The 41,705-nt window shown below is 38.4% G+C and carries 40 protein-coding genes and 1 other annotated feature (1 of these 41 cut by a window edge); of the genes, 2 read left to right on the top strand and 38 right to left on the bottom strand.

The window, feature by feature from the left end; all coding sequences use genetic code 11:
- Positions 1 to 161 precede the first annotated feature (161 nt).
- From SLH51_RS04675 to SLH51_RS04655, 5 genes are all read right to left on the bottom strand, one after another.
- The gene (locus tag SLH51_RS04675; protein WP_335959483.1) at positions 162 to 458 is read right to left on the bottom strand and encodes an IDEAL domain-containing protein; all 297 of its coding nucleotides are present in this window, start codon (positions 456 to 458) and stop codon (positions 162 to 164) included.
- A gap of 626 nt (positions 459 to 1,084) precedes the next feature.
- Positions 1,085 to 2,758, bottom strand: a complete 1,674-nt coding sequence (locus SLH51_RS04670) for a sensor domain-containing protein (protein ID WP_335959495.1) — start codon at positions 2,756 to 2,758, stop codon at positions 1,085 to 1,087.
- A gap of 504 nt (positions 2,759 to 3,262) precedes the next feature.
- The gene (locus SLH51_RS04665) at positions 3,263 to 6,643 is read right to left on the bottom strand and encodes a UvrD-helicase domain-containing protein (RefSeq protein ID WP_335959482.1); all 3,381 of its coding nucleotides are present in this window, start codon (positions 6,641 to 6,643) and stop codon (positions 3,263 to 3,265) included.
- Between the two features lie 50 nt (positions 6,644 to 6,693).
- Positions 6,694 to 9,576 carry a PD-(D/E)XK nuclease family protein gene (locus SLH51_RS04660; RefSeq protein WP_335959480.1) on the bottom strand — a complete coding sequence of 961 codons (2,883 nt, stop codon included), beginning with the start codon at positions 9,574 to 9,576 and terminating at the stop codon, positions 6,694 to 6,696.
- On the bottom strand, positions 9,573 to 10,049 hold the full coding sequence (locus tag SLH51_RS04655) for a GNAT family N-acetyltransferase (protein ID WP_390183767.1): 477 nt from the start codon (positions 10,047 to 10,049) through the stop codon (positions 9,573 to 9,575). Before SLH51_RS04655 ends, SLH51_RS04660 begins: the two co-directional genes overlap by 4 nt.
- A 102-nt stretch (positions 10,050 to 10,151) precedes the next feature.
- On the opposite strand from SLH51_RS04655, the gene hpaB reads away from it, so the two are divergent.
- Positions 10,152 to 11,603 (top strand): 4-hydroxyphenylacetate 3-monooxygenase, oxygenase component, encoded by a 1,452-nt coding sequence (gene hpaB, locus SLH51_RS04650; RefSeq protein ID WP_335959478.1) that lies wholly within the window; start codon positions 10,152 to 10,154, stop codon positions 11,601 to 11,603.
- Positions 11,604 to 11,644: 41 nt separating this feature from the next.
- Here hpaB and SLH51_RS04645 read toward each other — a convergent pair whose 3' ends face one another.
- From SLH51_RS04645 to SLH51_RS04485, 33 genes are all read right to left on the bottom strand, one after another.
- Positions 11,645 to 12,007 carry a DUF1516 family protein gene (locus SLH51_RS04645; protein ID WP_335959476.1) on the bottom strand — a complete coding sequence of 121 codons (363 nt, stop codon included), beginning with the start codon at positions 12,005 to 12,007 and terminating at the stop codon, positions 11,645 to 11,647.
- 304 nt (positions 12,008 to 12,311) lie between these two features.
- Positions 12,312 to 12,704 (bottom strand): response regulator transcription factor, encoded by a 393-nt coding sequence (locus tag SLH51_RS04640; protein WP_335959475.1) that lies wholly within the window; start codon positions 12,702 to 12,704, stop codon positions 12,312 to 12,314.
- 231 nt (positions 12,705 to 12,935) lie between these two features.
- Positions 12,936 to 14,558: a Na/Pi cotransporter family protein gene (locus SLH51_RS04635; RefSeq protein WP_335959473.1), complete on the bottom strand. Its 1,623-nt coding sequence runs from the start codon at positions 14,556 to 14,558 to the stop codon at positions 12,936 to 12,938.
- Between the two features lie 338 nt (positions 14,559 to 14,896).
- A complete protein-coding gene (gene phoU / locus SLH51_RS04630) occupies positions 14,897 to 15,550 on the bottom strand; it encodes a phosphate signaling complex protein PhoU (RefSeq protein ID WP_335959472.1) in 654 nt (217 codons plus the stop codon).
- A gap of 14 nt (positions 15,551 to 15,564) precedes the next feature.
- Positions 15,565 to 16,389: a phosphate ABC transporter ATP-binding protein PstB gene (pstB, locus tag SLH51_RS04625; RefSeq protein WP_335959470.1), complete on the bottom strand. Its 825-nt coding sequence runs from the start codon at positions 16,387 to 16,389 to the stop codon at positions 15,565 to 15,567.
- Positions 16,390 to 16,412: 23 nt separating this feature from the next.
- Positions 16,413 to 17,297 carry a phosphate ABC transporter permease PstA gene (pstA, locus tag SLH51_RS04620; RefSeq protein ID WP_335959468.1) on the bottom strand — a complete coding sequence of 295 codons (885 nt, stop codon included), beginning with the start codon at positions 17,295 to 17,297 and terminating at the stop codon, positions 16,413 to 16,415.
- Position 17,298: 1 nt separating this feature from the next.
- Complete coding sequence (gene pstC / locus SLH51_RS04615) at positions 17,299 to 18,255, bottom strand: phosphate ABC transporter permease subunit PstC (RefSeq protein WP_335959493.1); 957 nt, start codon at positions 18,253 to 18,255, stop codon at positions 17,299 to 17,301.
- 110 nt (positions 18,256 to 18,365) lie between these two features.
- A complete protein-coding gene (locus tag SLH51_RS04610; RefSeq protein WP_335959466.1) occupies positions 18,366 to 19,385 on the bottom strand; it encodes a PstS family phosphate ABC transporter substrate-binding protein in 1,020 nt (339 codons plus the stop codon).
- 280 nt (positions 19,386 to 19,665) lie between these two features.
- Positions 19,666 to 20,826 carry a GNAT family N-acetyltransferase gene (locus SLH51_RS04605; RefSeq protein ID WP_335959465.1) on the bottom strand — a complete coding sequence of 387 codons (1,161 nt, stop codon included), beginning with the start codon at positions 20,824 to 20,826 and terminating at the stop codon, positions 19,666 to 19,668.
- 203 nt (positions 20,827 to 21,029) lie between these two features.
- Positions 21,030 to 21,446: a universal stress protein gene (locus tag SLH51_RS04600; protein WP_335959463.1), complete on the bottom strand. Its 417-nt coding sequence runs from the start codon at positions 21,444 to 21,446 to the stop codon at positions 21,030 to 21,032.
- 150 nt (positions 21,447 to 21,596) lie between these two features.
- A complete protein-coding gene (locus SLH51_RS04595; protein WP_335959461.1) occupies positions 21,597 to 23,057 on the bottom strand; it encodes a SulP family inorganic anion transporter in 1,461 nt (486 codons plus the stop codon).
- A gap of 386 nt (positions 23,058 to 23,443) precedes the next feature.
- Positions 23,444 to 23,704 carry a metal-sensitive transcriptional regulator gene (locus SLH51_RS04590; RefSeq protein ID WP_335959460.1) on the bottom strand — a complete coding sequence of 87 codons (261 nt, stop codon included), beginning with the start codon at positions 23,702 to 23,704 and terminating at the stop codon, positions 23,444 to 23,446.
- Between the two features lie 182 nt (positions 23,705 to 23,886).
- On the bottom strand, positions 23,887 to 24,717 hold the full coding sequence (locus SLH51_RS04585; RefSeq protein ID WP_335959458.1) for a cytochrome c oxidase assembly protein: 831 nt from the start codon (positions 24,715 to 24,717) through the stop codon (positions 23,887 to 23,889).
- Complete coding sequence (locus SLH51_RS04580) at positions 24,707 to 25,219, bottom strand: DUF2243 domain-containing protein (protein WP_335959457.1); 513 nt, start codon at positions 25,217 to 25,219, stop codon at positions 24,707 to 24,709. Before SLH51_RS04580 ends, SLH51_RS04585 begins: the two co-directional genes overlap by 11 nt.
- Before the next feature lie 256 nt (positions 25,220 to 25,475).
- The gene (locus tag SLH51_RS04575) at positions 25,476 to 27,611 is read right to left on the bottom strand and encodes a heavy metal translocating P-type ATPase (RefSeq protein WP_335959455.1); all 2,136 of its coding nucleotides are present in this window, start codon (positions 27,609 to 27,611) and stop codon (positions 25,476 to 25,478) included.
- Positions 27,608 to 27,988 carry an ArsR/SmtB family transcription factor gene (locus tag SLH51_RS04570; protein ID WP_335959453.1) on the bottom strand — a complete coding sequence of 127 codons (381 nt, stop codon included), beginning with the start codon at positions 27,986 to 27,988 and terminating at the stop codon, positions 27,608 to 27,610. The genes SLH51_RS04575 and SLH51_RS04570 overlap by 4 nt, the downstream gene beginning before the upstream one ends.
- A 93-nt stretch (positions 27,989 to 28,081) precedes the next feature.
- A complete protein-coding gene (locus tag SLH51_RS04565; RefSeq protein ID WP_335959452.1) occupies positions 28,082 to 28,405 on the bottom strand; it encodes an ArsR/SmtB family transcription factor in 324 nt (107 codons plus the stop codon).
- 115 nt (positions 28,406 to 28,520) lie between these two features.
- Positions 28,521 to 30,284 (bottom strand): arsenical pump-driving ATPase, encoded by a 1,764-nt coding sequence (arsA, locus tag SLH51_RS04560; protein ID WP_335959450.1) that lies wholly within the window; start codon positions 30,282 to 30,284, stop codon positions 28,521 to 28,523.
- A complete protein-coding gene (arsD, locus tag SLH51_RS04555; protein WP_335959448.1) occupies positions 30,281 to 30,637 on the bottom strand; it encodes an arsenite efflux transporter metallochaperone ArsD in 357 nt (118 codons plus the stop codon). The genes arsA and arsD overlap by 4 nt, the downstream gene beginning before the upstream one ends.
- Positions 30,638 to 30,878: 241 nt before the next feature.
- The gene (gene arsC / locus SLH51_RS04550; RefSeq protein WP_335959446.1) at positions 30,879 to 31,304 is read right to left on the bottom strand and encodes an arsenate reductase (thioredoxin); all 426 of its coding nucleotides are present in this window, start codon (positions 31,302 to 31,304) and stop codon (positions 30,879 to 30,881) included.
- A gap of 24 nt (positions 31,305 to 31,328) precedes the next feature.
- Positions 31,329 to 32,393, bottom strand: a complete 1,065-nt coding sequence (gene arsB / locus SLH51_RS04545; protein WP_335959444.1) for an ACR3 family arsenite efflux transporter — start codon at positions 32,391 to 32,393, stop codon at positions 31,329 to 31,331.
- 15 nt (positions 32,394 to 32,408) lie between these two features.
- Positions 32,409 to 32,759 (bottom strand): ArsR/SmtB family transcription factor, encoded by a 351-nt coding sequence (locus tag SLH51_RS04540; protein ID WP_332689460.1) that lies wholly within the window; start codon positions 32,757 to 32,759, stop codon positions 32,409 to 32,411.
- Between the two features lie 128 nt (positions 32,760 to 32,887).
- Positions 32,888 to 33,361: a thioredoxin family protein gene (locus SLH51_RS04535; RefSeq protein WP_335959441.1), complete on the bottom strand. Its 474-nt coding sequence runs from the start codon at positions 33,359 to 33,361 to the stop codon at positions 32,888 to 32,890.
- 4 nt (positions 33,362 to 33,365) lie between these two features.
- Positions 33,366 to 33,788, bottom strand: coding sequence for a disulfide oxidoreductase (locus SLH51_RS04530; RefSeq protein ID WP_335959439.1), 423 nt, complete (start codon positions 33,786 to 33,788; stop codon positions 33,366 to 33,368).
- Between the two features lie 124 nt (positions 33,789 to 33,912).
- Entirely contained in the window at positions 33,913 to 34,647 is a 735-nt protein-coding gene (locus tag SLH51_RS04525; protein ID WP_335959438.1) for an MBL fold metallo-hydrolase, read from the bottom strand.
- Positions 34,644 to 34,817: a hypothetical protein gene (locus tag SLH51_RS04520; protein WP_335959436.1), complete on the bottom strand. Its 174-nt coding sequence runs from the start codon at positions 34,815 to 34,817 to the stop codon at positions 34,644 to 34,646. Before SLH51_RS04520 ends, SLH51_RS04525 begins: the two co-directional genes overlap by 4 nt.
- Positions 34,818 to 34,965: 148 nt before the next feature.
- Positions 34,966 to 36,108 (bottom strand): amidohydrolase, encoded by a 1,143-nt coding sequence (locus SLH51_RS04515; protein WP_335959491.1) that lies wholly within the window; start codon positions 36,106 to 36,108, stop codon positions 34,966 to 34,968.
- Between the two features lie 316 nt (positions 36,109 to 36,424).
- The gene (gene rpmA / locus SLH51_RS04510) at positions 36,425 to 36,703 is read right to left on the bottom strand and encodes a 50S ribosomal protein L27 (protein ID WP_315613504.1); all 279 of its coding nucleotides are present in this window, start codon (positions 36,701 to 36,703) and stop codon (positions 36,425 to 36,427) included.
- Positions 36,704 to 36,708: 5 nt separating this feature from the next.
- Positions 36,709 to 37,050, bottom strand: coding sequence for a ribosomal-processing cysteine protease Prp (locus SLH51_RS04505; protein ID WP_335959433.1), 342 nt, complete (start codon positions 37,048 to 37,050; stop codon positions 36,709 to 36,711).
- A gap of 4 nt (positions 37,051 to 37,054) precedes the next feature.
- Positions 37,055 to 37,363: a 50S ribosomal protein L21 gene (rplU, locus tag SLH51_RS04500; protein WP_335959431.1), complete on the bottom strand. Its 309-nt coding sequence runs from the start codon at positions 37,361 to 37,363 to the stop codon at positions 37,055 to 37,057.
- Positions 37,364 to 37,375: 12 nt separating this feature from the next.
- Positions 37,376 to 37,450: a sequence feature (ribosomal protein L21 leader region), on the bottom strand.
- 63 nt (positions 37,451 to 37,513) lie between these two features.
- On the bottom strand, positions 37,514 to 39,016 hold the full coding sequence (locus SLH51_RS04495) for an Rne/Rng family ribonuclease (protein WP_335959429.1): 1,503 nt from the start codon (positions 39,014 to 39,016) through the stop codon (positions 37,514 to 37,516).
- 181 nt (positions 39,017 to 39,197) lie between these two features.
- Positions 39,198 to 40,067, bottom strand: coding sequence for a M50 family metallopeptidase (locus SLH51_RS04490; RefSeq protein WP_335959489.1), 870 nt, complete (start codon positions 40,065 to 40,067; stop codon positions 39,198 to 39,200).
- 1 nt (position 40,068) lies between these two features.
- The gene (locus SLH51_RS04485) at positions 40,069 to 40,863 is read right to left on the bottom strand and encodes a M23 family metallopeptidase (RefSeq protein ID WP_335959427.1); all 795 of its coding nucleotides are present in this window, start codon (positions 40,861 to 40,863) and stop codon (positions 40,069 to 40,071) included.
- A 565-nt stretch (positions 40,864 to 41,428) separates the two neighbouring features.
- On the opposite strand from SLH51_RS04485, the gene SLH51_RS04480 reads away from it, so the two are divergent.
- Positions 41,429 to 41,705 carry the beginning of an aldo/keto reductase gene (locus tag SLH51_RS04480; protein WP_335959425.1) on the top strand. It continues 644 nt past the right edge of the window, so 277 of the gene's 921 nt are visible here — the first part of the coding sequence; it begins with the start codon at positions 41,429 to 41,431; its stop codon lies off the right edge, out of view.

Below are 41,705 nucleotides of genomic sequence, written 5' to 3'. Positions count from 1 at the left end.
ACTGGAAGAACACCAGTACTTCATAAAAAAGCGTACTGGAAGAACACCAGTACTTCATAAAAAAGCGTACTGGAAGAACACCAGTACTTCATAAAAAAGCGTACTGGAAGAGCACCAGTACTTCATAAAAAAGCGTACTGGAAGAGCACCAGTACGCTTTTTTATTCAAATGTTAAGTATAGTTCAAAGCCATCTTCTACAACGATTTTTCCTTCTCTATGGGATTCGAGCCATTGTTTATACTCTAATGCATATTTGTTAAATTGTTCTTTATCTTTATTTAGCAATGCTTGGTCAATTCGTTCTTGTAGGTCATCTTTCCTATAATGATAGAGAGAGTATTCAAAAATCGCCTGCGCATACAAGGCTTGCACCGTATCTTCTGAACGCGCTTGTAAGCTTTTAATGACATTTAACTGCTTTTTTATCCTTGGATCCATTGCAAAATCATTTATCATTTCTACCCCTCCTACAACATTGTTATTCTTAAAATACCCATTTAACAGAAGTTTCAAACATTTCAAGTAGCAAATTCTCTCATCTATGGCACTATGATGTTGTAAAAGGTTTCTCTTAAATGATAATATATAGCGAAATTTGCACCAGCCCCAGCTATTATATTTTGATTTCGCACCTGCAATTTCTTTATACTGAGAACACTTATTAAAACTTTAACTCATTTCTCTTTTAACAACCAAAAACCTCCATATGTTAGCATTGATTTTTCTATAGTAGCTTTTCTTAGTTACTTTACGTACAAATTAGTTTTTACAGTACAAAAAAACCTCAACTACCTTCAAACTGGCAATTGAGGAGAAAGATTTGTTAGCAAGGCCACTGAAAAAGGTTGCTCTTTACCTTTTTCAGTGGCCTCTTGTTAGCCTATTGCTTTTTTTTATTATCTCTAACACACGATCTGCTTAAAATGGCTTTACAATAAATAAATTGCTTTCTGACAATCGCTGTTTCAACATTGGTAGACAGTGGGATTGCATATGTTTCTTCTTTCACTTCAACTAACATGACATCGATCATTGAGCGTAATAGGAAATCAGAAATAGTTTCATAGTCTGATCGACCATAACTACCAATTGTTAATTAAACGTTCAAAATCTACTACAGAAAGCGGTTTGGAAAAATAATAGCCTTGCACCTTATCACATTTTAAACCAACTAGATAATCTAATTGCTCCTTTGTTTCTACACCCTCTGCTATAACAGAGATTTTGAGAAAATGAGCCAGATTAATGATCATTGAGATGATTCCTTCATTATGTTTTCCATTCCCGATGTTTCTCACAAACGATTGATCAATTTTCAATTCCTGAATAGGCAATTGACTTACATACTGCAAAGAACTATATCCAGTTCCAAAATCATCAAGACTTATTTGAACACCTAAAGATTGCAACCGTTTTAAACTATCAGATGTACGTTGAATATCAATCGTAATGCTTTCTGTCACTTCTAATTCCAGTAAGTGAGGTGGTAATTCAGACGCCTGTAAAATATCGCTAACGATCTCGACGATGCTTCGCTTTAAAAACTGTTTTGTTGACAAATTAACTGAAACTGGTACTGCGGGGAAACCGTTATCGATCCACTTCTTTTTCTGAAAACAGGCCTCGCGTAACACCCATTCTCCAATTGTATTAATAAGCCCTGTCTCTTCTGCAATAGAAATAAATTTCCCTGGACTAATTAAACCTTCATCAGGATGATTCCATCGTACAAGTACTTCTTCACCACAATACCTTTGAGATCTTGCATCAAACTGCGGTTGGAAGTACAGTGAGAATTCTCCTCGTTCAAGTGCTTTACGTAAATCGTTCTCTATTTGAAATTTTTCATTTAGTTGAAAGCGCATTTCTCTTTTATACAATTCAAAGGAATCACTTCCGTTTGATTTTGCTCGATATATCGCCGCATCAGCTGACTTAATAATCGTCTCGCAATCTTCTCCATTATTAGGAAAAATAGATATCCCAATACTACCTGTTAACGTAAATTCATACTCTTCAATTATGAGTGGCTTTTTCAATCGTTCCAATAGCCGACTAGCTTTACTTTTCGCTTCCATTTCTGATTTCAATTGCGGAATAAGAATGACAAATTCATCTCCGCCTACTCTTGTTACAACTTCTTGTTCATTCAAACTAGATTTCAATCGCTCAGCAATTAGTCGTAATGCGCGATCACCAAATAAACTGCCAATTGCATCGTTAACGAGCTTAAAGCGATCTAAATCAATTAACATCACCGCCAATTTCTCATTGGCTCGCTTAGCTTCTGTAATAGCTGATTCTAATGTTTCAATTAGATACCTTCGATTCGGTAAGCCTGTTAATTCATCTTCAAGAGCGATTCGCTTTGTTTTAAAATCCTCGGTAATGTTTTGTGCGAAAATGATGGCCCCATTTACTATTTCACCTATTTTAAGCGGAACCATCGTTACATGAACGATAACCTCTTTTAAGTGATGATGATTAAGTTCAATATCAATGGTGACTGAATGCCCATTCCAAACTTTAGTCATTCCTGCCTGAACACTCTTAATTGAATTTTGATGAACAATTTCTGTTATTTTCTTGTTTAACAAAAAGTGACTACTAAACCCTGTTATGGTTAAAGTAGCTGGATTCACTTCGGTTATTTTGCCAAACTGATCCAAAATAAAAATAGCATTCGCATTATATGTAAAGACAGCTTGATACTTCATTTCACTTTCTTCCAGTTTGTCCCACTCAGACTGGTTCATCACTCACTTCACTTCCCTTTACATTCTACCTTTATTATACCATGTTGAATTAGTAGGTTTAGCTGAGCTAGACAACACCAGCAAAAAACAACACCAATTTCCCTGAAATCACTGTTTCTACCAGAGAAGTGGTGCCTGTGTTATTGTATTTATTCTTTTAGAAGCATGATGTAACGGATGGAACGACTGTTAACGAATGATGATCCATGTGGAAGCCATGTGGGTTTATGTAGATTCCTTTGCTTAATTATTACTCACTTGAAACCTAAAGAAGGGTGTCCCATTAGATTCTTCCCTTATTTCAACAGAAGCTCCCTCATCAGAAGCCTTTATTGATTACAGTCAGATATCTCTAATGAATCACCCTCCTTTTACGGTAAAGGTTTATACAAGACGTTTCCTGATTCTTGTACTAACAAAGTCAATGATCGAAACAACAAAAATAATGATGTGCACCAATTCCCCTTGCACCGACGATCTCTAGTAGTAACCCGTCCATCTTGACTATTTTACACTCCATTCCCTATATTCTTCTTTAGATGCACCTTTTTTACGAAGTTCACAAATGGTTCGGATAGCTAGTCGAACTGCCTCCTCGTTTTTCACATTGTTCTCTAACGTATGGATAGGCTTTGTTTTATCTCGGAAGACAAACAACGACATCGTATCAATCGATTCACTTGTTTCACTTTCGTAGGCTAACTTGTATAGGGAGAGCTGCGGCCAATACTGATCGATTAACTCACTTCCTGAAGTGTTAACCTTATTTGTTTTAAAATCAATTATCTGATACTTACCATCATTGAATGTGATTTTATCTATTTCTCCAATGATATATGCGCCTTCAATTGTTGTAACAAATGACCATTCCGTTGCTACCGTTTCCCCTAAAGTTTGTTTTGTTTGTTCTGTATAACTACTCATTAATGCGATCATTTCCGGCCGATAGCTTGAAAAGTCTTCACCTTCTCCTTCTTTTTCCCGTACCGCTTCATCAATTGCTGCTTCATTTGACAATCCGTTATCACGCAATTCACAAGCACGATGCACTAGTGTTCCTAGTATAGATGGATCTATTCCAATTGAAACATTCGTACCTACTTGTATGTTCGTTGTAGCAACTAGTTCAGGTAAGCCAATAACGTATCGATTAAAGTAGGCGACTGGATCTTTAATAAAAAGCATGACTTCTGAAACAGACAAGGTTAACGGAACTTCCTTATACTTTATAGGATTTGGAATCTCGTATTGAACAGCTCTTTCTTGGAATGGTTCTTGATTGTCACTTTGCTCGCTTCTATCTATGCTATCCGCTAACTGAGTCTGTTCCAAGGCTGCTTCGGTTAAAGATAACCACGTATGACTAGCTGTCGCTTCTTCACCAATCATATATAAATAATCACGCGCTCTTGTCATCGCTACATAATATAATCTTTTCGCTTCTTCTCTTGCTTCTTGATTCGCCAGCTCTTTTACAAGGGCAAAACCAGGAGTCTGATACATGATTTTCTTTTCATCAATTTCTACTGGCTCCTCTTCAATATGTAAAACTAGACCTAACTCAGGATGAAAACGAATACTGCCTTTGTCACCTCGAATTGACCGTTCTAATTGAGGCAAGCAAACAATAGGGAATTCCAAGCCTTTTGACGCATGCACTGTCATAATTTGTACGACATCGCCATCAACACGCTCCACTTCAGAATCTCCCTCTTTTTCACTAAGAGCAATCCGATCGTCTAACTCAGCTAAGATAGTTTCTAAGTCTGTTTGTTGGCTATCAACAATCGTTTGAATTAACTTTTCAACATTCCTCACTCTCTGAAGTCCGTTTGTTTGCAAGAAAAGGGCTGTTTTTAATCCCGTTTCCGTAAAGATTGCCAGTAACGTTTGTTCAAGCGACTGATGTGTGCGAAATGGGGTCCATTTATTTAACCAAGTATAAAGCCTATGACAGGCATCTTGAATTGGTTCAGGTAGGTCTGAAAAGGCAGAGTGAGTCTTATCATAGACAAGCTGATAGAGTGATTCGGTTTCTCCTACCATTGTTTTAAGTGAGATGAAATCATCCATCGTTAGCCCACATATTGGATTTCTTAACATCGCCAACAAATAGAGCTCTTCAAACGGTCGATTAAGCCATCTTAATAAAGTTAAGAAATCAAGAATCTCTTGTCTTTCATAAAATCCTACTCCTCCACTCACCACATATGGAATTCGTTTATTAATTAACGCACGCTCAAGTGAGAGGAGGTGTGACCTTGCCGGAATTAAAATCGCGATGTCGCCAAAGGTTGGCTGAACCCACTTCTCCTCTTTGTAAACATGGGGCTGTCCGGTTTGGATCATCTCTCCTATTCGATTCGCTAAAACGTCATACGATGATTGTTCTCGTTCTTCATCCTTTTCAAGTACTGTTAACTCTACTCTTTTTTCTTCACTCGTCTCCCCAGGACGATTGGCTATCAGTGGTGCATACACCGTTTCAAATGATTCCGTCCGCTTCTGTACCATCGCATGAGAGAAAAGTTCATTTACAGCGTCAATCACAGGTGCAGTCGTTCGGTAATTCTCGTTCATCAAAATGACTTCTGCATTGCTTTGTTTTGTTGCAAGATCCTCGCGCTCATTCATTAAACTAACATTCGCGCCTCGAAAACGATAAATTGATTGCTTTTGATCACCTACAATAAATTGAAACTCAGGATTAATTCGTTCTAGCATTTCGAGTTGGAGGCGGTTTGTATCTTGAAATTCATCAACCATTATATGTCGAAACTGCTTTTGGCACGCTTCTTTAATCGTCTGTTGTTCGAGGAGAGAAACTGCCTTTTGTTGCAAATCAGAAAAGTCAAGAACTCCAGCAAACTGCTTCTTTTTTTCATAACGACTTGAGAACTCTTGAAGAAGACTAACAATACGCTCTAATAGGAGCTTAGCCGTTTCGTCAATTTTGACTTCTCCTCCTACATCATCCCAACTATCTTTTAATGGTTTCCAATGCTCTTCATAAAGCTCTAACAATGCGGGTGCTTTTTCGCTCCAGCGTTTTTTATCTGAGCGGGCGGGCATAATTTGCTTCATCAGCCTGACATATTCATTTGGCTCATCTGAAATCACAGTAGTTTGAAATGCTTCTGTAATTCGTTCCACATGACCTTTTTGCGCTTTGGTCAACTCATCAATTGGAGGAAAGGCCGCTACACAAGTGAGGGCTTTTTCGTGAAATTGGCGAACTAATTCATGTTGTTTGTTTTGTTGAGCCATTCGTTGTGTTTCTAGCATTTCATCAATACGTAACGATTCAATCACTGTTTCCCCTACAACAAATTCTCGAATGTCACTATAAAGCGATTCAATTGATTCAAAAAGCTGATTTTTGCTCATAAGCTGTAGCAAAGGCAGCGCCATGTCATGAAAATCTCGTTCTTCAAACATCTCTACTAAGATGGTTCGTTTGCGGCTTCTTGCTTCTACATCATCAATCACACGGCTTTTTGGAATCAAATTAGCCGCCATCGCGTGTTGAGACAGTAGACGTTGGCAAAAGCTATGAAATGTTGAAATATTCGCTCGTTCGATTGCATCTTTTTGTTCAAGCCAAAAGAGTCGTTCTTTTTCCTCTTTTGCATCGCTTTCTTTTTCTGCCAACCTCTTTCGAATTCGATCTTTCATTTCTCGAGCTGCTTTTTCAGTAAACGTAATGGCAACAATTTCATCCGCTTTTGCTCCTACACGGTTATGTTGATCCTTTAGACAGAGTTCACATAAATGAATGAAACGTTCGGTTAAGACACGTGTCTTTCCAGATCCAGCCCCTGCTGATACGAGGATCAGACCCTTTTCACTTGTGATCGCTTTTTGTTGAGCATCATTAAACTTCATAATCCTCCTCCTCTCTTGCTATTACATATACAACATCAGGTACATAAACTTTATTTGCCATTTGCATTTTCTCGTTTCTCATCAGTTACCCGACAAACCGCTCGGTACTGACAAAATTTTGAGCATTCACGTGGTTCAACAGGGAAACTCGTTTGCATCCCTTCCCAAATTTCCGCTATTCGCTCTTTTAACTCATGATCGATTAAAAATTGCTCTGTTCCAAGTTCGTCTTCTTTGTTTGAAAAAGAAGATACGTTATAGCGTGAAGATTTTCCGACATTTTCATTTCGCCACATCCCATTTCCCGCTCTCTTTGCTGGCTCCTTTAGCGAAATGTAAGTTGCACCATCTGCTTTTATTGGCGTTTGTTCTAAGCGTTCTAACTCCTTTCTAATAGCAAATGCGTAAAGTGGTAACTGTAGCTTTAACCCTGACCGGACTTCATCCATTTTCACATTCATTTGTCCCGATTTATAATCATAAACAACAATGGCATCATCGATTCGATCAACACGGTCCGCTTTTCCTGTTAGGACCAATGACTGCTGCTCTGACAATGGCAATTCGAACCGAACAGGTTTCTCAATCGCCATCACCTGCATTTGCGTGAGATGTTCGTTATCCCAAAAATGTTTTCGTTCTGCTTGCCACCATCGACGTAACCGTTTTTTCCATTGTTGTTTCGTTAGTTCCAGATCGAGTCGCGACAGTTCTGGACTTTGAGTTTCAATCTGTTCCCATTTTTCTTCAAACAATTCCTCTATTCTTTCAGGAATATGGTCAATGTTTTGTTGTAAGTTCGCAAATGATTGTCCAATGACATTGACCTCAGAATATACTTCCTCAATAATCGCATGTACTAAATCCCCGATATCGAGTGGAGAAACTCGCTCTTGGATCGTGGCAGGCTCCGGTACTTGCAAAATTCGTTCCATCCCATAACGAAAAGGACATCTAGCATAGCTTTCAAGTGCAGTTATGGAAACAACTGGTTGTAATGGTTCATGTTGATATAACGTAATTGGTTCATCTGCTTGCTCCAACCGCTCTAGTCGTTTCGATATCTTGTTGATTTCAATTGGAAGATAATCAACGGAATAGCCTTTTCCAACGTGAAAGGCTATTTTCTCTTCTTGATCTTCAATAGAAAACGAATATGGTTTCTCCATTCTATGTTCCCATGTCCATATCTCGCTTGACTCCTGGATATCCTCTAATAACGTTGAAGGGAGCAATGGATAATTTGCGTCAATTCCTTTGACATACGTATACGTAATCTCTTTTGCAACATACTGAAGCTGTTCAAAGTGAGCTTGTTGTTTTGCTCTGAAATGATCTTGTGTCGGTGAACTAAATCGAACCGCACTCCCAAGCAAATCTCGTTCTTGAACATAACCACTCAATTGATGTACAGCTGGAAATACCCCTTCATTCATCCCAACGACATACAATTTATCCCCTTGAAACAAACTGACATCTCTCCACGTATGAATAGCAATCCCACGCTTTGATGCTCTTTGTTCGAAATGGGTTAGACCTTCCCCTAACTCCTTCACCCATTCCATAAATAAATCGTGAGTCATCAGTAAATTCTCTAAGCCTTTTTCTTGAAGAAGCTCCTCGTACTGTTGTAATCGGTTGTCCATTTTCATCAGTGCCTTGTACTCGTCAGCCATTTCTTTTAGTTTCTGAACATTTTCTTCCGATTCAAATTGTTCTTCCCAAAACGTTAGAAAGGGTAATTGATCCATAATACGTCGAAGCTGTTGAATATACGTAAAGAATGGGGCGTTTTTCTTCCACGTAATCCCATGAATTTTTTTAAATAGCTGGTCATGCTGCTCTTCTTGGCATTCACCCATTTGTAGAAACGATTGCTTTTGTTTCGCATAGTCAAGTCCACTAACTTGATACAATCTTAAAATCTGCTCAATTAATGGCAATTGTTCCCACTTTGTTTTCGGTGCACAAGTATTTTCAATAGCAGCTAATAGAAAGGAAAAAATAGACGTCGTCGATAGTTTCCGTTTGATCGCTCTATTAATAGGCAGATGATAGTTGATTGCGTATTTCTCTAAATCAGCTGTTCCTACTCTTTCATCGACAAGTAAGATTCCAATCTTTTCATACGATTCATTTTCAAAATAAATTTGTTCAAACATACCTCGCCACTGTTCTTCATTGGTTGAAGCTGCGACTAGCTCAACCTTCTTTGTTACTTTTACATGCTGTTTTTCAGCTCTTTCATCTGTAAACCCCATTGTCAATAACTCTTTGACCGTTTGATCAACAATGTCAAACTGATGATGATTCGGAACATATATGTCAATTGGAATCCCTACTTCTTTTAATGCTTCAATAAATAAAGCCTGTAGTGGACTAAAGTCAAAATACCCATCAATGACGAGCTTAGCTATTTGTATTTGCTCTGTTCTTTGCCTGAGCACCTGCATTGCTCTTAGCAAAATATTTTCTGGATCCAGTAATCCTCTTCCATTTACGATTTGTAGCTCATAACTTTTAAAGAGAGATTGTAAAGGAATGAGTGATGATGGGATCTCCTCTATATCTAAACCTAACCTCTTGATTTGCCCGTACGTATCGGCATACGCACGTGCCTTTCCTGAGACAATATCATCCTCTCCAAACTTGACTTCCTCTTTTAAAAATTGAAGAAAAAACAATGTTCTTTCTTCCTCCGTTAGCGGGACATAAGAAAGACCAACTTGCTTCAAAATGAAACTCGCAATGTCGTCAAACGTTGTAATAATGAGACCAGGTTGATTCCTTCGAGCTTCTTTTAACCACATATTAGAAGGAAGTACATAAAAGACTGTATTCTGATATTCTTTTTGAACGTGAAAAGCACTTTGTAAGCGACGTTTGTTTGCTACGTCTTTCACATGCGTACCATAAATAAAATGGCTGCTCATCGTGTCAACCTCCTACGCATATCCAAATGGTCTATTCCATCTAATAAATAAACTTCAGATATAGGATCAAAGCCAAACGATTGGTAAAATCGCTCTAAGTATTGTTGCGCATGAATCAAAATTGATTTCTCTTCTCCCCTTTTTTCAAGATACTCGATTGAATGAGACAACAAAACTTGACCATACCCTTTGCCCCTTGCACTTTCTTTCACAATGACACGTCCAATCGAAGCATCCTCTGCAACAACCCCACTTTCAAATAAACGACTATAGGCTTTCAACTCGCCATTTTCTTTGCCGAGTAAATGAAAGGCTTGTTGGTCTTTTTCATCGAGTTCTTGGTATGGGCATTGCTGTTCGACAACAAAGACCTCAATACGTAAACGAATGATCTCATATAATTCTTCAGTAGATAGTTGCTTAAAGCTTTTCACAGTCCAGTTCATACATTCATTTTCCTTCCTACGATTCATTCTTACTCTAGTTTATCATTTTTTCATTAAACGCTAAAAGGATACACATGAAACAAACGGCAACGACATATAGTATCATGAATCGGTAAACTGCGAGGTGAGATGAAATTGTCCATCATTACTGGGGATCAATACATTCAGAGAATTGATGCTTTAAATAATGAAGTTTGGATCGATGGAGAACAAGTAAAAGGAAAAATTTCAGAGCACCCAGCCTTTAAAGGCATCTTGCAAAGCAAAGCACATCTTTATGATCTGCAGCATGACCAAGCAATGCAATCATGTCTTACTCAAACAGATGGTCAAGGGACTGAGCGATTTAATTTTGCCTTTGAGCAACCTACGTCAAAAAATGCGTTAGCCAAACGCCGCGCTGCTACTCAACTTTGGGCTAAAAAAAGCGGAGGAACGATTGGACGTTCCCCTGATTACGTGAACACAGCAATTATGACACTCGGAACATCTTCTTCTTTTTTTGAAGATCACTTCGGTGAAAATATCCAACAACTCTTTATGAATGCACGTCAAAATGATTTATCGTTTACCCATACATTTATTAACCCACAAGTGAATCGTTCTCCTCACTATATAGAGTTCTCTAAAGATGAGATCATTGCTGCAAAAGTCATTGAGGAGAACGAAAATGGAATTATTATCCATGGAGCTCGCTTACTTGCAACACAAGGCGGTATAACCGATGAAATTCTCGTTTTGCCTGTTGGAGGGAATACGATCGATCCAGCATACGTCTATGCATTTGCAATCCCTTCAAATACACGAGGGTTAAAATTTATTTGCCGAGAATCGTATGCTAAGCATGCTTCTAGTAGCTTCGATCATCCTCTCACTTCCAAGTTTGATGAGGTTGACTCAATAGTTGTTTTTGACCACGTTCTTGTCCCATGGGAGCGCGTATTTGTCTATCAAGATCTAGATGCTGTTACGCAAATATTCACAGAAACAAATCTTAACATGATGCTCCTTTACCAAGCAGTATGTAGGCAAGTCGTGAAAACGGAGTTCCTATTAGGACTTGGTGAATCTCTTGCCAATACGATTGCTATTACCGCTTACCAGCATGTTCAAGACAAACTTAGTGAGATCATTTCCACTCTTGAAATTATGAAAGCTTTATTGGCTTCGGCAGAAGAAAATGCCCAAAAGAATAAATTTGGCACAATGGTTCCTGATGAAAAGCCACTAATGGTGGCACAAAATTATTACCAAAAAAACTATGCACGTTTAGTTGAATATCTTCATTTACTAGGAGCTAGCGGCTTTATCTCCTTACCAACCGAGAAAGACTTTGATTCTTCAATTGGAAAAGATTTAGACCAATACTTACAAGCGAAAAATGCATCAGCAAAAGAGCGTGTCAAACTCTTCCGCTTAGCTTGGGATTTAACAATGAGTTCATTCGGCTCACGTCAGACACAATATGAGAGATACTTTTTTGGAGACCCTATACGATTGTCATCATCACTTTATCAATTGTATGATAAAACAGAGTATGTCAAGCAGGTGAAAGATTTTTTAGCCAGCAACAATGATTAACAAAAAGTAAGCTAGCTAGGGCACTCCTCCCTAGCTAGCTCTTAAAATGTAATAATTCGAAGTCCGAGTAATACGACGACAACAAGGACTATTACAAACAATCCCCAATACATCGGTGCTTTTGATCCAAGAGTTCCTTTTTTTGTCCGAACAAGAATCATTTCCATCGCATAAATTAATACGATTGCCAAAATTCCTTTCAACACATAAGCCGCTGGGAATCCCCAGTTAAACAACAACACCACACCAGAGAAAATCATAATGATGTAAAACAATCGCAAAATCATATGTAGAATTTTAGCACCTTTGGCAATACCAGCTCGAAGTAGAAAATAGGTGATGACAAATAATAGAATCATAACCCACCATGAATCACCGTGGGCATAGGTCATAGCATTAAACACGAGAAAACCTCCTTTTTAAAAATAACATTCCCTACTATTATAATCGAAAATACCAATATGTAATAATAGGAAAGATGAATATTTAGCAAAACTTCGCTACTTCTACAAAAATTGATAATTGCACATTTTTTTATAAATATTGTTAAATTTAGTTAATATTATTCATTACACTAAAACAGTTAGCGATAATTTGTTGTGATCATCCCAAAAAGTATTCATTCGACAAACATGAACCACGACTGAAACCCTATCTAATGTGGTTCGTTTACCTTCTTGTATGTAAAAGTTCTCCTTACTTCTTCTATTATACATATTCCTTCTTCATTTCATGATGAGCTAAAAGTTGGGTTACTTTATCAATTAACTCTTTAATCGAAAAGGGTTTTACTAAATAGTCAAGATCCTCATCCGAACTTAAATAATTTCCTATACTTGGGCTTGTAGTGACAAATAAAATTGGGACTTCTAATTTTCTACTTCTAATGCTGGTACATAATTGTACTCCCTCTACATCGTGAAGATTTACATTTATAATGACTAAATCAATATCATGTTCACTCATTAAGAACAGTTCATCACTTTGAAAAAGTGCAACCTTCATCCCTTTTGATTCCAAATTATAACTCATTAAAAGTGCATGAGACGGTTCATCCTCTACTAAAGCAATCTTTCCGCCCTGCTTCTCTTCATAATACATAAAATATCCGCCCCATTTTTTATGATTAATCTAATTAATTTGAATATTTTCAACGAAATCTTAGAATTTTAACCAACAAAGTATATGTTAAGCGACTTAAAATGTAAAATCAATTGTTTAATTTGTAAAGTTTTTGTAAGCAGATACATAATAACAAAAAGCCTTTCTTAAAAATGTTAAATTAATTCAAAAAAAGTGACCAAAGCTAAGCTTTAATCACTTTACTAGTTTTTATTCTTCTCCAATAACCTCTTCAGCGATATTACAAGCGTGATCTCCAATACGCTCTAAATTACTAATAATGTCAACATATATAATGCCAGCTGACCCTGTACATCTATTTTCATTTAAGCGGATAATATGTTTCTTACGAAGGTCACGCTCCATTTTATCGATTTTCTCTTCTTTTTCAAGAACAGATTTTGCTTCTTCAATATCATCTGTATCCAAAGAATTAATAGCTTGTCTAAGGGTTAAGATGGTTAATTCAAACATCTCATCTAAATCCGTAATTGCCGACTCTGAAAATTTTACCTTATTCGTAATTTGGTATTCAACAAGCTCCATAATATTTTCCATATGATCACCAATACGCTCTAGGTCTCTTATCGTATTTAAAAGAGTATGATGAACTTTTGTATCTTGATCTGATAAAGAGTGAGAAGAAATTTGAACAAGATATTCTGTAATTTTTTTATCTAAGTTATTGATCGCATCTTCATACTGAGGAATAAGTTCTCGATGTTTTTTCCCATGCGTATTAAAAAATCGGCTTACTTCTTCTAGTCCTTTTTCAGCTAGATCCGCCATACGCAATACTTCTTTTTTTCCTTGTCCAAGTGCAATAGCAGGAGATTGCCTTATAAACTGTTCATCCAAATGTTCCGTCTTATAAGGGATTGCCGTATCTTGACCTGGAATTAATTTAACGACTATCCAAGCTAAAACTGCTACAAACGGTAATTGTATAATCGCATTTGACACATTAAAAATTCCATGTGCAAAGGCAATCGTCATCTCAGGGTTCAATCCCAAACTCGCTTGGATGTACTCAATTAGAATCGTAAATGGAATAATTAACAACAATACAATCGTAGTACCAATTAAATTAAAGATAACATGTGTTAATGCAGCACGTTTTGCGGCGATCGAAGCGCCAATCGCTGCTAATACAGCTGTAATCGTTGTCCCTATGTTGTCTCCGAAAAGAACTGGTAATGCGGCATCCAAATCCATTAAGCCTTGTCCATATAATGTTTGAAGCATACCAATTGCAGCTGATGAACTTTGAACAATAACCGTGAATATAGTACCTATAAGAACTCCTAATAGCGGATTATCACTCATACTTACTGTTAAATCTTGAAATGCTTGCACGTCTCGAAGTGGCTTCATTCCATCGCCCATAAAATTAAGCCCTAAAAATAAGGCACCAAACCCAAAAATAACTTGACCGTAATTGTTAATTTTATGATTTTTAAAGAAGAAGATGAAAAATGTACCTAATGCAACAATAGGTAAGGCATACGCAGAAATTTTAATACCGATAATAAAAGCTGTAACTGTTGTCCCTATGTTTGCCCCAATAATAACACCAATTGCTTGCTTTAACGTCATAAAGCCTGCATTTACTAAACCTATCGTTAATACAGTTGTTCCTGTACTTGTTTGTAATAAGATCGTAACAAATATTCCTGCAAGTACACCCATAAGTGGGTTCGTCGTAAAACGATCAAGTAAATCTCTTAGACCATCCCCTGCAACCTTTTGGAGACCATCTCCTAAATACTTTATTCCAAATAAAAAGATCCCCAGTCCTCCAAAAAACATAAACAACAGTTCTTGCAAATCCATTTTATCATCCCTTCTTCGATGCTGTTCGACATGTTTCTACAACTCTAATCCCCTACATCATGTTAAGAAATTTATAAGAATTTGTAAATAGTGTTAATGTAAAGATTTTGTAAAGATTTTTTAATTCATTAACGGTTTGCTTTATAGATCACTTTCCCACGTTTAATTCTGAGTTCATTCCGCAAAAGAAAAAACACCAACCATTGTTAGGATGATGTTTTTTCCTGATTTTTATTACTAAAAAAGGTTGCCGACTTTAGGTCACATACACGTACCCAGCAAAAAATATTTTTTAACGAACTATTAAGACTTAGTCCCAAATCATTTAAGAACAGAGCTTAATTCAAATCAAAATGCTTGCCATTCACTTCATATACAGCCCATTCTGCAATATTGGTTGCATAGTCAGCAATTCGTTCAATGTAGCGACCAATAAAAGCCAGCTGAGTTACTTGGTCCACTTCAATTTGATCGCTATCCATTTTGAAAAGTTCTCGTATTATTTCTCCATACAAATCATCGACTTTATCGTCCATTGTTGCAATTTTTTGAGCCATCAGTAAATTAGATTGTCGATAAGCCTCCAACGACTTCGTAATCATTTCTTGAGCCATTGTAAACATCGCCACTATTTTCACTTGGAAAGTCAACAAGCTATCCTTTTTTATTCGTTTCGCTTGTTTAGCAACATCTACGACTAAGTCAGCTACTCTTTCCAAGTCACTTGAAATTTTCAAAGCAACGATCAGCTTTCGTAAATCAGTTGCAACAGGCTGTTGCCTGGAGATTAAAAGAGTTACTTGATCATGCACTCCAATCTCTAGTTGATTAATTTGATAATCATGGGTAATAATTTTTTCCATCACACTTGCTTCTGAAGATGCAAATGCATGTATCATTAAGTCAATCACTCCACAAACACGCGTTCCCATATCAAGAAGTTGTTGTTTTACTAAATCAAGCTGTGAATGGAAACTCTCACGAACAACCATAGCATTGCACCTTCTTATCCGAATCTTCCTGTAATGTAATCTTCTGTCCGCTTATCAGATGGATTAGAAAAAATAACATCTGTTTGGTCATATTCAACCACTTCGCCATTTAAGAAAAAGGCTGTTTTATCTGAAATGCGTGCAGCTTGTTGCATGTTATGAGTGACGATAATAATTGAGTATTCTTTTTTTAATTCTTGAATCAATTCTTCGACTTTAAGAGTTGATTTAGGGTCAAGAGCTGAAGTTGGTTCATCCATTAATATAACATCTGGTTCAATGGCCAAGCAGCGAGCGATACATAGACGTTGTTGCTGGCCACCAGATAAACCATAGGCATTCTCATGTAGACGGTCTTTTACCTCATCCCAAATCGCCGCTCCGCGCAAACTACGCTCTACAATTTGATCAAGAATTTTTTTGTTTCGAATGCCATGAATTTTCGGTCCATATGCTACATTTTCATAAATAGACTTTGGAAATGGATTTGGCTTTTGAAAGACCATCCCAACACGCGTGCGTAAATCTTCTACTTTATAAGATTTATCTAAGATACTTTTTCCGCGATAAGAGATATCTCCAGAAATTCGTACAGTAGGAACCAATTGAACCATTCGATTAAGCGTTTTGATATACGTTGACTTACCGCATCCAGAAGGTCCAATGATGGCAGTTACCTCTTTTTCATAAATATCTAAACTAATATTTTTTAGAGCGTGATCTTTTCCATACCAAAGATTTAAATCCTTTGTACCATACACAACTTTCTGATCTACTTGAACATTTTGAACGGGTTCACCTACTGATTGAAATGGTGCTTTTTCTGACGCAAGTGCCATCACGTTTACCCCCTGTATAAAATTTAATACCTTTGTTGGAATTTATTTCGAATAATAATTGCAATTGAATTTAATAAGAATAAAACGACTAGCAGTACAATAATTGTAGCTGCTGCAAGGTTGGCATACTCAGCGACTAGTGCCGAGTCGATTGTCCAATAATAAATTTGCATTGGCAAGATCGTGAAACGATCCATAATACTACCCGGAAACGGGATTAACAGTGCAGGTATTCCTATTACGACAAGCGGAGCCGTTTCTCCAATTGCACGAGAAAGTGATAATATAGCACCTGTTAAAATTCCTGGTAACGCTGCTGGCAATACAATATTCTTGATTGTTTGCCACTTTGTCGCACCCATTCCATATGAAGCTTCACTAAGGTGAGCAGGTACAGCACGAATTGCTTCCTGACTTGCAACAACAACAATTGGTAGCACTAACAGTGACATCGTTAACCCACCAGCTAAAACTACATTTCCAAATTCCAATGCTCGCACGAATACAGTAAGACCTAATATTCCAAAGACAATTGATGGTACACCAGCTAAATTCGAAATATTGGTTTGGATAAACGATTGTAGACGTCCTTTTTTTGCATACGATTCTAAATAGATGGCTGTACCTACTCCTACAAGCATTGTTACTGGTGCAACCACGGCCATTAGCCATAGCGTTCCGAGGACCGCACCCATTATGCCCGCTCGGTCGGCATTTGTTGATAATTTCCCTGTAAGAAAATCGAAATTAATCCAACTGATTCCCTCTGACACGACACGGAAAATTAAAACAGCTAGTACAATAAGGCCAAATATGGTTGATACAAAGAATAATGATTTTGCAAGGTTATTCGTTACTAAGCGCGTATTCATTTTTTTTTGAACTTGAGCTGTATCTACATATTTCATATTAATATTCCTCCCTAAATCTACGAGAGATGTATCTAGCAAGTAAATTCATAATAAATGTAAAGATAAACAAAGTCATTGCAACAGCGTATAAGCTATAATATATAGTCGAACCAGCAGGTGCGTCCCCACCAGTTACTTCAACAATATATGCAGTCATCGTTTGCATAGATTGAGTAATGTCAAATGTAAAGTTTTTAGAACTCCCACTCGCGATTGTTACAATCATCGTTTCACCAATCGCACGTGAAATTCCAAGAACGAATGAAGCAACAATTCCAGACATCGCCGCTGGAATAATTACTTTTCCAGTTACTTCTAACTTCGTTGATCCCAACGCTAGCGCTCCTTCTCTCATCGAGTTAGGTACAGAGCTCATTGCATCTTCAGATAACGATGCTACCATTGGAATAATCATAATTCCCATCACAATCCCCGGACTGAGTATATTTGTTGCTTGTAGTCCCGGAATAAATTCTCTTAAAATAGGAGTAACAAATGTAAAGGCAAAGAATCCATAAACAATGGTAGGGATCCCTGCAAGTATTTCTAGCATTGGTTTTAACAGTCTTCTTACTTTATCTGAAGCATATTCACTTAAATAAATAGCTGTCATAAGGCCGATAGGAATGGCTACAAACATCGCAATAAACGATGAGATAATCGTTCCTGTTAATAACGGCAAAACACCGAATTCTGGATTCTGACTAAGTGGTTTCAGTACTGTCCCAGTAAAAAAGTCAATTAATGGTACCCTTGAAAAGAACTCAACTGTTTCTGTTAACAGCGTAAGGACAATCCCAACTGTTGTAAGGATTGAGATCATAGCAATCGAAAGAAGAACTTTAGGCATTATTTTTTCTAAAACATTAGTTATGTTTCGTTTACTCTTTTTTTCAATAATCAATTCTCGAACGTTAACAGCGTTCCCCTCATTTAAAGCGCTGTTTGTTTCCATCATGTGTGCACCCCTTTTTCACCTAACTTGTTCTATACAATTCGAACAGTTAAACAGAATTGAAGATGAGAACAATTGAGATGCTCTCATCCTCAAAAACGAACAATTCCTTATTTCAACCCTTCTAAAAAGGCAACATATTCTTGAAGTTCCGCGTCTGGTAATGGAGCAAATCCAGCTTCACCAGCAAAGTCATTTACATTGTTAGCTACATATAGAGCGAAATCCAATACTTGTGGCTTTTCCTTCGCCATATCAACATTTAAATACGTAAATACTGGACGTGTAAACGGAGCATACTCGGCATCTTCGCCAATTGTTTCTAGAGTCGGTTCAACTGGACCATCACCGAAGTCAACATTAACCGCAGCTAATTTATCTTGGTTGTTAACGTAGTAACCAAAGCCAAAGAACGCAATACCATTCACATCTTCTGATACTAAATTTACAAGTGTCGAATATTCTTGTTGAAGGTTAACACCATCGACTAAATCTTCTTTTTCAAGGATATTTTCATAGAAAAACTCATACGTACCATGGTTTTCATTTGGACCCATTGGTTTGATTTCTTCATCTGGGAATTCAGGACGAAGGTCCGACCATTTAGTAACCCCACCATCATGTTTGAAAATACGAATTAATTCTTCTTCTGTTAGCTCTGTTGCCCAATCATTTTCTTTGTTAATAACGAATGTTAATCCGTCTAATGCTACTTTCATTTCTTTAACTTCAAAGCCAACTGTATCAGCTTCTGCTTGTTCTTCATCTTTAATTTGACGTGATGCATTATTAAAATCAGTTCCATTTTCAATTAGGAATTTACCAAAACCAGCACTTGTTCCAGCGCGGCTTACTTCAACTGATACATTTTCTTGCTCAGTGTACATATATTCTTCAGCTACTACTGACATTAAAGGATACACAGTACCAGAACCATCTACCACTACACTACCTTCTAACTCAGTACCTTCTGTCGCTTCTTCTGTTTCTGTGTCTGTACCTTCTACTTCTTCAGTACCTGTTTGCTCATCTGATTCAGTTGTTGCTTCTTCATCTCCGCCACCACATGCTGTGGCTACGACCATTACTGCTGCCATTACTAGGAACAAGAAATACTTTTTAAGATTCACTGAAATTGTCCTCCCTTTTCTCTCTAGCAAATTTATGTTTGAAGGTTTCCCTCTCACAATTGCTAGTATAGTAGAGAAATATTAAGAACGTATGATTGCAATGTAAAGGTTTTGTAAATAGCACTCTAATCCACTCGAAATTTGTTAGTTACATATAGAAACAGTTTTTAAAAATAGTCGAGCATGGATGGATTGTAAGTCACTTTGAGACAACAAAAAAGGATCTAGTCCAACTCATGCTACTGTTATGTAGCATAAGTGGAATAGACCCTAGGATCGACTAAAAGAAATCGTAAAAGAACGGTGCTCTTTTGGGTAGGAGACGCTCAAACTTCTCTATTTCTTCCCTTTTTCCTTTTATTTGACCAACTTCTGATAATTCACTTGGTGTTTTATAGCCAAAAAGAATCGTTGATAATGCGTTAATTGATAATTGTATACTATTTTCTTTGTAAACATCCCGATTTTCAATAAGTATTTTGTTCGGCGTAAGAACGAATGTCTTATCATTCCAAGCTGCATATGAATCTGATACTTGTAAAACAAGCTCTTCTATGTCACTGTGCCAGTTACATACATATTGCTTCAATAATAATTCAACATCTACAATTCTTGCCATGAAATAAGGAGTGATTTCGAGTTTAACTCTTGGTTCGTTAATCGAAAAAAGCAATGGCTCTTTCTCTTGAGTTATTATTTCAAGTTCATCAATCATGGAATCATGCTGGCAAATAAAATTCCAAATGCCTCGTTTTGCTTCTGCATGTAATGTAACTAACTCTTCCACCTTCATCGCTTTGTTTTTTACAGTATACATTATGTATCCACTTGGTTGATTGGCTTGATCATAATAAATCGCAATCTGTTGATTTTTTACAATCTTCTCCCACCAATCTTGTTCACGAACAAGCATTCCTGAATAGTTTTTTGCATATGTTTCATACAAATCATTTAATACTTGAAATGGAGGAGAGTTGAAAATGCGTTTCACTTTTCCTGCTGTTGGTTCTTGAAAGTGAAGATCTGCTTTGGACATGCTTGCTTTTAATCGATTCGTAAACAATTCCCAACCATAGCGACGATAAAACGGAACAGAAAATGGATACAGCATGGAGACACTATACCCTTCGATTCGCATTTTTTCTAAAATCGTTACGAGCATTTCTTTAACAAAACCGTTTCGTCTAAACTCCGGGTACGTAGCCACACCAGCAATCCCACCCATTTTCATTTTCATGTCGCCAAGGTATATTTCTAATGGAAGAAAGTGGAGCTTGGCAACAAGTGCCTCTTCTTCAATGATTCCTATTACCTGATGATGTTTCTTTACATAAGCTAGCTGCTCTTTTAATTCTTCGTCTGCTACTTTGTATTGAAATGCATATTCAGATAACCGAATCGCTTCTTCATGTCTCTCTTCCCCTATATTCAAAACGTTCATACGTCATCTCCCTTATAATTATCGTATTGAAATCAATTGACAGAAATAGATGTCCATTTTCTGCTTTCTGTCTATTCATGCTTCTCCTCTTTTCGTTTTTTACGTTAGGAATACTATTTCTGCTTTTTTTATAAAAGTCCTTCCTCAAAAATAGTGAAGGATCCATTCTCATGTGACTAGAATGGATCCTTCATTCGACTAATTTATTTAACAATTAACACTGGTACTTCTACGCGCTTTGCAATTTTATGACTCACACTACCTAGCACCATCGTTTGTAGCTTATTTAACCCACGTGAACCGACAACAACACAATCAAACTGTCCTTTATTAGCAAAGTTGACAATGGTTGGTCCTGGTTCTCCTTGAATAATATGGACCTTATAATCGATTTCTTCTTTTTCTAATAATTCAACAATCGGTGCTAGCTTTTCTTTGCGTTTTCTCTCAATTTCAAATTTACTATTATTCGTTAATACATCAGATTTCGATGTTGAACCATCGATTGCATACACCACATCAATTTTGCCATTATGCAATTTTGCCAAACTAACTGCTTTTTCAGCCGAACGAAATGAATGTTCTGAGCCATCTGATGCTAATAAAATATTTTTAAACATATAAGAGTCCCCCTTTAGCATATGACAAACTATAATCTTACATCTATCGTAATCAAGTGCAGTTCTATTGTAAAGATCGTTCATGGAATCTACTTACATATTTTCATAAGCAAAGAAGACAGAAGGAACTAACCCGCTGTCTTCAATACTTTAATGCCCTGATGCTTTTGATAAGCCACCCATTTTATCTTTTAACTTTTCACTTTCTGAATTTAAGCCTACATACTCTACTTTAATACCGCTCTGTTCAAATTTACCTTCAATTTTATCAAGAGCACCGATTGCTGAGTCATCCCATAAATGAGCGTTCGTTAAATCAATCTCAACATTCCTCACATCTTGTCTATAATCGAATTTGTTTACGAAGTCTGTAACCGATGCAAAGAAAATTTGACCATGTACCTTGTATACTTGCTTATCTAAGTGATTAATATAGTATTTCTCTACATGAACTTTTGAGATTTTCGCAGCAAAGAAAATCGCACTTAATAGCACACCGGCAAATACACCAATTGCTAAGTTATGAGTAATAACTACTGTCGCAACTGTAACAATCATGACGATTGCGTCTGTACGAGGAAGTTTATGAATGTTGCGCACAGAACCCCAATCAAAAGTACTAAACGATACCATGAACATAACCCCCACTAGGGCTGCCATTGGAATCTGTACAACTAAGCCGCCAAGAACTAAAATTAAAAACATTAGGACAACACCTGCTATTAAAGCAGAAAGGCGACCTCTCCCACCTGATTTCACGTTAATAACCGATTGACCAATCATTGCACAACCTGCCATTCCGCCAAAGAAACCAGCTACTATATTGGCAATCCCTTGTCCACGGCTTTCCTTGTTTTTGTCACTCTCTGTATCAGTCATATCATCAACAATATTGGCTGTTAAAAGAGATTCGAGTAAACCAACGATCGCTAATGCAAGCGAATAAGGGAAAATAATCATTAATGTTTCAAAATTCAAAGGAATTTGCGGAATTAAAAACATTGGAAGGGCCTGTGTTAATGCCCCCATATCTCCTACTGTACGAATATCGACTCCCATAAAGATTACTAGAACTGATATCATCACGATAGCAACAAGTGCTGAAGGAACAGCTTTTGTGATACGTGGTAAACCATAAATAATAGCTAAAGTTGCAGCAACTAGAGCATACATGACCCATGTTGCATCGACAAATTGTTCAAGTTGTGCCATAAAAATTAAGATCGCTAATGCATTAACGAAACCAACCATTACAGAACGAGGAACAAATTTCATAATTCTAGCAAGCTTAAATACACCAAATAAAATTTGTAAAACACCAGTTAAAATGGTAGCTGCTAGTAAATATTGCAAGCCATGATCGGCCACAAGGGTCACCATGAGCAATGCCATTGCACCTGTTGCAGCAGAAATCATCCCTGGACGTCCACCGACAAAAGCAATCATAACGGCAATACAAAAAGATGCGTACAACCCAACCATTGGGTCAACACCAGCAATAATTGAGAAGGCAATTGCTTCTGGAATCAATGCAAGTGCGACGACAAGGCCGGCCAACACGTCACCTCTTACATTTCCAAACCATTCTTGTTTAATAGATTGAATGTTCAATCTAGCACCTCTTTTCCTTTTTTGTTTGTATTACTTGTTCGACTTTTGACTCTCACAAAAGTCGGGATCCGTTATTAACAAACGTATCTTACCATCATCCCACAAAATTTCAAACTTTTATGTAAGCGTATTCGACTGTGTGTTTTCTTCTATTTACTCTCATTTACTCTTCTATTCTCACATTACAATAAATTTGTCATAAAATCGCCCAATCTAAATGTTAAATTACACAAAATCAAATGAATGTTTAGAAACAAAGCAACTAATCAAGAAACCTTCCCTATGAGAAGAGGACACTGAAAAGGTAGAAATCGACCTTTTTCAGTGTCCTCTATGAGAAAACAAGATTTTCAGACAAATTATGATTTTGCTTAAGATATACGGTATTATCGACTCTTTACTAATAAATTGACCGCTTCTTGGATAAAAATATCTGTGTCTTCCCCTTTTTCGATTTGCTCTCTCACACATTGTTCTAAATTTGTACTGACGACGACACCTATTGTACGGTCTAATGCATTTCTTGCTGCCGACATTTGAATGACTAGATCTCTACAATCCTTACCTTCTTCCATCATTCTCACAATTGCTTTGACTTGTCCTTCGACTCGTTTCACTCTATTTTTCATTTGATCTGTATATTCCATGAAATTCCCCTCCATTTCTTCTCATTATAAACATCACGTTTTCTATTTTATATCAATCACTCATTTATACTAGTGTGGGTATATTTTAAGCGAAAGTACGGTCATCTGTCAAACATAGGTCTCTTCTACTTAAGACTTTTATAAATGAATCTCTTCTCACAACATTGAAACATTTGAGTTGATTAAAAATGCTTGTACTGCCCTCTACTCATAGTTACTGTTGTTTTAGGTCTAGTGGCTCTGTACCATTGATAACAAAGAAGAAAGATGATTACAATATCGATAGTGTCACCACCATAGTACATAAGCATCCCGCCTTTTTCTGCCTGATATACAGGAATGCCGGAAGGTGGATTTGCATAAATATACTTCGATAAAATGCCATGAGCAGCTAAAGCAAGAATTAACACAGTTGCACGATATACATAGCTTGTTGGATGTGGTGTAGGATCGATGTATATCATCGATAACGTGAAAAGATAGCCAGCTAAAAATACGTGTAGATGGATTAGCACATGCAGAGTGATATTTTCGTGCATTGCTGTGTACAAGTCAGTTGCATAAAGGATCCATAACCCACCAATATTTAGCAGAGATGCAACAATCGGATCACTTAACAAACGAACTGGCCAACTTTTCAACACCCTGGTAAGACGTCGTGCTAGTGTCACATTTAGAGTTCGTAAGGCAAGAGTCATTGGTGCAGATAACACCATGAGAAGCGGAGCAAGCATTCCAAGAAGTAAATGACCTAACATATGTACTGTAAAATCAGTATGTGCACGCTGCGCAAAAGGTCCTGCCACTGCCACAATCGCACAAAGAACTCCAATAACCCAAAGGACAGTACGGTAAAATGGCCATTTTCTGTATCGGCGATTTGAATTGATTACAGCAAAGAAATAAATAACTAAGCCTATGACAAACGGAAGAACTAAGATAATCTGAGGCACGATTCCGATTACTTCGTGAATATGTGTTCCACCTGCATGGTGATAATTGTCACTGTTCATGTGAGATAGTCCCTCCTGTTTGTTGATCGTGTCTTGTTTGATAGAGGAGAATGACTCCAGCAACGACCATTACTATTGCAATGATATTCCATACTAGGTCATAGATAATCACATTTTCGACATAACGAATTTGGTGTAAACGCATGAGCTTATGCTGCACAATCCCATCATACAATTGGAATACACCCGCACCTAACAATACACCTCCCCACCATCTTTTAAGCCATAAGGCATTTCGTCTTCTTAAATCAGCCAGCATAAACAATCCACCAATTGTTGCAAACCAACTAAACGCATGAAAGAGTCCATCTGATATTAAGCCAATATCTGTTGTAGATTTATCATAAAAGTGGTGCCAGCGCAGAAGTTGATGAAATACAGTCTCGTCGAAGAATGCCACAAGACCAAGTCCAAATAATATACCAGACCATAGATTGCGAGACGAGTAGACTGTACGAAGTGTGTATTTTGAATTATTATTAGACAATGTCTGATTATTCATTTAATCCTCCAGCACAGAAATTATTTTACTCTCAGACCATTGTTTTACTTTATCCAATATCTACCTATAGTAATCAACCTCTCTAGGTTATTTCTACATACACCTCGTATTTAATAAAAAGATCCTACGGGTAGTATGCTGGTCCGCTCTCGTGCAAAAGTAAAAAACCTCCTATTTCCATAGAAGGTTTTTTTATCTAGTTTCACCTTTCATCTTTATTAGTAACTAGTTTGCCATTAACTACTTGAGCACTTACTCAGTTCAAGGCATTGTCACTTTGTTTGTTACTATGAACTTTCTTCCCTTTTAGCAAACGAAGTCCATTCAACGTAACAAGCAAGGTTGCACCCATATCGGCAACAATCGCGATCCAAAGTGTTAGCCAACCTGGAATGACAAGTAATAAAGCAAGAAGCTTCAACACTAATGATAGCGTAATATTTTGTTTAATAATCGTTTTTGTACGCCTACTTAATTGAATTGCAAATGGGAGCTTCGATAAGTCATCCTTCATAAAGACAATATCAGCCGTCTCTAACGCTACATCAGATCCCGCACCACCCATCGCCATCCCAACATTCGCCGTAGCTAAGGCAGCAGCGTCATTTACTCCATCTCCGACCATCGCAACATGTCTTCCGCTGTCACGTAATGATTGAACATAGGACATTTTTTCATTTGGAAGCAGATTCGCTTTCACTTCCGATATCCCCACTTGATTTGCAATCACTTGCGCTGAGCGTTCATGATCCCCAGTAAGCAAAATGGTGTTACGAATACCAAGGTGATGAAGGGCTGATACAATTGATTTGCTTTCCTCTCGCACTGAATCACTAAGAGCGATCATTCCAATTACGTCTTTTTTTGTCGCAAGGATCATGAGCGTTTTTGCTTCTTCCTTAAATTGCTGAATAACCGCTTGCGTATGATCAGTGAATTCACTAACTTGTGTAATAAAAGATTCACTCCCTATATAATAGGAAATCCCGTCTATTTTACCTGATATTCCCTTACCCGTTTCAGAGTGAAAGTTCGTTACTTCTCTATCATTGTTCCAGTTTTTCTCATCAACGTACTTGACGACCGCTACAGCGAGTGGATGCTTCGAATGCTGTTCAAGTGATGCAACGATTGTTAAAAACTCTGCTTCCTTCTCTTCATTAGCAAGCCAAATATCGGTTACAACTGGTTTTCCATTTGTTAACGTCCCAGTTTTATCAAAGGCGACCGTTTCAATTTTTCCTGTCTCTTCTAAATGGATTCCACCCTTTAACAAAATGCCATGACGTGCAGCTGTTCCAAGTGCGGTTACAATCGAAACGGGTGTTGAAATCACCAAGGCACATGGACAACCTACAACTAAGACAGCAAGGCCTTGATACACCCAATCAAGCCATATCCCGTTAAAAAATAATGGGGGAACAATTGCAACCGCAAAGGCAATGACAATAATGATCGGTGTATACACAGTAGCGAATCGATCAATAAATGCTTGTGCTGACGCTCTTTTTGATTGAGCTTCTTCGACTACTTTTATCATTTTCGATAAGGTTGAATCTTCGTTGAGCTTTGTTACTTCTACTTCAAGATGCCCCTCTTCGTTTAATGTACCAGCAAACACAGGATCCCCACTTTGCTTTTCAACTGGAATGGACTCCCCTGTGATAGCCGCCTGATTAATGGTGGAGGCACCTTTGATCACTTTTCCATCAATTGTCACTTTCTCGCCGGGATGCACCATTACTCTATCTCCAACCATTATATCTTCAACATCTACTTCGATCCACGTCCCATTCCTCCATGTTCGCGCTTGCTTCGGAGTGTCGTCAAATAACGACCGTATCGACCTACGTGCGCGCTCCATTGAGTATGTTTCAAGCATTTGACTAATTGCAAAAAGAAAGACAACTGTTGCACCTTCTCCCCACTCGCCAATGATGCTTGCCCCAATAACCGCTATCGTCATTAACGTCTTCATATCAAAACGGGCATGGAAAAGATTTTTTAACCCTTGAAGAAATAAAGAATAACCACCAATGACCATCGAAGAGGCATAAAAAAGAATCGCAAGTAATTCTTCTCCCCAAACACCATGTACGAAAAAACCGCTCAACAGCAATAGGCCAGAAATCAACGTTCTCCATGTAGACGATTGTGACCAAAGTGATTTCGTTTCAACTTGCTCATCTTTTGTATAGAGTTTCAGATTTTCAAAGGCTCCTTCTTTTTCTACGTCTTTCTTCGTTACATTTCCAATCACTGTAATCGTTGAAGCCTGAAAATTCACTTCTGCCTCTTCCACACCTGGTAATTGCTTCACATTGTTCTCAAATTGACTCGCACAATGTGCACAAGTAAATCCTTGTACGACATATTTCTCCATACGGCTCATCCATCTACCTCCTCTTTTTGATGGGCAATGGCTGTCATCAGTAGTGTACGAATATGCTCATCATCCAAAGAATAAAAAACGAGCTTCCCTCTTTTTTCACTTTTGGCGATACGGAGGTTGCGCAAATGTCTGAGATGATGTGACGCCGTCGCATTTGTTGTCCCAATAATCGATGCAACGTCGCAAACGCATAGTTCCTTTTGCTGGCAGAGTGCATATGCTATTTTGACACGCGTTTCATCTGCTAATACTTTAAACATATCAGCTAATCGATCAAATCGCTGGCCAGTTAATTGTCCTTTTACTGTCTCTACAACTTCTTCATCATAAGAAAACACTTCACATATATCGATGTTCTTCGTCTGTTTTGTCATCATTCCATCCCCAATCATTCAAACATTCATTTGATTATTAGTATATTCCATAAGTGTCGAAATGTGCAACAAAAAAAGCGAGCAAAGGTTTCTCCTTCACTCGCTTGGTCTTAAGATACAACACAGTTTTTCTGATAGTATCTCATTCATCGTTTCTTCTTTTAATTTGTAATAATTCCATTGCCCCTTCTTTTCTCGCTCAATAAATTCAGCATCAAGCAAAATTTTAATATGGTACGAAAGCTTTGATTGCGGAATATCGAGAATCTCCGTTAAGTCACAAACACATGTTTCTCCACGGACACATAATTCATTTAATAACGTTAATCTTTTTTCATCAGCAAGCGCTTTAAACTTCTTTTCATAATATGCCGGTTCAAAGGAATTGTTATTCGTTTCAAATCGAACTGGAATTTCCATTCGTAGCCCCCACATCAACTTATATTGATATACATAATATACCATCAAATGCTAGTGAATTGCAAATGCGAAGGGAGCATTTTATGCTGATATGCTCCCTTCCTTAAATATATCTTTATTTCGTTAATTGTTTAACTTGATCATACCCAACCGTTGCTTCTAATTGCCATGGAATGACTGCAGTTTGTCGCGAATGATCCTTAGAAACTAGTTCAATCCACTTTGTCTCTGATTGAGAACGAGCTTTTAAAATAGGATCAGATGTATTTGTGGCTGTAAAGCTTTGATTGACTACCCACCAGCTTGGTGTTATACCTGCTCGAGCTAAATCATCTTGTAACCGAGTTGCTTCATGTACAGGCGTTGCTTCTGGAAGAGTGACAATGACGACATCGGTTTCGTGCGCGTTTTTTAGTCTTGGTAGTAACTTCGAAACAGCCTCTGGTATTTCTCCTGTCGATCGCTCTAACTCCTTATGATAAGATTGAGCCGCATCGAGAAGAAGCAATGTGTGTCCAGTTGGAGCTGTATCAATAACAACAAATGAATCCTTCGCTTTCTCTACGACATTAGCAAAAGCCCGGAACACAGCAATTTCTTCTGTACAAGGTGAATTTAAATCTTCTTCTAAATAAGCAAGACCATCTTCATCAACGGTTTCTTTCGCTTTTGTCAGAACTTCCTTTTTGTAAGCTTCAACTTCTGCTTTTGGGTCAATTCGGCTTACAGTAAAGTCGTGATTGGATTGGCTTCCTAACACATACGTTAGATGCTCTGCTGGATCGGTTGTCGTTAAATGGACTGAATGACCCAATTCGTTTAGTCCAACTGCTATTGCGGAAGCTACGGTCGTTTTCCCTACTCCGCCTTTGCCCATCGTCATAATGACGCCATGATTTTTTTGTCCAAGTTGTTGAATAATGTTTCGTAAGGAGGATACATCAGCTAGAGAATTGGTCTCAACAGTCTCTTCGATGAAGGTTTGTTCTCTAAATAATGTACGTAACGCTTTAATACCCGTTAATTGATAAGGAACATATGGCAATTCAAAAGATTCGATCGTTTTTAATTGATCTGGCATGTGCGCTAATGCTTGTTCTTGACGTTCATAAAAGGACGTCGAAACTGCATCTCCTTCCACATATTCCTGGAGCTTCCCATTGATTAGAAGCAACTGATTTGTTAACCCAATTTCCTTTAACTCGGTCGCGGCTCGGTTTGCTTCATTCAGAGCAGATTCATCTGGTCTTGAAACAAGGACAAGTGTTGTGAGCTCTTGATTTGATAATGCCCTCACTGCTTCTGCGTACAATTGCTTTTTCTCGCCTAATCCTGATAACGGTCCAAGACATGAGGCACCGTGCGTACTATCTTCTAAAAAGCTTGACCAAGCTGTCGGGAGCTGGAGCAAGCGCAGCGTATGCCCCGTTGGTGCTGTATCAAAAATGATATGGTCAAATTCGCTTGTTCGTTCTGGATTCGTTAATATCGACGCAAACTCATCAAATGCTGCAATTTCAACCGTGCACGCTCCTGAGAGTTGTTCTTCCATTTGAGCCACAACTGGACCTGGAAGCTTATCGCGGTATGGCCCAACAACTTTTTCACGATAAGCCGCAGCTGCAGCCTCAGGATCAAGATTAATCGCTTGTAGGTTGGAAACATGTGGAATCGTTGTTTTTTCGTAGCCGATTTCTTCCTCAAACAAATCTTGGAGATTCGAAGCTGGATCAGTGCTCACAATTAACACTTGTTTCCCTTCATCCGCTAGCGCAACTGCTGTGGCACACGCAGTTGACGTCTTTCCAACTCCACCTTTTCCTGTAAAAAACAAATAAGGAGTTACGTTATTTGATGTTGGCAAAAAACGCCTGTTCATAATAACTCAATCCCCTTAGACTTTGTTTCTTTTTTTGTCAGCTCACTTACTGAGATATGCGCCCATTTTGCAAATTCTCCATTTGTAGGATAACGTCCTACAAGCTTTACTTCACCGTCAACCATAACGGCAGGTAACGCATCTGTTCCCTTTGTATTTAATAGCTCCTGAATGTTTGTCTCATCAATAAATGCTTGTGGCTCAGATCCTAAATTATAGCGAGTGATATCAATCCCTTTTTTCTCTAACAGAAAGATAGTCGTTGCAACACGTGTTAATTCTGGGTCTACACTCGGTCCACATACCCCTGTTGCACAACACAATGCTGGGTCATAAATTTTAATCGTTGGCATTTGGTTTCCTCCTTTATTGTAGGAAAGGAGGGTCTGAGCCCAGACCCTCTCTTTCTGATAGATCAGAATCTATACAAGTGAAACATAAGTAATTCAAAGAAGTATAAAAGCTTATTAATGGAGGAGCAATGGCTTCGCACGTTGCGCCCCTTTAGGAGAAAGGCATTCCTAAAGGCTTAAAACATAGCTACGGTTTCGCTCATTGCTTCTGAAAAAGATCGCTCTGCGATCTTTTTCTTATTTATTTTTCTGTATCAGCAAAAGTTTTGATACGGTCGCCGATCTCGTCACGAACACGTTGGAAGAACGCCCACTTTTCTTCGTCCGTTCCTTCCGCTTTTGCTGGGTCATCAAAGCCCCAATGTTCACGCTCTTTATTTGGCGGTGTCGCTGGGCAGACGTCGTTTGCGTGGCCACAAAGAGTCACAACTAAATCTGCTTTTTTCAAAATTTCTTGATCAATTGTATCAGATGTTTGATTTGATATATCAACGTCTACTTCTGCCATTGCTTTTACCGCGTTTGGATTCACACCATGAGCTTCAATTCCGGCTGAGTATACGTCATATTTGTCTCCAAGGTATTTCTTTCCCCACCCTTCAGCCATTTGGCTACGGCAAGAGTTTCCTGTACATAGAAAATAAATAATTGGTTTTGTTTGAGTCATGTTCATTGTCTCCTTAGATTTTAATTATTGATTGGTAGCCGAATGTGCCGGGAACCAGTGTCTCGTGTTATTGGCGATTCTAACTAAGAAAAGCATAAGTGGTACTTCTACTAAAATACCGACAACTGTAGCTAATGCTGCACCAGAATGAAGTCCAAATAAGCCAATGGCAACAGCTACGGCAAGTTCAAAGAAATTACTTGTTCCGATCATGGCTGCTGGAGCTGCAACACTATGATTCACTCTCCAATACTTTGCCCAGAAGTATGCAATAGCAAAGATAAAGAAGGTCTGTATTGTTAATGGAATCGCGATTAAGACGATATGAAGAGGATTACTCATAATTACATCCCCTTGGAATGAAAATAAAATGATCAGTGTTAATAAAAGTCCGACAATCGTAAATTTACCAATTGTTTTTAAATAGACATTTTCAAACCATTCCTTCCCCTTCTTTTTAATAATCAATACTCTTGACAAATACCCGGCAATTAAAGGGATTAAAACGTAAAGAACAATTGAGAGTATGACCGTATCAAACGGAACACTTACATTTCCAACTCTCAGAAGTAACATAACAATCGGTGCATACAAAACTAATAAAATCAAATTATTTATTGCCACTTGGACAAGAGTGTATCCAGCATCACCTTTTGTTAAGTAACTCCACACAAATACCATTGCCGTACAAGGCGCCGCTCCAAGCAAGACAGCTCCAGCAATATACTCTGTAGCTAAATCAGCAGGAAGAATTCCTCCAAAGATAACTTTTAAAAACAACCAAGCAAAAAAGAACATTGTAAAAGGCTTAATTAACCAGTTCACGATAATGGTGATCACTAAACCTTTTGGTTTCTTTCCTGCATTGACAATTGAACTAAAATCAACTTGAGTCATCATTGGATAAATCATTAACCAAATTAGTATTGCCACTGGAATTGATACTTGGGCATATTCAAACCTCGATAATGTTTCGGGAATAACAGGAAGAAACTGTCCAATTGCAACCCCAATGATAATACAGATAATAACCCAAAATGTTAAATATCGTTCAAAAAAACCGATACCTTTTCCACTTTCATTACTCATTCTCTTACCCCTCCTCTAATCACAACTTACACGCAAGCCGCGTTGTTCCAATTCAATGAGCTTGCTTCTCTGATCAGGAAGATGTACAAGAAGCGTTTGAACCATTGGATACGCTTCATGTGACGTATTAATACGGTAGAAGATCCACTGACCACGTCTTGTTTCTTCAACAAGACCGACGTCTCTTAATTTCCGTAAATGTTGGCTAACAGAAGGTTGGCTCATTTGAAATAACTCGACAAACTCACAAACACAACATTCGTCTTCTGAGAGCATCGCTACCATGCCTAAACGTGTCTTATCCCCTAGCAGTTTTAATATTTTTGAAGCTGTTTCTATTTCAACTAAAGAAATGGTACCGCTCATCGAATTCAGTCCTTTCTACATTTGAACTCATTATATAAACATATGCTTATATACGCAAGTGATTTTATGTAAAGATAAAGTAAAGGATAAGTAAAGATGACTCTCTTCACTTATCCCTTTTAGTTTTTCTAATTCGTTATTACGTATTCGTTAAAAAACTGTTCAAACTCTGCATTTGTTACCGCGCCTTCAATCCGCTCTACTTCAGCGCCATCTTCAAAGTGAACAATTGTTGGCGTTGAATTTAATCCGTATTTGTTCCATCCCTCTTCAAACTCACGTAAATTATATTGAACTAGGTTAATTTTAAGTTCCTCTGCGAGTGGAACAACCCTCGGGGTAGCCTCTTTACAAAATGCACAATCTGAAGCATAGAAATAAACGGTCGTTGCTTCTTCATTTGTAAGCTTCTCATCTAATTCTTCTGGTAAAATGACATTTTGGTAGTTTGGATCATTAATCAACTCAATGGTCGCTGGATGTAATTTATCTTTTCCAAATGGATTTCCTTCTGCTTTTTTCGTTTGTTGTAAATTCGACACTACAGCAAGTGCGACGAATATTAAAACGACAATGCCGCCAAATATAATTATTTTCTTCATTTACTTATTTCCCCCTAGCCAGCTTTAAAATAACGAGACTGCTTATAAAAATAATGACAAATGCCGTTAGTGCAAGAAACGGAATCGTCACAAAACCAAACCAATTAATATATTGACCTGTACAAGGAATACGACCACATGCTGGTACTGCTTGACTGAAGAAAGCAAGCTTTTGTATCGCATAATGATAGATTGATAGACAAATGCCAATAAATGAAAAAACTGCTGAGTAAAGCGCAACATTTGCATCCTTTTTTATCATTCCTATCACCAAAATGACTACGAGTGGATACATAACAATTCGCTGATACCAACAAAGCGTACACGGCTCATACAGCCTTATTTGAGAAAAGTACAATGACCCAAGTGTCGCTATTAAAGATGTTAGCCATGCAAAGATCGTAATATTTTCAATTCTCTTATTCATTGTTTGCCCTCTTCTTTGCGTTTTCTTAAATTCCAACTTCCATTATACCTAGATTAAAAAAACAAAGCTACTAATTCCCTTTGACAATATAAAGAACACCACTTAATAGCAAAGTGATGTTCTCCTAAACATTCAGTTGTAACCCCGATGATGCGAGCCTAACGGTTCCTGAAAAATGCTTCGCAACCTCTGTACGCAATTGTTCATGGTTCCCAAAGTGCGGTAGATGACTTAAAAGTACCTGCGTTGGCTTCGCCTTCTTTGCTAGCTGTCCGACGTCCTCACTTGTCATATGACCAAACTGTCCAATCGAATCGCCTTCGTAGCCACTACATTCTGCTATCAAAAGATCAGCCTCTATAGCAAAATCTGCGAGTTCGGGGAAATAACTTGAATCAGCTGTGTAAACGAGTGTATTGTCTTTAGCCTGAATTCGCATGGCATAGCACGGAACTGGGTGATGGGTTTGTAAAAACGTAAATGTAAAAGGGCCAATATTTATTGGTTTCTTGTCATCATATGATTGCGCAGTCAGCAGGTCCTTGTACCCCAGCTTTAAAAACGATTGTTCATCTTGACGGTGTCCATAAATCGTTGCATTTTTCATCGCTTTGCCTAAGCCTTGGTTTATGATTCTAGCATATTGATAAATACCAACATCGGCTCGATGGTCATGATGGTAATGAGACAAAACGATTCCATTTAGATCTGTAACATCACAATACTTTTGCAATGAAGAAATGACGCCACTGCCACAGTCAAGTAACAGTTTCCACTCCCCTTCTTCAAGCAAGTAACCTGATGTTGCCTCCCCTTCTTCTGGATATCCATGCCAATATCCTATAACTGTTAGCCTCACTCTTTCTCACTCTCCCAACAAGAGGTAGGAGCAAACTCAGCCTCTTGGATCCGTTCTCGCTCACTCAATATTGCTATTTCTGTCATTAACTTCTTTTGCTCCTGTTCTGCCTCAGCATCAGAAGCACACTCTTGTAATCGCTTAATTTTCTCTTCTTCTATTTTATTCACTAGATAACACCTTCTACTTCCTGTTTCTTTCCTCTCAAAAAGGTGATGAAAAAAGAGTTACTAATAGCAACTCTCATTCTAATAAGGGTGTCTATTACTCGTTTCATCACCCAATATCCTTATCACTTATCTTCGCACAATTTATCCCTTATACATTATACACACATTTACCTTTAATAAACGTTTTTTCTACAATCGCAAGCGCAGAAAATGGAGCGTCACTCCAAATGACGAGATCTGCATCTTTTCCTTCTTCTAATGAACCAACCTGCTTTTCAATCCCTAAATGTTCGGCTGCTCGAATCGTTATCGCTCTAAAAGCAGCTTCTTCTGAAAGGCCATATTTCACAGCCGTTAACGCCGATGTGAGCAAATGGTCAATCGTTACAACAGGGTGATCAGTCGTAATAGAAAAAGGAATATCATGCTTTTCAAGTTCACCGAGCGTGTGCCATCCTTTGTTGTTTAATTCTTGCTTTGTCCGTGACGTCATTGTTGGCCCGACGGACACACGAACGTTGTGCTTTGCTATATAGGATGTAATGAGGTGGCCTTCTGTGCAATGTTCAATAGTCGCGTTAATATCAAACTCTTTTACAAGTCTCAGCAATGTTGCAATATCATCGGCTCGATGCGCGTGTGCTCGTAATGGAATTTCTTTGTTCAGCACTTTGACAAGCTGCTCCATTCCAAGATCGCGCGTCTTTACCTCTTTTGCTTCCAAACCTTTTTTATAATCTTGTGCCTTCATGAATTGCTGACGAAACAAGGAAGCAACACCCATTCTGGTGACGGGCAATTTCCCTTTCCCACCATGAACACGCTTTGGATTTTCACCAAAAGCAGCCTTCATGCCTGACGGTGATTTCACGATCATTTCATCAACGACCGTTCCATACGTTTTCACAATCGACATTTCTCCACCAATGACATTTGCACTTCCTGGCATAATTTGAACCGTCGTCACTCCTGCCATTCGTGCATCTTCAAAGCCTCGGTCAAACGGATTGATTCCATCGATTGCACGGATATACGGCGTTACAGCATCGGTAGTTTCATTAAAGTCATGTCCAGCCTGACCTAATCCTTCTGAAAATACTCCTAAATGGGTATGTACATCAATTAACCCGGGAGTTACATACTTTCCAGTAACATCCATAATTTCTGCTTCAGCAGGGATCGTAATGTCTTTTCCTACTCCAATTATTTTCCCGTTATTAACAAGAACCTTTGCTCCTCGTAAAGTTTCTCCAGTTCCAACCCAAACGGTGCCATTTACAAAAGCCTTCATCAGATCAGTCACCTTCCCCCCTATTATTTCGCAAAACGAATCAGTTATAGTAACTATACTATTTTTTGTTGAAAGTGAAAAGGAAAAGCAGACACATAGGCTAGGGGATTTTCGCTGATATCTTCTGAAAATTCTCTGTTAAAAATTGATTTCCGGTGATATTTTTCGATTTCCACTGATAAAATTCGACTTTCGCTGTTATTTCTAAAAATTCGCGATTAAATTTTCTCTAGAGGTTGTCTGCTGCTCTCACACTTTTGCTAGAATCAACAAAAAAGCTCTCTATCAGCAACATGCTGCTAGAGAGCTTTTTCAATTATGCAGGGTATACGCTCACTTGTTTGCGGTCGCGACCAACGCGCTCGTATTTCACAACGCCGTCTACTTTCGCAAATAGTGTATCGTCTCCACCTTTACCTACGTTCACACCAGGATATACGCGTGTTCCGCGTTGGCGTACTAGGATAGAACCGCCTGTTACAGCTTGACCGTCAGCACGCTTAGCGCCTAAACGCTTAGATTGTGAGTCACGTCCGTTCTTTGTACTACCTACCCCTTTTTTCGATGCGAAAAATTGAAGGTTCATTTTTAACATGGAATTCACCTCCCGATATTATCGTTGATTTGAATATAACGGCTGTATTCTTCAGCTATTGATTGGAGAGACACTATCATGCCCTCAAGAAGAAGCTGCACCTTCTCAAGTGTTACGTTATCCAAACCGTTTGGAACATAACAGCGGAGAAAGCCGCCTTCCTCTTCCATCATTACTTCAAGCTCTACTTGACAAAGCACAGCAATGGCATTGACAGACCCAAAAGAGACAGCTGAAGCACCAGCACAAACGAGGTCATGACCATGCGGACCAGAGTCTGCATGTCCACTCATCGTAAAAGAGACAATGTCACTCATGTCGTTTCGAGAAATCTCAACCGTAATCATTTGATTAGCCGTTAATCTTTTCGATTACCACTTTCGTGTAAGGTTGACGATGACCTTGCTTACGACGGTAGTTTTTCTTAGCTTTCATTTTCCAAACGATGATTTTCTTTTGACGACCGTGTTTTTCAACTTTAGCCGTTACTGTTGCGCCCTCTACAAATGGAGCCCCAACTTTCACTTCATCGCCACCTACGAATAAAACGTTATCGAAGCTAACTGTTTCACCAGCTTCTGCGTCTAATTTTTCGATGTAAACTTCTTGGCCTTCTTGAACCTTGATTTGCTTACCACCAGTTTCAATAATTGCGTACATACTTGCACCTCCTCATATACTCAGACTCGCCATCCCAGGTAGGCTAAAAACCTTTATAAAACCTGCTCTGTGCGGTTATAGTTGTTTGGGTGCGACCAAATAACTAACAAGCGATATTGTAGCATATTTTCTTTAATTGTGTCAACGTGTTTATTTCGCTTTTAACCGCTCAAGCTGCGCAATCGCTTCGGTGAAACTCCCTATATAACGAATCGCAAAACTCTCTTCGTTTAACGTCTTATTCGGATAAACGAGAATTCGAAATCCTAATGTATCTTCTAACCGTTTTAAGTGTTCTCCCTTTTGCCCAAATAACACCGGTGCCACAGTAGAGGGCAATTCAAGCACGATGGCTTCTTCTGCCATGCCTCGATGCTCCCACAGCTGACGCTCAATTTTAAATGCTTGTGCTTCATTTGAGAGAACGACCCCCGTTCCAGCACATGTCGGGCACGTTTTTGATAAGCTTGCTTGAAGGTTTTGCCTGATTTTTTTCCTTGTCATTTCAAGTAACCCTAGACCCGTTATTCCTAATACATTTGTTTTCGTCCGGTCATACTTTAGCTCTTTTTCAAATATAGCTTGAACATGCTCCCGGTCTTGTTCACGCTTCATATCGATAAAATCAATGACAATGATGCCCGAAATATCTCGTAATCGAAGCTGTCTTGCGATCTCTTTCGCTGCCTCACTATTTGTTTTCCGTACGGTATCATGTAAATCCGTTTTCCCTGTAAATTTCCCCGTGTTTACATCAATGACGGTAAGCGCTTCTGTTTGATCTATCATTAAATAGGCGCCATTTTTCAACCATATTTGTCTACGTAGTGCTCGCTCAAGCTCTTTTTCAATTCCATATGCCGAAAAGATGTTTTCTTTATCACGATACAATGTAAGTGAGCTTTGTAACTGTGGAAATGGCTCTAACAGTTCTTTCAACAATTTGTATTCATCTAGTTGATCAACGACGATTTCATCGATTTCAGCATACGAAAAATCTCGTACGATTCGCTCGATCACACCAGAGTCTTGATGAATTAATGCTGGAGCTTTCTCGTTTTTTCCTTCTTTCCAAATCTCTCTCCATAATGTCCGTAAAAATTGAAGCTCTTGGATAATGACTTCAGGAGCTTGTCCTTCGCATGAGGTACGGATAATAAGTCCTTCCTTTTCCTCTATTACCTTTTCTCCAAGCTCTCGCCAGCGTTCGCGCTCGCTTTCTTTTGAAAAGCGACGCGATACACCGACATAATCCCCTTCTGGCATATAGACAAGAAACCGACCTGGAAACGAAACAACGCCTGTTAGGCGAGGGCCTTTTGATCCAAATCCCTCTTTCGTCACTTGTACTAATAATTCCTCGCCCTTTTTCACGAATTTAGATATGCTTTGTTCTTTTTTCGTTTCTTCATCTTCCTCTGATAAATGAAACGAGAGTAAATCATCACGATAGAGAAAGCCATTTTTTTCGCGGCCGATATCAACAAACGCTGCCTGCATACCAGGCAACACGTTCACGACACGGCCCAGGTATACATTGCTCACAATCCGATTTTCAAGCGTTCGCTCAATCATTAGCTCCGCAACGCGACCATTTTCTACAACAGCCGCTCTTCTTTCTCTCGTCGCCATATTCAAATATATTTTCTTCAATGAGAAAAGCTCCTTTTACTTGTTTCTTTTCTCTATTGTAACAGTCTTCATTCGGTTCATGAAAGCAACTTTGATAATTCAAGGGCAGTGAATCAAGTGAGAATCGACCTTAAGATGATCGTCAAGTAAGCGAACGTTACGTTCCTACTATGAGAACCCACTCATAGCAGGCTTAGAAAATCTATAGCTTTTTTAACTCAGGTAAAAGCTGTGAAAGAGGAACATGAGGTTTTTTTTCGGTAAATAGGAGATGAAGCAGCTCTTTTTCCTCAATCGTTTGAGCTGTTCCCGTTTTCAGTTGAAATACTTTATAGAAATGATAATGTCCTCTTTTGATTTGTTTCATTGCTTCTTTTAACGGCATAGAATCACGTATCGATAGAGATGATTGTTTTACATGCTGTTTGTCATTAAACGACCTTCGCGCCATAAGAAAGCGCATGAAACGATAATGTCGTTGCTTCCATTCTAAATAGTTCATGAGTCCGAGAAAAGAAAGAATCACCCATAAATTTAAGTGATAAGGAAACCAAATGACACTTATGGAAATTAAGATAAGTAGCACACTAATTGACGCCCACCTTGAATACCGAAGCGCTTGTACATAAGGAAAGCGGTAAGTACACCACAATTGTACAAGACGCCCCCCATCAAGAGGTAAAATGGGAATCAAATTAAACAAAAGAATCATAAGATTGTGCCAGACAAAAAGACGATGATCGGTAGCCGTCCAAAATGAGAAGTGAACGAAACAGTAGGACAAAAGAATCATCCAAATATGTTGAAGCGGTCCTGCTATAATAACAATCAATTCTTCATGAAATGGCCGATTTCCTGCATCTTCTACCTCTGCTACACCGCCAAAGGGCAATAGCTCAATTTTATGAATACGCCATTTATAGTAATGCGCAGCCAACGCATGCCCCATTTCATGTATAAAAACGATGAGAAAAATCATCAGTACTTCTCGGAAATACCCTGTTAAGACACCAATCCCGACAACAAACCAAAATAGTGGGTTTACTTTAATCTTAGATGTGATTTCTTTCATATTAATCAAATGAAATAACTTCACTAGGATTGATATACTGATCATCTTTCTTCAGGGCAAAATAATAAATTCCTTTTCCAGCCTCTGCATTTGTCGAGACTGTTCCAATGACAAAGCCTGCTTTGATATAGTCATACAAATTCACTTCCACTTTATCAAGCATTCCATAAAGAGATTCTGTGCCATCATAATGTTTAACAGTCACTGTTCTCCCAAGATTATCTTCACTCTCATCCCTACCTACTTTCGTTACTTGGCCACCTTTGACAGCTTCAACTTCTGCATCCATCCCCGTTTCAACGAGGATTCCTTTTCCGTTATGTTCAAAATCTTGACTAATCGTACCTGATGCAGGAAGTGCATAAGCCATTTCGACTTGTTCATTCGGATCACCTTGAGCAATGTCTTGATTCATTGGGATAAGAGCAAGTGGACGCCCAAACTGATTTTCATACCAATTTGCAACGGCAGTAAACTGAAACTCCTGTTCATATGAATCCTTTACAAACTGCTTGACTCCTTCTGCCTGTGGAACCGAAGACTGAAAAAGAATCGCCATCATTAAAAATAGACAAATCGCAGCCATTACTCGAAATAAAAAGAAATCACCTTTTTTCACTTGAGGTAGCGCACTGTTGTTTGAACTCGGTGGGACATAGAAATCTGGTTCTTCTCTTGCATCCTCATGACGATTCATGAGCATCGGCACCGTACGTTCACGTTGCTTCACATTTTGATTGATTTGCCGCCTTCTAGAGTCCAACTTCCTCCGAACTTTATTAAGATCCTTTGACATACGCTCCCCCATCCTTTTTTTACGAACTTATTTACTTAAACTATATGACTTGTCCGTTTTCGATATGACATAATAGAAAAGGTAATTCAAAAAGGGCGACCTTTCCCTTTTTGAATTACCTCGAAGCAATGTGCGCAGCCGATGCCTTCTCTTAAGCATTTAGGAGTGGGGTTCTCCTAAATGCGCGCAGCGTGCGGAGCCATTGCCACTTCCTCGAGAATTCAAAAAGGGCGACCTTTCCCTTTTTGAATTACCTCGAAGCAATGTGCGCAGCCGATGCCTTCTCTTAAGCATTTAGGAGTGGGGTTCTCCTAAATGCGCGCAGCGTGCGGAGCCATTGCCACTTCCTCGAGACTTCAAAAAGGGCGACCTTTCCCTTTTTGAATTACCTCGAAGCAATGTGCGCAGCCGATGCCTTCTCTTAAGCATTTAGGAATGGAGTTCTCCTAAATGCACGCAGCGTGCGGAGCCATTGCCACTTCCTCGAGGAACTGCTTAGAAATGAACTTTTTAACAACTTATCATGATAGGGAGATTTTCAATTCAGATGAGAGGAGCTAAACAAATGAACAAACGCAAACTCGGACACTCTGATTTATATGTAAGCGAGATTGGTCTCGGTTGTATGAGTATTGGTACGGATACAAATGAGGCGAAGAGGATTATTGAAACAGCCTTAGATAACGGCATTAACTACTTAGACACAGCCGATTTATATGACCAAGGCTTAAATGAAGAAATTATCGGAGGTGTCATAAAAGGAAAGCGCCAAGACATTGTATTAGCGACAAAGGCAGGCAATCGCTTTGAAAAAGGCAAGCAAGGCTGGAGCTGGGATCCTT

The sequence above is a fragment of the Halalkalibacter kiskunsagensis genome, assembly GCF_037027555.1.
GTDB classification, from domain to species: Bacteria; Bacillota; Bacilli; order Bacillales; family Bacillaceae_D; genus Halalkalibacter; species Halalkalibacter kiskunsagensis.
Note: the sequence above shows the minus strand (reverse complement) of the source record. Positions and strands in the feature narration are given on the sequence as shown.

Excerpts from the sequence above, each read along its gene's own strand:
- SLH51_RS04540 (WP_332689460.1), bottom strand. The coding sequence starts at position 32,759 with ATGAGCGGTACCATTTCTTTAGTTGAAATAGAAACAGCTTCAAAAATA.
- rplU (WP_335959431.1), bottom strand. The coding sequence starts at position 37,363 with ATGTACGCAATTATTGAAACTGGTGGTAAGCAAATCAAGGTTCAAGAA.
- hpaB (WP_335959478.1), top strand. The coding sequence starts at position 10,152 with ATGAAATTGTCCATCATTACTGGGGATCAATACATTCAGAGAATTGAT.
- arsC (WP_335959446.1), bottom strand. The coding sequence starts at position 31,304 with ATGACTCAAACAAAACCAATTATTTATTTTCTATGTACAGGAAACTCT.
- arsD (WP_335959448.1), bottom strand. The coding sequence starts at position 30,637 with ATGCCAACGATTAAAATTTATGACCCAGCATTGTGTTGTGCAACAGGG.
- SLH51_RS04530 (WP_335959439.1), bottom strand. The coding sequence starts at position 33,788 with ATGAATAAGAGAATTGAAAATATTACGATCTTTGCATGGCTAACATCT.
- pstA (WP_335959468.1), bottom strand. The coding sequence starts at position 17,297 with ATGAAATATGTAGATACAGCTCAAGTTCAAAAAAAAATGAATACGCGC.
- arsA (WP_335959450.1), bottom strand. The coding sequence starts at position 30,284 with ATGAACAGGCGTTTTTTGCCAACATCAAATAACGTAACTCCTTATTTG.
- SLH51_RS04505 (WP_335959433.1), bottom strand. The coding sequence starts at position 37,050 with ATGATTACGGTTGAGATTTCTCGAAACGACATGAGTGACATTGTCTCT.
- SLH51_RS04670 (WP_335959495.1), bottom strand. The coding sequence starts at position 2,758 with ATGAACCAGTCTGAGTGGGACAAACTGGAAGAAAGTGAAATGAAGTAT.
- SLH51_RS04565 (WP_335959452.1), bottom strand. The coding sequence starts at position 28,405 with ATGGAAATTCCAGTTCGATTTGAAACGAATAACAATTCCTTTGAACCG.
- phoU (WP_335959472.1), bottom strand. The coding sequence starts at position 15,550 with ATGGTTGTTCGTGAGAGTTTCCATTCACAGCTTGATTTAGTAAAACAA.
- SLH51_RS04570 (WP_335959453.1), bottom strand. The coding sequence starts at position 27,988 with ATGATGACAAAACAGACGAAGAACATCGATATATGTGAAGTGTTTTCT.
- SLH51_RS04580 (WP_335959457.1), bottom strand. The coding sequence starts at position 25,219 with ATGAATAATCAGACATTGTCTAATAATAATTCAAAATACACACTTCGT.
- SLH51_RS04515 (WP_335959491.1), bottom strand. The coding sequence starts at position 36,108 with ATGAAGGCTTTTGTAAATGGCACCGTTTGGGTTGGAACTGGAGAAACT.
- SLH51_RS04675 (WP_335959483.1), bottom strand. The coding sequence starts at position 458 with ATGATAAATGATTTTGCAATGGATCCAAGGATAAAAAAGCAGTTAAAT.
- SLH51_RS04485 (WP_335959427.1), bottom strand. The coding sequence starts at position 40,863 with ATGTCAAAGGATCTTAATAAAGTTCGGAGGAAGTTGGACTCTAGAAGG.
- SLH51_RS04655 (WP_390183767.1), bottom strand. The coding sequence starts at position 10,049 with ATGAATCGTAGGAAGGAAAATGAATGTATGAACTGGACTGTGAAAAGC.
- pstC (WP_335959493.1), bottom strand. The coding sequence starts at position 18,255 with ATGGAAACAAACAGCGCTTTAAATGAGGGGAACGCTGTTAACGTTCGA.
- SLH51_RS04590 (WP_335959460.1), bottom strand. The coding sequence starts at position 23,704 with ATGGAATATACAGATCAAATGAAAAATAGAGTGAAACGAGTCGAAGGA.
- SLH51_RS04585 (WP_335959458.1), bottom strand. The coding sequence starts at position 24,717 with ATGAACAGTGACAATTATCACCATGCAGGTGGAACACATATTCACGAA.
- SLH51_RS04665 (WP_335959482.1), bottom strand. The coding sequence starts at position 6,643 with ATGAAGTTTAATGATGCTCAACAAAAAGCGATCACAAGTGAAAAGGGT.
- SLH51_RS04575 (WP_335959455.1), bottom strand. The coding sequence starts at position 27,611 with ATGAGCCGTATGGAGAAATATGTCGTACAAGGATTTACTTGTGCACAT.
- SLH51_RS04660 (WP_335959480.1), bottom strand. The coding sequence starts at position 9,576 with ATGAGCAGCCATTTTATTTATGGTACGCATGTGAAAGACGTAGCAAAC.
- arsB (WP_335959444.1), bottom strand. The coding sequence starts at position 32,393 with ATGAGTAATGAAAGTGGAAAAGGTATCGGTTTTTTTGAACGATATTTA.
- SLH51_RS04535 (WP_335959441.1), bottom strand. The coding sequence starts at position 33,361 with ATGAAGAAAATAATTATATTTGGCGGCATTGTCGTTTTAATATTCGTC.
- SLH51_RS04635 (WP_335959473.1), bottom strand. The coding sequence starts at position 14,558 with ATGGATTTGCAAGAACTGTTGTTTATGTTTTTTGGAGGACTGGGGATC.
- SLH51_RS04605 (WP_335959465.1), bottom strand. The coding sequence starts at position 20,826 with ATGAACGTTTTGAATATAGGGGAAGAGAGACATGAAGAAGCGATTCGG.
- SLH51_RS04600 (WP_335959463.1), bottom strand. The coding sequence starts at position 21,446 with ATGTTTAAAAATATTTTATTAGCATCAGATGGCTCAGAACATTCATTT.
- SLH51_RS04490 (WP_335959489.1), bottom strand. The coding sequence starts at position 40,067 with ATGAAAGAAATCACATCTAAGATTAAAGTAAACCCACTATTTTGGTTT.
- pstB (WP_335959470.1), bottom strand. The coding sequence starts at position 16,389 with ATGGCACTTGCGTCAGAAAAAGCACCATTTCAATCAGTAGGTGAACCC.
- SLH51_RS04640 (WP_335959475.1), bottom strand. The coding sequence starts at position 12,704 with ATGTATTATGAAGAGAAGCAGGGCGGAAAGATTGCTTTAGTAGAGGAT.
- rpmA (WP_315613504.1), bottom strand. The coding sequence starts at position 36,703 with ATGTTAAAAATGAACCTTCAATTTTTCGCATCGAAAAAAGGGGTAGGT.